Annotated in this window: 56 protein-coding genes (2 of these 56 only partly in view); all 56 read left to right on the top strand. The window is 49.4% G+C overall.

The annotated features are described in order from the left end of the window. A protein-coding gene (gene fliY / locus ACFQZE_RS06130) for a flagellar motor switch phosphatase FliY (RefSeq protein ID WP_379354709.1) crosses the window boundary here: on the top strand, positions 1-142 show its 3' portion. The gene continues 1,106 nt to the left of window position 1, outside the view; only the last 142 of its 1,248 coding nucleotides appear in the window; the start codon falls outside the window, past its left edge; the stop codon is at positions 140-142. Positions 143-162: 20 nt separating this feature from the next. Next, entirely contained in the window at positions 163-525 is a 363-nt protein-coding gene (locus ACFQZE_RS06125) for a response regulator (protein ID WP_379354707.1), read from the top strand. A gap of 10 nt (positions 526-535) precedes the next feature. Further along, positions 536-1,183 (top strand): FliO/MopB family protein, encoded by a 648-nt coding sequence (locus tag ACFQZE_RS06120; protein ID WP_379354705.1) that lies wholly within the window; start codon positions 536-538, stop codon positions 1,181-1,183. Continuing rightward, entirely contained in the window at positions 1,173-1,931 is a 759-nt protein-coding gene (gene fliP, locus ACFQZE_RS06115) for a flagellar type III secretion system pore protein FliP (RefSeq protein ID WP_379355534.1), read from the top strand. Before ACFQZE_RS06120 ends, fliP begins: the two co-directional genes overlap by 11 nt. Before the next feature lie 21 nt (positions 1,932-1,952). Then, positions 1,953-2,222 carry a flagellar biosynthesis protein FliQ gene (fliQ, locus tag ACFQZE_RS06110; RefSeq protein ID WP_379354703.1) on the top strand — a complete coding sequence of 90 codons (270 nt, stop codon included), beginning with the start codon at positions 1,953-1,955 and terminating at the stop codon, positions 2,220-2,222. 11 nt (positions 2,223-2,233) lie between these two features. Continuing rightward, on the top strand, positions 2,234-3,028 hold the full coding sequence (gene fliR / locus ACFQZE_RS06105) for a flagellar biosynthetic protein FliR (RefSeq protein WP_379354701.1): 795 nt from the start codon (positions 2,234-2,236) through the stop codon (positions 3,026-3,028). A 12-nt stretch (positions 3,029-3,040) separates the two neighbouring features. Beyond that, positions 3,041-4,141 carry a flagellar biosynthesis protein FlhB gene (gene flhB, locus ACFQZE_RS06100; RefSeq protein WP_379354699.1) on the top strand — a complete coding sequence of 367 codons (1,101 nt, stop codon included), beginning with the start codon at positions 3,041-3,043 and terminating at the stop codon, positions 4,139-4,141. A 23-nt stretch (positions 4,142-4,164) separates the two neighbouring features. Continuing rightward, complete coding sequence (flhA, locus tag ACFQZE_RS06095; RefSeq protein WP_379354697.1) at positions 4,165-6,195, top strand: flagellar biosynthesis protein FlhA; 2,031 nt, start codon at positions 4,165-4,167, stop codon at positions 6,193-6,195. Continuing rightward, a complete protein-coding gene (flhF, locus tag ACFQZE_RS06090; RefSeq protein ID WP_379354695.1) occupies positions 6,192-7,409 on the top strand; it encodes a flagellar biosynthesis GTPase FlhF in 1,218 nt (405 codons plus the stop codon). The genes flhA and flhF overlap by 4 nt, the downstream gene beginning before the upstream one ends. Beyond that, positions 7,402-8,271 (top strand): MinD/ParA family protein, encoded by an 870-nt coding sequence (locus tag ACFQZE_RS06085; protein WP_379354693.1) that lies wholly within the window; start codon positions 7,402-7,404, stop codon positions 8,269-8,271. Before flhF ends, ACFQZE_RS06085 begins: the two co-directional genes overlap by 8 nt. 25 nt (positions 8,272-8,296) lie before the next feature. Beyond that, positions 8,297-9,604, top strand: coding sequence for a protein-glutamate methylesterase/protein-glutamine glutaminase (locus ACFQZE_RS06080; RefSeq protein WP_379354691.1), 1,308 nt, complete (start codon positions 8,297-8,299; stop codon positions 9,602-9,604). 42 nt (positions 9,605-9,646) lie between these two features. Beyond that, positions 9,647-11,698, top strand: a complete 2,052-nt coding sequence (locus ACFQZE_RS06075) for a chemotaxis protein CheA (protein ID WP_379354689.1) — start codon at positions 9,647-9,649, stop codon at positions 11,696-11,698. A 13-nt stretch (positions 11,699-11,711) separates the two neighbouring features. Next, positions 11,712-12,173 (top strand): chemotaxis protein CheW, encoded by a 462-nt coding sequence (locus ACFQZE_RS06070; RefSeq protein ID WP_379354687.1) that lies wholly within the window; start codon positions 11,712-11,714, stop codon positions 12,171-12,173. A gap of 3 nt (positions 12,174-12,176) precedes the next feature. After that, positions 12,177-12,791 carry a chemotaxis protein CheC gene (locus tag ACFQZE_RS06065; RefSeq protein ID WP_379354685.1) on the top strand — a complete coding sequence of 205 codons (615 nt, stop codon included), beginning with the start codon at positions 12,177-12,179 and terminating at the stop codon, positions 12,789-12,791. Positions 12,792-12,793: 2 nt separating this feature from the next. Beyond that, positions 12,794-13,288 (top strand): chemotaxis protein CheD, encoded by a 495-nt coding sequence (locus ACFQZE_RS06060; protein WP_379354683.1) that lies wholly within the window; start codon positions 12,794-12,796, stop codon positions 13,286-13,288. A 1-nt stretch (position 13,289) separates the two neighbouring features. After that, a complete protein-coding gene (locus ACFQZE_RS06055) occupies positions 13,290-13,742 on the top strand; it encodes a hypothetical protein (protein WP_379354681.1) in 453 nt (150 codons plus the stop codon). A gap of 4 nt (positions 13,743-13,746) precedes the next feature. Then, positions 13,747-14,535, top strand: coding sequence for a FliA/WhiG family RNA polymerase sigma factor (locus tag ACFQZE_RS06050; RefSeq protein WP_379354679.1), 789 nt, complete (start codon positions 13,747-13,749; stop codon positions 14,533-14,535). Positions 14,536-14,550: 15 nt separating this feature from the next. Continuing rightward, positions 14,551-15,957: a flagellar assembly protein A gene (locus ACFQZE_RS06045; RefSeq protein WP_379354677.1), complete on the top strand. Its 1,407-nt coding sequence runs from the start codon at positions 14,551-14,553 to the stop codon at positions 15,955-15,957. A 48-nt stretch (positions 15,958-16,005) separates the two neighbouring features. Then, positions 16,006-16,335, top strand: a complete 330-nt coding sequence (locus tag ACFQZE_RS06040) for a hypothetical protein (protein WP_379354675.1) — start codon at positions 16,006-16,008, stop codon at positions 16,333-16,335. 36 nt (positions 16,336-16,371) lie between these two features. Further along, positions 16,372-16,977, top strand: coding sequence for a helix-turn-helix domain-containing protein (locus ACFQZE_RS06035; RefSeq protein ID WP_379354673.1), 606 nt, complete (start codon positions 16,372-16,374; stop codon positions 16,975-16,977). Then, positions 16,970-17,536, top strand: coding sequence for a hypothetical protein (locus ACFQZE_RS06030; protein ID WP_379354671.1), 567 nt, complete (start codon positions 16,970-16,972; stop codon positions 17,534-17,536). The genes ACFQZE_RS06035 and ACFQZE_RS06030 overlap by 8 nt, the downstream gene beginning before the upstream one ends. Positions 17,537-17,698: 162 nt before the next feature. Further along, positions 17,699-18,397, top strand: a complete 699-nt coding sequence (gene rpsB, locus ACFQZE_RS06025; RefSeq protein ID WP_379354669.1) for a 30S ribosomal protein S2 — start codon at positions 17,699-17,701, stop codon at positions 18,395-18,397. Between the two features lie 115 nt (positions 18,398-18,512). Then, complete coding sequence (tsf, locus tag ACFQZE_RS06020; protein ID WP_379354667.1) at positions 18,513-19,163, top strand: translation elongation factor Ts; 651 nt, start codon at positions 18,513-18,515, stop codon at positions 19,161-19,163. 115 nt (positions 19,164-19,278) lie between these two features. After that, positions 19,279-20,007, top strand: a complete 729-nt coding sequence (pyrH, locus tag ACFQZE_RS06015; RefSeq protein ID WP_379354665.1) for a UMP kinase — start codon at positions 19,279-19,281, stop codon at positions 20,005-20,007. Then, the gene (gene frr / locus ACFQZE_RS06010; protein ID WP_379354663.1) at positions 20,007-20,561 is read left to right on the top strand and encodes a ribosome recycling factor; all 555 of its coding nucleotides are present in this window, start codon (positions 20,007-20,009) and stop codon (positions 20,559-20,561) included. The genes pyrH and frr overlap by 1 nt, the downstream gene beginning before the upstream one ends. A 95-nt stretch (positions 20,562-20,656) precedes the next feature. Continuing rightward, positions 20,657-21,421 carry an undecaprenyl pyrophosphate synthase gene (locus ACFQZE_RS06005; protein ID WP_379354661.1) on the top strand — a complete coding sequence of 255 codons (765 nt, stop codon included), beginning with the start codon at positions 20,657-20,659 and terminating at the stop codon, positions 21,419-21,421. Positions 21,422-21,447: 26 nt separating this feature from the next. Next, a complete protein-coding gene (locus ACFQZE_RS06000; RefSeq protein WP_379354659.1) occupies positions 21,448-22,242 on the top strand; it encodes a phosphatidate cytidylyltransferase in 795 nt (264 codons plus the stop codon). Between the two features lie 19 nt (positions 22,243-22,261). Further along, positions 22,262-23,401 (top strand): 1-deoxy-D-xylulose-5-phosphate reductoisomerase, encoded by a 1,140-nt coding sequence (locus ACFQZE_RS05995; RefSeq protein WP_379354657.1) that lies wholly within the window; start codon positions 22,262-22,264, stop codon positions 23,399-23,401. Positions 23,402-23,489: 88 nt separating this feature from the next. Further along, positions 23,490-24,764, top strand: a complete 1,275-nt coding sequence (rseP, locus tag ACFQZE_RS05990; RefSeq protein ID WP_379354654.1) for an RIP metalloprotease RseP — start codon at positions 23,490-23,492, stop codon at positions 24,762-24,764. Positions 24,765-24,774: 10 nt separating this feature from the next. Next, positions 24,775-26,223, top strand: a complete 1,449-nt coding sequence (gene proS / locus ACFQZE_RS05985) for a proline--tRNA ligase (protein ID WP_379354652.1) — start codon at positions 24,775-24,777, stop codon at positions 26,221-26,223. Between the two features lie 39 nt (positions 26,224-26,262). Continuing rightward, positions 26,263-30,576 carry a PolC-type DNA polymerase III gene (locus ACFQZE_RS05980; protein ID WP_379354650.1) on the top strand — a complete coding sequence of 1,438 codons (4,314 nt, stop codon included), beginning with the start codon at positions 26,263-26,265 and terminating at the stop codon, positions 30,574-30,576. Between the two features lie 169 nt (positions 30,577-30,745). Next, complete coding sequence (gene rimP, locus ACFQZE_RS05975; RefSeq protein WP_379354648.1) at positions 30,746-31,207, top strand: ribosome maturation factor RimP; 462 nt, start codon at positions 30,746-30,748, stop codon at positions 31,205-31,207. A 36-nt stretch (positions 31,208-31,243) separates the two neighbouring features. Next, complete coding sequence (gene nusA / locus ACFQZE_RS05970; RefSeq protein ID WP_379354645.1) at positions 31,244-32,341, top strand: transcription termination factor NusA; 1,098 nt, start codon at positions 31,244-31,246, stop codon at positions 32,339-32,341. Positions 32,342-32,377: 36 nt separating this feature from the next. Then, positions 32,378-32,692, top strand: coding sequence for an RNase P modulator RnpM (gene rnpM / locus ACFQZE_RS05965; RefSeq protein WP_379354643.1), 315 nt, complete (start codon positions 32,378-32,380; stop codon positions 32,690-32,692). Next, positions 32,679-33,032, top strand: coding sequence for a L7Ae/L30e/S12e/Gadd45 family ribosomal protein (locus ACFQZE_RS05960; RefSeq protein ID WP_379354641.1), 354 nt, complete (start codon positions 32,679-32,681; stop codon positions 33,030-33,032). Before rnpM ends, ACFQZE_RS05960 begins: the two co-directional genes overlap by 14 nt. Then, a complete protein-coding gene (gene infB, locus ACFQZE_RS05955) occupies positions 33,001-35,769 on the top strand; it encodes a translation initiation factor IF-2 (RefSeq protein ID WP_379354639.1) in 2,769 nt (922 codons plus the stop codon). Before ACFQZE_RS05960 ends, infB begins: the two co-directional genes overlap by 32 nt. A gap of 7 nt (positions 35,770-35,776) precedes the next feature. Continuing rightward, positions 35,777-36,133 carry a 30S ribosome-binding factor RbfA gene (gene rbfA, locus ACFQZE_RS05950; RefSeq protein ID WP_379354637.1) on the top strand — a complete coding sequence of 119 codons (357 nt, stop codon included), beginning with the start codon at positions 35,777-35,779 and terminating at the stop codon, positions 36,131-36,133. Beyond that, positions 36,133-37,119, top strand: coding sequence for a DHH family phosphoesterase (locus ACFQZE_RS05945; RefSeq protein ID WP_379355532.1), 987 nt, complete (start codon positions 36,133-36,135; stop codon positions 37,117-37,119). The genes rbfA and ACFQZE_RS05945 overlap by 1 nt, the downstream gene beginning before the upstream one ends. Positions 37,120-37,122: 3 nt before the next feature. Further along, positions 37,123-38,046: a tRNA pseudouridine(55) synthase TruB gene (gene truB / locus ACFQZE_RS05940; protein ID WP_379354635.1), complete on the top strand. Its 924-nt coding sequence runs from the start codon at positions 37,123-37,125 to the stop codon at positions 38,044-38,046. Between the two features lie 29 nt (positions 38,047-38,075). Then, positions 38,076-39,023: a bifunctional riboflavin kinase/FAD synthetase gene (locus tag ACFQZE_RS05935; protein ID WP_379354633.1), complete on the top strand. Its 948-nt coding sequence runs from the start codon at positions 38,076-38,078 to the stop codon at positions 39,021-39,023. Between the two features lie 168 nt (positions 39,024-39,191). Beyond that, positions 39,192-39,461: a 30S ribosomal protein S15 gene (gene rpsO / locus ACFQZE_RS05930; RefSeq protein ID WP_116043562.1), complete on the top strand. Its 270-nt coding sequence runs from the start codon at positions 39,192-39,194 to the stop codon at positions 39,459-39,461. A gap of 103 nt (positions 39,462-39,564) precedes the next feature. After that, positions 39,565-41,664: a polyribonucleotide nucleotidyltransferase gene (pnp, locus tag ACFQZE_RS05925; RefSeq protein WP_379355530.1), complete on the top strand. Its 2,100-nt coding sequence runs from the start codon at positions 39,565-39,567 to the stop codon at positions 41,662-41,664. Positions 41,665-41,855: 191 nt separating this feature from the next. Beyond that, the gene (locus ACFQZE_RS05920; RefSeq protein WP_379354630.1) at positions 41,856-42,863 is read left to right on the top strand and encodes a polysaccharide deacetylase family protein; all 1,008 of its coding nucleotides are present in this window, start codon (positions 41,856-41,858) and stop codon (positions 42,861-42,863) included. A 39-nt stretch (positions 42,864-42,902) separates the two neighbouring features. Then, a complete protein-coding gene (locus ACFQZE_RS05915; RefSeq protein WP_379354628.1) occupies positions 42,903-44,168 on the top strand; it encodes a M16 family metallopeptidase in 1,266 nt (421 codons plus the stop codon). Further along, positions 44,149-44,595 (top strand): dUTP diphosphatase, encoded by a 447-nt coding sequence (gene dut, locus ACFQZE_RS05910; RefSeq protein ID WP_379354626.1) that lies wholly within the window; start codon positions 44,149-44,151, stop codon positions 44,593-44,595. The genes ACFQZE_RS05915 and dut overlap by 20 nt, the downstream gene beginning before the upstream one ends. A gap of 120 nt (positions 44,596-44,715) precedes the next feature. Next, the gene (gene dpsA, locus ACFQZE_RS05905) at positions 44,716-45,615 is read left to right on the top strand and encodes a dipicolinate synthase subunit DpsA (protein WP_379354624.1); all 900 of its coding nucleotides are present in this window, start codon (positions 44,716-44,718) and stop codon (positions 45,613-45,615) included. Then, a complete protein-coding gene (locus tag ACFQZE_RS05900; RefSeq protein WP_379354622.1) occupies positions 45,612-46,202 on the top strand; it encodes a dipicolinate synthase subunit B in 591 nt (196 codons plus the stop codon). The genes dpsA and ACFQZE_RS05900 overlap by 4 nt, the downstream gene beginning before the upstream one ends. A gap of 399 nt (positions 46,203-46,601) precedes the next feature. After that, positions 46,602-47,819, top strand: coding sequence for an aspartate kinase (gene dapG / locus ACFQZE_RS05895; RefSeq protein ID WP_379354620.1), 1,218 nt, complete (start codon positions 46,602-46,604; stop codon positions 47,817-47,819). A gap of 73 nt (positions 47,820-47,892) precedes the next feature. After that, positions 47,893-48,768, top strand: a complete 876-nt coding sequence (dapA, locus tag ACFQZE_RS05890; RefSeq protein ID WP_379354618.1) for a 4-hydroxy-tetrahydrodipicolinate synthase — start codon at positions 47,893-47,895, stop codon at positions 48,766-48,768. Positions 48,769-49,052: 284 nt separating this feature from the next. Beyond that, complete coding sequence (locus ACFQZE_RS05885; protein ID WP_379354616.1) at positions 49,053-50,732, top strand: ribonuclease J; 1,680 nt, start codon at positions 49,053-49,055, stop codon at positions 50,730-50,732. 168 nt (positions 50,733-50,900) lie between these two features. Beyond that, entirely contained in the window at positions 50,901-51,662 is a 762-nt protein-coding gene (locus tag ACFQZE_RS05880) for a ClpP family protease (RefSeq protein WP_379354614.1), read from the top strand. Further along, positions 51,659-51,880: a YlzJ-like family protein gene (locus ACFQZE_RS05875; RefSeq protein WP_379354612.1), complete on the top strand. Its 222-nt coding sequence runs from the start codon at positions 51,659-51,661 to the stop codon at positions 51,878-51,880. The genes ACFQZE_RS05880 and ACFQZE_RS05875 overlap by 4 nt, the downstream gene beginning before the upstream one ends. 74 nt (positions 51,881-51,954) lie before the next feature. Next, a complete protein-coding gene (locus ACFQZE_RS05870; RefSeq protein ID WP_379355528.1) occupies positions 51,955-54,690 on the top strand; it encodes an FtsK/SpoIIIE family DNA translocase in 2,736 nt (911 codons plus the stop codon). Positions 54,691-54,800: 110 nt separating this feature from the next. Then, entirely contained in the window at positions 54,801-55,583 is a 783-nt protein-coding gene (gene sleB, locus ACFQZE_RS05865; protein WP_379354610.1) for a spore cortex-lytic enzyme, read from the top strand. Between the two features lie 109 nt (positions 55,584-55,692). Beyond that, a complete protein-coding gene (gene yfmF / locus ACFQZE_RS05860; protein WP_379354608.1) occupies positions 55,693-56,985 on the top strand; it encodes an EF-P 5-aminopentanol modification-associated protein YfmF in 1,293 nt (430 codons plus the stop codon). A gap of 3 nt (positions 56,986-56,988) precedes the next feature. Continuing rightward, positions 56,989-57,671, top strand: the 5' portion of a protein-coding gene (gene yfmH, locus ACFQZE_RS05855; RefSeq protein ID WP_379354606.1) for an EF-P 5-aminopentanol modification-associated protein YfmH. Its footprint extends 607 nt past the window's final position; only the first 683 of its 1,290 coding nucleotides appear in the window; it begins with the start codon at positions 56,989-56,991; its stop codon lies off the right edge, out of view.

Raw genomic sequence — 57,671 nt, 5'->3', positions numbered from 1 at the left:
CAAGCTGGCAGGCGAGCCGGTTGACATTTTGGTCAACAACAAGCTGATTGCCAAAGGCGAAGTCGTCGTCATTGACGAAAACTTCGGCGTTCGCGTCACAGATATCGTAAGCCAATGGGACCGCATTCAAAAATTACAATAACATCCTAGGAGGAAATGAAGATGGCAAACCGCATTCTGATCGTAGACGACGCTGCTTTTATGCGTATGATGATTCGCGATATTTTATCCAAAAACGGATATGAAGTAGTAGGGGAAGCACAAGACGGCGCTCAGGCGGTTGAGAGGTACAAGGAATTGAAGCCCGATCTCATTACGATGGATATTACGATGCCGGAGATGGACGGAATTTCCGCTTTGAAGGAAATTAAAAAGCTGGATGGAAACGCAAAGGTTATTATGTGTTCTGCTATGGGTCAGCAGGCGATGGTTATCGACGCTATCCAAGCTGGCGCCAAAGACTTTATCGTTAAGCCTTTCCAAGCGGATCGCGTTATTGAAGCGATCAAAAAGACATTAGGATAGTTCTATTTTTATGTTGAGTGAACAAATACGTTTGGCGATCTTGACCGCGACCGGGTTTGCCGCCTTGCCTGCCATTGCTGCTGCTGATTCAAGCGGCAGCGGGAACGGCACGGGCAGCGATGCGCCGATTTCGATCCCGAACACGGACCCCGGCGAATTTCTCGGCAGCATGGTGTGGGTCATGGTGGCGCTTGCCATCGTTATTGCCCTTATTTTAGTTGTCATCAAGTGGCTTTCGAAACGAAGCAAAATTTGGGGAGCCAATCGCTCGATGCGCTCGCTGGGAGGCGTGGGACTGGGGCAAAACAGCTCCATGCAAGTAGTTGAAATAGCGGGTCGCCTCTATATTGTAGGCGTTGGGCAAAACATCACTTTGCTCGATAAGCTCAGTCCGGAAGAAGCGGAGGACGTCATCGCCGCACTTGAGGGCGGACCTGAGAACGCCTGGTCGCCAAAAGATTTTGCCGAGCTTTTGAAAAAGTGGAAAAATCGGAAAACAGAGCGGCAGGAGCCGGGCAAAGAGCAATGGAATTCGCCTTCTTCTTTCCAGCAAATGCTTGAGAGCAAGCTCGAAAAAGGAGCGAACCGGAAGCAGCAATTGGAGAGCATGCTGAAAGACCATAATACGAATGAACGGTTGATGGATGATGAGAAATAAGAAGTGGCTGCTTTCTTTCGTTGCGATTTTGCTGTTGTCCTTGTTAGCACAATCGTATGCTTATGCGGAGCCGCTTCCCGACGTTTCCATTAATATTGGAGGCGGCGAAGGGGATAAGCCCGGAACCAGCGCGCTTTCGCTTCTGCTGCTTATAACCGTACTAAGCATAGCGCCAGCTATATTGGTATTAATGACAAGCTTTACTCGAATCGTTATTGTGCTCAGTTTTGTGCGCACCTCGCTCGGCACGCAGATGATGCCGCCGAACCAAGTGCTGATCGGGCTCGCCATGTTTCTCACCTTGTTTATTATGGCGCCGACCTTTGGACAAGTGAACGAAGTTGCGCTCCAACCTTATTTAAAAGGGGAAATTTCGCAAACCGTCGCCTTTGAAAAAGCGTCCGTTCCTATGAAAAAGTTTATGTTCTCTCATACAAGGGAGAAGGATTTGCTGCTTTTTATGGATTATACCAAAACGGAAAAGCCAGAATCGTTTGAGGAAATACCGTTAACGGTTTTAATTCCCGCCTATGCGATAAGCGAGCTGAAGACGGCATTTCAAATGGGTTTTATGATCTTTATCCCGTTTCTCGTCATTGATATGATCGTGTCCAGCGCCTTAATGGCGATGGGGATGATGATGCTTCCGCCGATTATGATTTCGCTTCCGTTCAAGCTGTTGCTGTTTGTGCTTGTGGATGGCTGGTATTTAATTGTTAGATCGTTGCTTCTCAGTTTCAGCACATGACGAAGGCAGGAGGGAACTAGGATGAGTGCTGACTTTATCATCGGTTTAGCCGGCGAAGCCGTCTATACGGTACTGAAGGCCAGCGCCCCGATGCTCGTTCTTGCGCTTGTTGTCGGACTTATTATTAGCGTATTCCAGGCGACAACCCAAATTCAAGAGCAGACGCTTGCTTTTGTTCCAAAAATCGTTGCGGTCTTTTTGTCGATTATCATTTTTGGACCATGGATACTAAATACGGTTGTGGATTTTACCTATCATCTGCTGAGCAATCTTCATAATTATATTGGATAGGTTGTGAGCGGATGAACGCGATCGTACAAGGCTTCCCTATTTTTTTGCTTATCTTTTGTCGAATTACTTCGTTTTTCGTCGTCGCGCCTGTCTTTTCTTCGCGAAGCGTGCCGAATACGTTTAAGATTGGGCTGGGCTTTTTTATTTCCTTTATCGTTTTTCTCACCTATGGGATGGAACAAACGATTGTGCCCGATGCGCAGTATGTGCTTTTTATTATAAGAGAAATTTTGATCGGGCTTATGATGGGTTATGTCGTCTACTTGTTTTTTGCCATCGTACAATCTGCCGGAGCTTTGATGGATTTACAGATTGGCTTTGCCATGGCGAACGTGGTAGATCCCCATACGGGGGTGTCCGCCCCGATGCTCGGCAACTTCAAGTATATGCTGATGCTGATCATTTTCCTTATGATGAAACGTCACCATTATGTACTTACGGGTCTTATGGACAGCTATCAATGGATGCCGCTTTCGAACGAAATGTTCAGCCGGCTGATGAGCGGGGGAGTAACCGACTTTTTGGCCCGAACGTTTGCGAATACGTTTTTGCTGGCTATGCAAGTTTCGGCGCCGCTTGTCGTTGCCATGTTTTTGACGGATTTAGGCCTTGGCTTTATTACCAAAACGGCTCCGCAATTCAACGTCTTTGTCATCGGAATTCCGTTAAAAATTATAATCGGTTTGTTCCTTATCGTTTTGCTGATGCCTGGACTTACTATGTTGTTTGAAAAGCTGTTTGCGATTATGTTCCAGTCGCTGGAGCAGCTGTTTGGAATCGTACAGGGACCGCCTGCGGGGCAATAGGAGGCTGTTTTCGTGCGCAAGTATCGTTATGAACTGGATTTGCAGCTTTTTAGCCAAGAGAAAACGGAAAAGGCGACTCCGAAAAAGCGCGAAGAATCCAGAAAAAAAGGACAAGTCGCCAAATCGAGCGATTTGCCGGCGGCTCTTATTCTTTTGTTTGTATTTGCTTCGTTTGCGATGCTAGGCGGCTTTTACAAGTCTCGCATTAACGATATGTTCGGGGGTCTGTTCCAGGATTGGCTGACGATGGAGATAACCACGGAAAACGTAATGTCCTTATTTCTGAACATTGCGAAACAGTCTCTTATTATGCTGCTGCCTATCTTTTCTATTGTAGTCGTCATCGGCGTGCTCGGCAATGTGGTCCAGTTTGGATTTTTGCTTACGGGTGAGCCGCTGAAAATGCAGATTAGCAAATTGAATCCAATCGAAGGGTTCAAGCGAATTTTTTCGATGCGAAGCTTGGTCGAGTTTCTCAAAAGCATTTTGAAAGTAACAATTATAGCGGTATTGGTTTATTTAACGATAGTTAGAGAATGGGACAATTTGTTGTCGCTGTCTATGCAGCCTTTGGAGGATATTTTCGCTTTTACGGCCAGTCTTACAATCAAGTTGGGGTTGGAAACGGGGGCCGTGCTCGCAGCGCTAGCATTTCTTGATTTTCTATACCAAAGATATGAGCATGAAAAAAGCATCAGAATGTCCAAGCAGGACATTAAGGACGAATACAAAAAATCGGAGGGGGATCCTCTTATCAAGGGACGGATTCGCGAGCGGCAGCGCAGAATGGCGCTTCAGCGAATGATGCAGGATGTCCCTAAAGCCGACGTCGTCATCACCAACCCAACCCATTTTGCCATCGCCTTGAAATACGATGCTTCCAAAATGGAGGCTCCTACAATTCTCGCAAAGGGGATGGATCATGTAGCTTTGCGAATTAAGGAAGTCGCGAAGGAAAACGGCGTCATCACGATGGAAAACAAGCCGCTGGCCAGAGCGCTATACGAACGGGCCGAAATCGGGGATGTCATACCGGGGGACTTGTTCCAAGCTGTGGCTGAAGTGCTGGCATACGTATATAAAATGAAGGGCCGGAAGTCTGGGCGGCCTTAAATGTTCGGGGAGGAGGAAGCATCATGAAAGCAAAAGACTTACTCATTATTTTAGGAATCATCGGAATCGTACTCATGATGATTATCCCGATCCCGATATTACTTATCGATATCCTCCTCATCTTAAATATTTCTATAGCACTGATGATTTTGCTAGTCGCTCTGAATACAAAAGAAGCGCTCGACTTTTCCATTTTTCCAGCGATTTTGCTCATCACTACTTTATTCCGGCTTGCGCTGAGTGTTTCAACTACACGGAGCATTTTGCAGCATGCGGAAGCGGGAGAGGTTATCGCCACTTTCGGCAGTTGGGTAGGCGGGGGAGAAGTCGTCATCGGCTTTATCGTCTTCCTCATTCTAGTCGTTGTTCAATTTATCGTTATTACGAAAGGTTCGGAGCGGGTTGCCGAGGTTGCCGCCAGATTTACGCTTGATGCAATGCCCGGCAAACAAATGAGTATCGACGCAGATTTGAACTCCGGACTCATTAACGAGCAGCAGGCTAGAGAGCGCCGTTCTAAAATTGAGCGCGAAGCCGACTTTTACGGCGCGATGGACGGTGCGAGCAAATTTGTAAAAGGCGATGCGATTGCGACGATTATTATTTTGATCATCAACTTGATTGGCGGATTTATTGTAGGTATGGCTATGCACGATATGGACTTCGCCACGTCGCTCAAAACGTTTTCCATCTTGACTATTGGTGACGGTCTCGTTGCACAAATTCCGGCTTTGCTTATTTCCACAGCTGCTGGCCTCATTGTAACGCGCGCCGCATCCGAAGGCAATTTGTCCGATGACGTCACTGCACAGTTGTTCAGATATCCTAAAATGCTGTATGTCGCGGCTGGCACAATTGCCGTTCTTGGCCTTACGCCAATCGGCATTTTGAGCACATGGCCGTTTGCCATTTTGCTTGCAATTGGGGCTTATGTCATGCAGAAAAAGCAGGTGCAGCAGCAGCAGCAGGAAGAGCTGCTTGTGGAAGAACAGCAAATCGAGGAAGTTCGCAGTCCGGAGAGCGTCATCAGCCTGCTTCAAGTGGATCCGATCGAATTCGAGTTCGGCTATGGCCTCATTCCGCTTGCGGATGCGCAGCAAGGCGGCGATTTGCTGGATCGGATCATTATGATTCGCAGACAATGCGCGTTAGAGCTGGGACTGGTCGTTCCGGTCATCCGCATCCGCGACAATATTCAACTCAAGCCAAACGAATATGTAATAAAAATAAAAGGCAATACGGTTGCTAGGGGCGACTTGCTGCTTAATCATTACCTCGCCATGAGCCCCGGTTTTGAGGACGATTCCGTCATCGGAATTGAAACGACGGAACCTGCGTTCGGACTGCCGGCCATTTGGATCGACGAAGCGACGAAAGAGCGCGCGGAACTGTCCGGATATACGGTAGTAGACCCGCCTTCCGTTGTGGCGACGCATTTAACCGAAATTATTAAGCGTCATGCACATGAACTGATCGGACGCCAAGAAGCGAAGATGCTGGTCGAAAACGTGAAAGAATCGTATCCGGCATTGGTAGACGAATTGATTCCTTCTATTTTATCGGTGGGAGACATTCAGAAGGTGCTGGCCAAATTGCTGAAAGAAAAAGTGTCGATCCGCGATTTGGTGACGATTTTTGAAGCTTTGGCCGATCACGGTCATTATACGAAAGACCCCGATATTTTGACGGAATATGTGAGGCAGTCGCTTTCCCGCCAAATTACGCAGCAGTTTTCTCCTGGAGGGGATACGCTTAGAGTCATTACGGTCGGTCCTCAACTGGAGAAAAAGATTGCGGAATCGGTACAGCAAACCGATCAAGGCAGCTACATCGCGCTTGACCCGATTTCCACTCAACAAATCTATCAAAAGCTTAACGAGCATGTAAGCCGCCAAATCCAATCCGGACAGCAGCCGATTGTACTGGCTTCACCTACGATTCGAATGTATTTGCGGCAAATTATTGAAAGAACGATGCAAGAAGTGCCTGTATTGTCCTACAGCGAGCTCGAACCAAACATTGAAGTGCAAAGCGTAGGGGTGGTGAATTTATGAGAGTTAAGCGATACGTTGTAAACGCGCTCCCGGAAGCCGTCACCATGATTCGAACGGAGCTTGGCAAAGACGCCGTCATTTTGGACACAAAGGAAATTAAGGTCGGCGGGTTTATGGGCATGTTCCGCAAGAAAAAAATGGAGGTCATTGCAGCTGTGGAGGCCGGAGCCGCTAAAAGCGGGGAGCTTCCTCAGCGTAAAGCGTCTCCAGAGATTCATGCGGTTGTTGAGCAAATTTTGCAGACGGCCCAGCGGACTAGCACGGCGGTTATGGAACCGCCCCCTCCGCCCCCGCAGCAAAAGGTTCAGGAAGCCGACAGCGCAAGGCTCGAAAAAGAACAATTTATTATTAATGAAATTCGCGATCTCAAGGAATACATGTTAAAGCTGTCCAAGCAGCAAAGCGATCTGCATTCTATGTCGGAAGCGATGCTGGCTTTGAAAGGACGGCTGGTGCAGCAAGAGCTGGATGAGGTCTTGATCAACCGGTTGATCGACGAACTGGCGGCGAAGCAATCGGAAGCCGGTACGATTTTTGATTTCGAGGAAATATGGCGCCTCGCCAAAGGAATTGTGACGGAATGGCTCCAGCCTTACGACCATGCAGTCATTAGCGGGGACGCTAAAGTTGTTCATTTTGTCGGGCCGACCGGGGTAGGGAAAACGACGACGATTGCAAAGCTTGCCGCAGAGCAAACGATTAAGCAAGGAAAAAAGATAGGTTTTATTACTTCGGATACGTACCGGATCGCGGCGGTGGATCAGCTTCGGACTTATGCCAACATCTTGAACGTTCCGCTTGAAGTCGTGTTTTCGCCCATGGATCTGCCTAAAGCCTATAAAGGGCTTGAAGGACGCGATTTGATTCTGATGGATACGGCGGGACGCAACTTTAGAAGCGAGCTTCATGTATCGGAAGTAAACAGCTTGCTGCAAACGGATGAGCCAAGCGAAACGGTTCTTGTTCTAAGCCTAACCGGGAAAACAAAGGATATGGCTGCGGTCGCGGAGCGGTTTCAAAAGTTCGGCGTACGCAAGGTGTTGTTTACGAAATTGGACGAAACAAGCGTGTATGGTGCGATTTTGAATTTGATCATGGTTTATGAGCTGTTTCCGACACATCTGGCCAGCGGCCAAACGGTCCCGGACGATATTGAGCGGTTTCGGGCACAGAAATATGTGGAATTGCTTTTAGGAGAAAGCGGGTATGAATGATCAGGCGGAAGCATTACGGAATTTAGTCAAGCAGCAAGAGCTTCGCATAGATAGGAAGGAAACGAGAGTCGTAACCGTGACAAGCGGAAAAGGCGGGGTCGGCAAGTCCAATTTCAGCCTTAATTTCGCTTTATCGCTGCAACGGCTCGGCAAAAAGGTGCTCGTATTTGACGCAGATATCGGAATGGCGAATATCGATGTGCTGATGGGCAAAACCTCGACGTACAGTCTCTACCATTTGTTAAAGCAAGAAAAAACGATTTGGGATATTATTCAAACGGGTCCGGAAGGTCTCCATTATATTGCGGGAGGTTCCGGCTTCAAAGATTTATTGGATCTGTCAGAAGACCAATTGGAACGGTTCGCTTCCGAAATTGAAAAGCTGCATGGCGAATACGACATTATCTTATTCGATACCGGCGCAGGACTTTCCAAGGAAACGGTCAAGTTCATCACCGCGGCACAAGAGACGATAGTCGTCACCACTCCGGAGCCTACTTCCATTACGGATGCCTACGCGCTCATTAAAATGGTAAAGGCGATGGATGTGCCAGTAGAGTTCAAACTCATTGTCAACAGGGCGGCGGATGAAAGAGAAGGCAGAGAGACGGCACAAAAAATTTCGCTCGTTTCCAGCCGCTTTTTAAATTCGGAATTGCCGTCCCTTGGAGTCGTTCCAGATGATTCCAAAGTGTCGAAGGCCGTAAAAAAACAAATTCCATTTTTGATCGCGTTTCCGGACAGCGACGCGGCGGTGGCTGTTCTGGATATCGCCAAGCATTTTTTGGATATCCGTCAACCGAACCAAGCAGGCGGCGGCGTCAAAGGATTTTTGACTAAATGGTTCAGACTTTCAAGATGATCCTTTGAAATGAGGTGGGAAGCAAATGGTGGGTCCATATCGAGTATTGGTCGTAGACGATTCCGCATTTATGAGAACAATCATCAGCGATCTCATTTTGCAGGACGATCAGTTTATCATCGCTGCAACGGCTGCAAACGGAGTGGAAGCGGTTAGCGCTGCTGCCGAGCTGAAACCGGATGTCATTACGATGGATCTCGAAATGCCGATGATGAACGGGATAGAAGCGCTGCAACTCATCATGAAATCGACTCCGACTCCCGTTATTATGTTGTCGGGGATCAGCGAAGACAATACGCGGGATACGATCAAAGCGTTGCAATACGGGGCGTTTGACTTCATTCGCAAGCCGTCCAGCGCAATGTCCAGCGACATTCATCAGGTCGGCGAACAATTGCTTGAGAAGCTGAAAGTGGCCGTTTTTGCGAAGCGCAGCCGAAAATCGCCTCCGGTTCCCGAAACGCGATCACAAGAAGCTGCCCGGATCGAGCAGCCGGCACCGCCGCTGCGGAAGCCTCAGGCTCCAAAGATCGAGGAGCCGAAAAAACAAGCGAAAACTCCTTTACATACAGTTAAAAAGTCAGAAGCAGAACGTACGGACCCCACGGCTGAAAGGAAACGGCCAAAAGAGAAGGAACCAGCTGCTCCTGCTCGCAAGATGACAGAAAAGAGCTCATCCGTTTCTCGGCCGATTAAAGACGCGGGACTGCTTAATCAAAAATCATCGGATAAAAATAGACCAGCCGGTTCCACATCGTTTAAGCATATTGTTGCGATAGGAACGTCAACAGGAGGACCTAGGGCGCTTCATGAAGTGATTTGCTCGTTGCCAGAAGGGTTTCCTGCCCCAGTGCTCGTCGTTCAGCATATGCCGCCAAAGTTTACCAGATCGCTCGCCCAGCGGCTTGATAGTTTCAGCTCGTTAAAAGTGGTAGAGGCGGAAGCAAACATGAGGGTTGCCGCAGGAACGGTTTATATCGCTCCAGGTGGCTATCATATGGAGCTCGCCAAAGATTCGGCAGGGTATGCGATTCATTTGTCGGATCAGCCGCAACGAAACGGTCATCGCCCTTCGGTAGACGTTTTGTTTGAATCGATTGCCAATTATCGGGAGCTGCAAAGACATGCCGTCATTATGACCGGCATGGGCAGCGACGGAGCCAAAGGAATGAAAGTTCTAGCGGAACAAGGCGACGTAACGACGATTGCGGAGGCAGAGGAAACGTGCATCGTATATGGAATGCCCCGCTGCGCAGTGGAAATGGGCGCTGCAGGGACGGTATTGCCCTTGCAAGCCATTGCTTCCAAGCTTGAGGGTGCAGTGTCTACGTAAGTATAGATTGTGAATGATCATACTAACAGGAGGTGCCAGAAAATGGATATGAACGCGTATTTGTCCATGTTTATTGACGAATCAAACGATCATCTTCAATCCTTAAACGAAAACCTGCTTCAATTAGAAAGCAATCCCGAAGACCTGTCCATTGTACAATCGATTTTCCGCTCCGCCCATACTCTTAAAGGCATGTCGGCCACGATGGGATTTGAGGACTTAGCCGCTTTGACCCATGAAATGGAAAACGTCCTTGATCTAGTCCGCAACAACAAGCTTAAGATGGACAGTTTTATTTTTGACACGTTGTTTAAAGGGTTGGACGCTTTGGAAGCGATGGTTCAGGATATTGTGGGCGGGGGAACGGGAAAAGCCGATGTTACGGCCATTGTCGCTTCGCTGCAGAGCATCTTAAAAAGCGATTACAAAAGCGGCGTTGCCGCTGTGGCCGAAACGAAGGAGCAGCAGGTTTCGGGAGGTGCCGCTTTACTTGATCAGTTCCAATCTTCCATTTTGCTTCAATCGATGGAAAGCGGTCTAAAGCCGTTTTATGTACAAGTATCCGTAGACGAAAACTGTGTGCTGAAAGCGGTTCGCGCTTATATGGTATTCGATTTGCTGGAGCGAAACGGAGAAATTGTTAAGTCAGACCCGTCCGTTCAAGATTTGGAGCAAGAAAAGTTTGACCGTTCGTTCTCTGTGTTTACCATTTCCAACTTGGCAGAGGAAGAACTGAAAACCCAAATTTCCAACATTTCCGAAATTCAATCGGTACAGATTACCCCGCTAGACGCCGAGACGCTTGCTGAGCTAATGGCGGCTCCAGCAGCAGCCGCTGTAGAAGCGCCCGAGAAGCCGGCTGCGTCGCCATCGACTTTCACTCCTGCTGCCGAAAGAGGAGAACCCGCCAAAAGGGCGGCGGCTCCAGCTCAAGGGGGCAATGTAGCAAGAACGATTCGCGTCGATATCGACCGGCTCGATACGCTGATGAACCTGTTTAGCGAGCTGCTGATCGACCGCGTCCGTCTGGAGCAGCTGGCAAGCGAAATTAAACAAAACGATTTGACTGAAACCGTTGAACATATGGCGAGAGTCAGCTCGGATTTGCAAAATATCGTGTTGAAACTTCGAATGGTTCCTGTCGATTCCGTATTTAACCGGTTCCCGCGGATGGTGCGCGACCTTGCTAAATCGCTCGATAAAAAAATGGAGTTGGTCATTACAGGGGCGGACACGGAGCTTGACCGAACCGTTATTGATGAAATTGGCGATCCGCTCGTTCACTTGCTGCGCAATTCTGTTGACCACGGAATCGAGCTGCCGCAGGAGAGAGTCGTGGCTGGCAAACCGGAGACGGGGACGATCCATCTACGGGCCTATCATAGCGGAAACCATGTTTTTATCGAGGTGGAGGAAGACGGTCACGGCATCAATCAGGAAAAGGTGCTCAAAATCGCGATCAAAAACGGCGTCATTACCGAAGAGGAAGGCGCAAAGTTGTCGTCGGATGAAATCAACATGCTTATTTTTGCCCCCGGCTTTAGTACGGCGGACAAAATTTCCGATATATCGGGCCGCGGAGTAGGTCTTGACGTCGTCAAAACGAAAATTACTTCGCTTGGCGGCAATGTCACCATTCAATCGGCGTACGGCAAAGGCACAAAGTTTTCCGTACAGCTGCCGCTGACGCTGTCGATCATCTCCGCCATGCTCGTCAAGCTTGGTTCCGAGAAATACGCTATTCCGCTTACGTCCATTGTGGAAACGGGCATCGTGCAAAGGTCTGCTATCTTAAATGTTCATGGCAGCCAAATGATCCAGTTCCGCAATTCCATTATTCCGCTAGTATCGCTCAGTCAAATTTTGGAAGCATCCGATTACGATGAATCCAGTGAGACGGAAACGGAAATTATCGTTATCCGCAAAGGCGAAAAATGGGCGGCCATCATGGTGGACGAATTTATCGGCCAAAGCGAAATCGTATTGAAATCGCTAGGCAAATATTTAACTAATATTTATGCCATTTCGGGCGCCACCATTTTGGGCGACGGGCAAGTAGCGCTTATTATCGACCCGAACGCACTTATCAAATAAGGAGGTTTTTTCGATGGGAGAAGAGCTGAAGGTAATCGTATTTGCGCTAGGGAATGAGGAGTATGGAATCGAGGTCGACAAGGTCCGTACGATTGAAAGATTGTCGCCTATTACACGAGTTCCAAAAACCGCCTCGTTCATTAAAGGCGTGATCAACTTGCGAGGCGTTGTTGTGCCGGTGATCGATTTGCGCGGCCGGTTCAATCTTGCCGAAACGACGGCTACCGATAATTCCCGAATCATTGTTGTTGCCGTTGCGGATATGGAAGTGGGCTTTATCGTTGATTCTGCAAATGACGTCATTGATATCGATGAAGATACTATTGATTCTCCTCCGGAAATCGTTGGGGGCATCAAAGCTAAATATTTGAGAGGAATTGCGAAGCTAGGGGAAGGGCGCTTGCTTATTATGCTGAATTTGTCCGAAGTTTTGAACAAAAGCGAAATTATTCAGCTTGAGCAGCTAGAGGTATAAGCTGTGACATCATTTAATTCATTTCAAGCCTTTCAGCTCGATGTGCTGAAGGAGGTCGGAAATATTGGCGCAGGCAATGCGGCGACCGCCCTATCCAAACTTTTGGACAAACCAGTCGATATGGCTGTGCCAAAAGTGAGCCTGCTTCCTTTTGAGGAAATTGCGGAGCGTGTCGGCGGCGCCGAACAAACCGTAGTGGCCATCTTTTTCCGGGTGGAGGGCGATGCGCCCGGCAACATGTTTTTTATTATGCAGGAGAGTGCCGCCAAACGCATTTTGAACCAGCTGTTTTCGATAAATCATCAGGATGGCGTTGGTTATTCCGAAATGGAGCTGTCCGCTCTTAGCGAAATCGGCAATATTTTGGCGGGCTCCTATCTTTCGTCGCTTGGGGATTTCACCAAGCTGCCGATGCTCCCGTCCGTCCCCGGTATCGCGCTTGACATGGCGGGCGCCATTTTGAGCTACGGACTGCTCCAATTCGGGGAAATGGGAGACTCGGCTCTGCTGATTGAAACGGCATTTTTGGAAGACAGCCAGTCGCTCGATGGACATTTCTTTCTTATTCCGGACCCGGAATCTTTCGAAAAAATATTCAGAGCACTGGGAGTCGTTTAACCATGACGGGACAAACGTTAGTGAAGGTTGGCATGGCGGATCTGAATGTCGCGACAGGCGGAGCCGTATTAAAAACGACAGGCCTTGGCTCCTGCGTAGGTCTGACGCTGTACGATCCGGCCAGCAAAATTGCCGGCATGGCTCATGTGATGCTGCCAACATCAAGCATAGCGAGGGAATCGCAAATCAACATTGCCAAATATGCGGATACGGCCATTCCGGAATTGATTGAGCGGATGAAGGGGCTTGGTGCCCGGATGGAAAAGATTGTGGCCAAAATGGCGGGCGGAGCGCAAATGTTTGCTTTTAGCGGACAATCGGATACGCTCCGCATCGGTCCTCGCAACGTGGATTCTTGCAGTGAAATGCTGGTCAGCCTAGGCATTCCGATATTATCGCAGGATACTGGCGGAAACTACGGCAGAACGGTAGAGTTTGACAGCGACAATGGCATTCTTCTCATTAGAAGCGTGCAGTTTGGAACAAAGGAGATTTAGCATGCTGGGAACATGGAGATGGAATGTAGCATTTGGCCTGCTCGGCATCGGACTGACGGTCCTCTTTTCAATTGACAGCAACCCGCTGACCGTTACTCTGTTAAGAAGTCTCTATGCGTTTTTGGCATTTTTTGCACTCGGCTATGCGGCGCGGTTAGCGGCGGGCATCATTTTAAAGCCACCCGCTATCATCGCCGAACCGTCTAGCGAAGAAGAGCAGCAGGATGGCGGCGAGCGCGGGGGGCAGCTGGACTTAAGAACGCCCGATGAGATGGATGATTTGAACGACCTGCTGAAGCAACAGCTTCAAGGGGGAACAGCGGAGTCCAAGGAAATGGAACCGGTCCAAATGGATGCCGGATTCAAGCCGCTGTCGCCTCCCCAATTTGTTTCAACTACCAACAAACAACCAGAGGAATTGGCGAAAGCATTACGTCACCTGACAGGAGAGTGAGTCGATGACTGAGCAGCTGAAAACGCCTCATTTGACTAACATCCAGATGTGGCAAGCGTGGAAAGAGCATGGCGATCTTGAAGCCAAAAAGTCATTAATTGAAAATTATTTGCCTCTCGTCGATTATGTAACGAACCGGATGGCGATCGGCTTGCCCAAAAATGTAATCAAAGACGATTTGGCAAGCAACGGAGTAATGGGCTTAATAGATGCGATTGAAAAATTCGACTATTTGCGCGGTCTTCAGTTTGAAACTTATGCGTCCTGGAGAATAAGGGGTTCCATTATTGACGGCTTGCGTCAAGGAGACTGGGTTCCGAGATCGGTTCGCGAAAAGGCCAAGCGAGTAGAGGATGCCTATCAGATTCTTGAGCAGCAGTATATGCGGTCCGTAACGGATGCCGAGGTCAGCTCTTACTTGCAAGTAAGCGAAAAGGAATTTACAACGATGCTTCAAGATATTTCTGTGGCGACGATTTGTTCCTTGGAAGACCCAATACGCGAAGAGGAATCCGAAACGAGAATGTCCTTGCTTGTAGATGACAAAGCAAAAAATCCAGATCATAAAGTACATGAGTTTTATTTGAAAGAATCGCTGGTTAAAGGGATTGAACGATTGACAGAAAAAGAAAGAACGGTTGTATCCCTGTTTTATTATGAAGAGCTTTCGCTCAGCGAAATCGCGGAAGTGATGTCGCTTTCACCTTCGAGAATTTCCCAGCTCCATTCCAAAGCCATTTTGCGGCTGCGGGGAGCGCTGGCTAAACATAAAGATCAACTAATGCAGCATTAGGAGGGAGGGAGTAAGGTGGACAATCTACAATTAGACACCTATCTGCGTATTCAAACATCAGCTGACAAACTGTCTGCCTTTATTACATTTAGCCGAATTACGGATGAATTTTCATGTACGGCATCGGAACTGGTGCACTTTGTGCGTAGCAAGGGGGTTGTCCATGGTCTCCGAACCGATGTGCTGGAACAAATTTGCGCCAATCCCCTTGCCTATTGCCGGGAGCAAACTTTGTTTGCCCAAGGGGACATGGCCCGTCCCGGCAAAGATGGTTCCGTCCGTTATATCTTCGATATTAATGAAGCGGAACAAAAGCCTTTTGAAAACGAAGACGGCAAGGTAGATTTAAAAGAAGTGACCAAGCTGAAAAATGTGAAGCGCGGCCAATTAATTGCCGAACTAGTCGAACCGCTGCCGGGGGCGCCGGGCAAAACGGTTACGGGAGACGAAATCGAATCGAAGTATGGCAAAAAGTCCAGACTGATGGTTGGCAAAAATGTGGTGCTTAGCGGTGAAAATACGGCGATGTATGCTGCCATTGACGGGCTAATCGCGATTACCGACAAAGGGAAAATTAATGTTTTCCCTGTCTATGAAGTAAACGGGGATGTTAATTACAGCGTTGGCAATATCGATTTTGTCGGAACAGTTGTCATTCGGGGGAATGTGCTAAACGGCTTTCGGGTCAAGGCGTCAGGCGATATCCGGGTCATTGGCGGCGTGGAGGGCGCTGAGCTGGAGTCGGAAGGTTCCATCGAAATTACGGGCGGCATTATGGCGGGCAACAAAGGTTATGTCAAAGCGGGCCGCAATGTCAAAAGCTCCTTTATTCAGGACGGCAATGTATTTGCGGGCGAGGATGTTCTCGTCTCGCAAAGCATTATGCATTCCACTGTAAAGGCAGGCAAAAGCGTCATTTGCTCTGGCGCCAAAGGTCTCCTGGTAGGAGGCACTATTCAAGCGGGAGATCAAGTGCATGCCCGTACGATCGGCAATGCCATGTCAACCGCGACGGCTATCGAAGTAGGCGTTAATCCGCGGCTTCGGGAAGAGCTGCTAGAGCTTAGAGCTACGATTAAGCAATCGTACGAAAGCAACGAAAAAACCGAAAAAGCGCTTGTTATTTTAGATCAGATGGCGGCTGCGGGACAACTGACGCAGGATAGGCTAGAGCTTCGCTCAAAGCTCAGCGCAACGAAACGCCAGACGATTGCATTGATCGACGAATCTAAAGCGCGCATGCTTGAAATTGAAAAAACGCTGGAGGATACGGATCGTTCCAGAGTCGACGTAAGCGGCATCGCATATGGCGGCACAAGAATCGTTATCGGCCGTTATACGAAGTTTGTAAAGGACAGTGCGCAGCGTGTCACGTTTAAGCTGATGGACGGCGATATTGCGCTTGTGCCATTCCAATCTTAGCGCTTAAAGTCATAGCGCCGACACTTTCCATAAAAGGGGGGGCCCCGCATGACGTTTAAACCGCTTGATCTGCAAATGTCCGTGCCTCGGACGCCGGAATTTGGCGGCAAACACCAGCAAGCCGTTCAAAGGCCGCTCGTGGAGCAAAATATGTTGGCGAGTCAATCGGCCAAACAAACGGAACAATTGAGAACTCAAAATGCGCCCCTTGAACAATCGTCCAAGGCTCATGTCCGGGCGGATCAAGAAGGCAGCAAAAACGGCGGCAACGGGAAACAGGAGCAAAAGCGCACGGACAAGGAAGCGGCAGAAGCCGCCCCTGCGCCTGAGATTCCGGTTCATCCTTACAAAGGCCGCAACTTTGATATTAAGCTTTAGGAAAGCAGCAATAAAGGATAAAGGCGGGATGTACAGATGCAGCCATGGCAATATATTGTACTTATTGGAGCGGTTGTCATTGTAGGCGCCTTCGTTATGCCAAGGAAAAAAGAAGAGAGCGCGCCAGCCTCTCAATCGGTGCGCAACATGGAAACGGCGCTCGATCAGTTTATGGAAAACATGGAGAAGGACAACGAGCAGCTCTTGGAGCTTGTGTCGAGTTCGCAAAAGGCGGCGAAAGAGGAAGCTGAGGCAAAAGACAAAAGAATCCTTTCGCTTGAGCAGCGCTGCGAGCAGCTCGAAATGTTAGTTCAGGCGTCAGCCGAAGCGCTTGACTCGCGAATGGCCCAGGCTCAAACCGTCGAGGAATCGGTGAAGATAGTCACTAATGCCAGTTCAAACGGCGTAGAGTTATATTCGGCAGAGAAGATCGTTTCCGACTCCCTTAAGGAGAGTGCGGCGGATTACGCAGAACCGGTTAAGGAGAGGGGACTTTCGCTTCAAGACCGTTATGAGACGCTGTTTCAATTGTACCGGGAAGGCAAGTCTATCGAGGCTATCGCCAAAAAGCTCGGGATGAACAAAGGCGAGGTTCAGCTCATCATCGGTCTTTCCAAGCAGGAGGAGTCTGCTCATGTTTAACAAACGCTCATTTTTGCTTGGGCTGGGATGCGGCATCATTGCTGGAGCGATTTTGCTCCAATTGTTTAATTTGGGCCAGTCCAGCCAGGATCGGCTGCAAGAAATAGGCCGAGAAATCGAGCAGGGCGAAGGAGCGCAGCCTGGTCATTCAGCTGCTGCCGAGCCGTCGTCTGCGGCATCGCCTTCTTCTACTTCGTCTGGGGCCCAGACTGTAACCCCGTCTGCGACACCGGCATCAACGGCTGACCACGTATCGTCTTCAGGGGAGACAAGCTCTTCTGCAAAGCCTGAGCAAACGAAAGCGGCAGAGGAGCAGGAGCGGATTGTCATTCGGATCGAGCCAGGAACGGATCTGACTTCAACAGGCGAGCTGCTCGTTTCCAAGGGAATTATCGAAGATTCCGCACCGTTCATCAAAAAAATGAAAGCTTCCAAAAAACTAATCCGCGCAGGTTATTTCCTTTTCCCAAAAGGGATTGGCGCAGAAGAAGCCATCAAGATCGTAACGGGGCAGCCGCTGGATAAAAAAGAAGCCGATAAGCTCGCGAGTAAAGCTTAATTTTGTTGCACCGACCTCGCATTTGTGATATATTAATTGACGGTGTTAAAAACACACGCGATTCAATTTCGTCAACGGTGCTTTCGCCCGGCGAAAGTTTTGACGAAAGATGCGACTCGCGGAGGGACACAAACAAAAACCATTACAGGAGGTGTTGAAGAAATGGCGGTTATTTCCATGAAACAGCTACTAGAAGCTGGGGTACACTTCGGTCATCAGACTCGTCGTTGGAACCCGAAGATGGATCGTTATATCTTCACAGAAAGAAACGGAATTTACATTATCGACTTGCAAAAAACGGTTAAGAAAGTTGACGAAGCGTACAACTTTGTTAAATCGATCGCTGCAGAGGGCGGCACTATGCTGTTCGTAGGCACGAAGAAGCAAGCTCAAGATTCGGTGAAAGAAGAAGCTGAGCGTTGTGGCAACTTCTACATCAACCAACGCTGGCTCGGCGGCACGCTGACGAATTTCCAAACGATTCAAAAGCGTATCGACCGTCTGAAACAGCTTGAGAAATGGGAAGAGGACGGCACGTTCGCAGTTCTTCCGAAGAAAGAAGTTATCATTCTTCGCAAGGAAAAAGATCGTCTGGAGAAATTCCTGGGCGGAATTAAAGGCATGAAAGGTCTTCCAAGCGCATTGTTCGTTATCGATCCTCGCAAAGAGCGTATCGCAGTAGCGGAAGCTCGCAAACTTGGTATCCCAATCGTAGGTATCGTTGATACGAACTGTGATCCGGACGAAATCGACTACGTTATCCCTGGTAACGATGATGCAATCCGTGCAGTTAAGCTATTGACAGCTAAGATGGCTGACGCAATCGTGGAAGCTAACCAAGGCGAGCAAACAACAGCTTAATTCATCGCTTTTTTTTACAATTTCGCAAACAACAAAGGGTGGTCAGATGGTGCAAACCTCTCGCTGCCCTTTTTTTGAACAAAATTACGATGTGAACTTTTAGGAGGGTTTTTCAATGGCAGTTAGCGCTAGCGCAGTTAAAGAACTTCGTGAGAGAACGGGAGCAGGCATGCTCGATTGCAAAAAAGCTTTGGACGAAACAGGTGGCGACATCGATAAAGCGATCGCTTTACTTCGCGAAAAAGGCCTGTCGGCTGCGGCAAACAAAGCTGGACGCATTGCAACTGAAGGCGTTGTAGAATCTTACATCCACGCTGGCGGACGTATCGGCGTATTGGTAGAAGTAAACTGTGAGACGGACTTTGTTGCGAAGACTGACCAATTCCGCGAGTTCGCTAGAGATATCGCTATGCAAATCGCAGCAGCAAATCCTAAATTCGTTAGTCGTGAAGAAGTTCCTTCTGACGAACTGGAAAAAGAAAAAGAAATTTTGAAAAACCAAGCGCTTAACGAAGGCAAGCCTGAAAAAATCGTTGAAAAAATGGTTGAAGGCCGCATTTCGAAATACTATGAAGAGTATTGCTTGCTTGAGCAATCCTTCATTAAAGATCCAGACAAAAAAATCTCCGAGCTGCTGAATGAAAAAATTAGCAAAATCGGTGAAAATATTACAATTCGTCGCTTCGTTCGTTATGAACTGGGCGAAGGTCTTGAGAAAAAAGTTGACAACTTCGTTGAAGAAGTTATGGCTCAAGCGAAACTTTAATCCGAACGCACAGGCGGGGCGGGGCGTCCGCCCCGCCTTGCTTTTATAAACAAAGCAACATTGGAATCAAAATTGAAGGACCTCGCTCACGAGGTGCATGATGGAGGTATAAACGTTGGAACATCCTGTATATAAACGCATCGTCTTGAAGGTAAGTGGAGAGTCCCTATCCGGACAAGAAGGTTACGGCATTGAAGCTTCTGTCATCTCTTCCATCGCCAATCAGGTTAAAGAAGTGGTGGAACTCGGCGTCGAAGTTGCCATCGTCTGTGGCGGGGGCAACATTTGGAGAGGTATTGCCGGTTCGGCAAAGGGTATTGATCGGGCAACAGCGGACTACATGGGCATGCTGGCTACGGTTATGAATTCCCTTGCGCTTCAAGATGCGCTAGAGCAAATTGATGTGCCAACACGCGTACAAACGTCGATTGCCATGCAACAGATCGCGGAGCCTTATATTAGACGCCGTGCGATTCGCCACTTGGAGAAGGGCCGCGTCGTCATTTTCGCAGCAGGTACGGGCAATCCATTTTTCTCCACGGATACGACTGCCGCGCTTCGTGCAGCTGAAATTGAGGCAGAAGTCATTCTCATGGCCAAAAACAAAGTGGATGGCGTTTATTCCGCCGACCCGTTCAAAGACGAAACAGCAGAAAAGTTCGAAGAGTTGACTTACCTAGATATGCTGAATCGTAATCTTGGCGTCATGGACTCCACGGCTTCCTCGCTTTGTATGGACAATAACATCCCGCTGATCGTATTCTCCATTACGGAAAATGGCAACATTAAACGTGTCGTATTGGGCGAAAAAATCGGTACTATCATAAAAGGGAGTGTAAAATAATGCCGCAAGACATTAAAAAAAATGCAGAAGAGCGTATGGATAAAGCGATCTCGGCGTTTAAGCGTGATTTGTCGACGCTTCGCGCGGGGAAAGCAAGTCCGGCCCTTTTGGATCGCATACAGGTTGACTATTACGGATCGTTGACGCCGCTTAATCAATTGGCTAATATCAACACTCCGGATTCCCGCACGCTTATGATTCAGCCTTGGGACAAATCGTCCGTTTCGGCTATCGAAAAGGCGATTTTGAAATCGGATTTGGGCCTTACTCCGTCCAATGACGGATCGTCTATCCGTATTTCCGTTCCGCCGCTTACGGAAGAGCGCAGAGCAGAGCTTGTCAAATCGTTGAAAAAATTTGGCGAGGACGCTAAAGTGGCTATCCGCAACATTAGACGAGACGCTAACGACGACGTGAAAAAGCTGGAGAAAACCGAAATTTCCGAAGACGAGTCCCGCCGTCATCAAGAAGATATCCAAAAGGCAACGGACAAGTTTATTGCCGAAGTAGAAAAAGTGCTTTCCGCAAAAGAAAAAGAAATAATGGAAGTTTAAATGACTATAGACCCCTCCGTCAGGTGGGGTTACGTTTTTGACTATATGAACGCTGATAAAGCTTCTAAGTTAAAACGCGCCAGGGAGGAAGCTAGATGATCAAGCGGTTTTTAGCCAAACTGGGCTTGCCATCCTTGCCGACGGCTGATGCGCTTGCTTCCGAAAATGTGCCACAGCATGTTGCGATTATCATGGACGGAAACGGCCGTTGGGCAAAAAAACGCGGGCTGCCGCGCGTGGCGGGTCATCATTCCGGTATGAAGACGGTGAAGCGGATTACGATGGCCGCCGATCGTCTGGGCGTCAAATATTTGACGCTCTACGCGTTTTCAACTGAAAATTGGAAACGTCCGAAAGCGGAAGTGGACTTTTTGATGAAGCTGCCGCAGCAGTTTTTAGAAATTGAACTGGATGAGCTTGTCGCCAAAAACGTGCAAGTTAGAATGATGGGCACGAGGGACAACTTGCCGCCTCACACCATCGGCGCATTGGAAGAAGCCATCCTAAAAACAAAAAACAATACGGGACTTGTACTCAATTTTGCTCTAAATTACGGCAGCCGGATGGAAATGATGGAAGCTGTAAAAGGAATAGCAAATGATGTTAAGCAGGGCAAACTAGCGATAGAACATATCGACGAAGAAACGATGTCTTCCCGTTTGCTTTCGGGCGGTATGCCCGATCCCGATCTGTTGATCCGTACTAGCGGCGAGCTTAGACTAAGCAACTTTATGCTGTGGCAGCTAGCTTACAGCGAACTGTGGTTTACCGACGTTTATTGGCCGGAATTTACGGAAAAGCATTTTTATGAAGCGATAGCGCAGTATCAACGACGCGCTCGGAGATACGGGGGCATATAGTTTCAACTGACGGAGTGTGACATACATTGAGACAACGATTAATTACAGGTGTCATTGCGGGCGCATTTTTTATTGCTCTCGCTGTAATAGGAGGAGCGTTTTATTCAGGGCTGCTCATCTTATTGGCCATTATCGGATTTACAGAATATTCCCGAATGAACGGCGTCTCTCCGTTACATCCTTCCGCTCTGCTGGGTTATGCCGGCGTATTGTACTTTACGTTGCCATGGGAATCATGGGGCGTACAGCCTCCTTCTGCTTTGACGATCCTGTGGATGCTCGCTTTCCTTTTACTCGCTATTACAGTCGTTACAAAAAATAGGACAACGATTGACGGCGCCGCTCTTATGCTGTTAGGGGCTATTTATGTCGGCTATGGATTCGATGCGATGATTGCCGTTCGTGAAATGCCAGAACATGGCTTATTATGGACATTTTTGGCCTTTGGCTGTATTTGGGCATCGGATGTAGGAGCCTATTTTGCCGGACGAGCTCTTGGCAAACATAAATTGTGGCCTTCGATCAGTCCTAACAAAACGATTGAAGGAGCGGTTGGAGGCGTATTGCTTTCGTTAATCGTCGCTTTGGCGTTTTCTTTGGCTGCTCCAGATACTGTATCCATTGCAAAAGCATTGCTTATTGGCCTCGTAGCCGCTGTTGCAGGCCAGTTTGGAGATTTGATTCAATCGGCATACAAAAGAGTGCGCGATATTAAAGATACGGGAAGCTTGCTGCCGGGACATGGCGGCGTGCTGGATCGTTGCGACAGTTGGATTATTGTATTTCCGCTGTTGATCCTGACAGAACTTATCCCCGTGTAGCATAATGGGAGGTCCAACCTTGAAAAAAATTGCGTTGCTCGGTTCAACTGGTTCCATTGGAACCCAGACGCTGGATATTGTCAGCCGTCAGCCGGAACGTTATCAAATATCAGGATTGTCGGCTGGCAGCAATGTCGCGCTGGCAATTGAGCAGGCTAATGCGTTTCAGCCGTCCGTCGTAAGCTTTGCGACTAAGGAGTTGGCGGATTCAGCGCGGCTCCATCTGCCTCCGGGAACAAAAGTGGTGTACGGTGAAGAAGGCTTGATCGAAGTGGCGGCAGGAACGGATGCCGACACTGTTGTGACGGCGATTGTCGGCAGCCGCGGATTGTCCGCAACGCTTGCCGCGATTGAAGCGGGCAAAGCGATTGGACTCGCCAACAAGGAAACGCTTGTTACGGCGGGGCATTTGGTCATGAAACGCGCCAAAGAGCGCGGTGTGGCCATCTTGCCGGTGGATAGCGAGCATTCGGCTATCTATCAATGCTTGAATGGAGAAAATCGCAGCGATGTGCTAGGCATTACACTAACGGCCTCTGGCGGCTCGTTCCGCGACCGGACTCGGGCGGAGCTGGAAGGTGTGACTGTTGCGGAGGCGCTTAATCATCCCAACTGGTCAATGGGCGCCAAAATTACGATAGATTCCGCGACGATGGTCAACAAAGGGCTGGAAGTCATTGAAGCGAAATGGTTATTCGATTTGTCTTACGATCAAATTGAAGTGCTGATTCATCCGGAGAGCATCATTCATTCTTTTGTAGAGTTTAAAGATCATAGCGTCATTGCCCAAATGGGCATGCCGGATATGCGAGTACCTATCCAATATGCTTTGTCGTATCCGGATCGTATGTCCACTCCTACGGAGAGGCTGAACCTAGCGGCAATAGGCAAGCTGAATTTCAGGGAAATGGATTATAATCGATTCCCATGTCTGCGTATGGCATTCGAATGCGGCAAAATGGGGCAATCCTCGCCTTCGGTATTTAACGCGGCCAATGAAGTAGCCGTTGCCCGTTTTTTAAACGGGGAAATTACGTTTCTCGATATCGAGCGTATTTTGGAGACGGTTATTGATCGCCATAATCCTTGCGAAATCAATGATTTAGAAGCTATAGCTGAAGTGGACAACTGGGCGCGCAGGCTCGCTGCAACGGTCTGACCATGCCGAAAAAGTGGTTCTCTTGTATCGGGCGGGAGAATAATGATAATCTATGTACAGGCCGTAACGAACAGGAGGAAACACTTCGATGGGGATGATCCAGGTCATATTTATGACCGTGCTCGTATTTTTTGTCATTGTGACCATTCATGAGTGGGGACACTTTTATTTCGCCAAGCGGGCGGGAATATTGGTCAGGGAGTTTGCCATTGGTTTTGGTCCCAAGCTGTTTTCCGTCAAGCGCGGAGAAACGAGATTTACGCTTCGTCTTATCCCTGCCGGAGGTTTTGTCCGAATGGCGGGAGAAGACCCGGAAATTGTGGAAGTGCAGCCGGGTCAAACGGTTGCTGTACGTTTGAAAGACGGGGCCGTTACCCGTATTTATTTGGATCGTCTTGACGAGCGGTCGGGAACCGTTCGCGGCGAGGTGTCGGAAGTTGACTTGGAACGCAAACTTTCTATAAGTCTCCTTGTAGAAGGCGAGCCGGAAAGGTATTCGGTACATCCGCAAGCGCTAGTCATTTCGAATGGGAAAGATACGCAGATTGCGCCGATTGACAGGCATTTTGGAAGCAAGCCGATTCGCAAGCGGGCAATGGCCATTTTTGCCGGGCCGCTGATGAATTTTATTCTTGCGTTTGTCCTATATGCCGTTTATGTGCAAATGGCTGGAATGCCGGTTGACAATCCGGATAAGCTTATTGTAAATAAGATTGAACAAAAAATGCCCGCAGCCGGTGTGGATCTGCGTAAAGGCGACATTGTAGATTCCGTCAACGGCGTCAAAATCGGAGCCGATTTAGAGAAGATGATCGACATCATCGGGAAATCTCCGGGTGTGCCGATTCAAATGAATGTTATTCGTGAGGGCCAGTTACATAAGTTGACGCTTACGCCGCAGCCAAACGAAGAAGGGATAGGAAAAGTGGGGATAAGTGCGTCTCCGCCGACTCGTCCTGCAACATTTACCGAGACGTTTTCGAAAGCCGGACAGCTGATGAAGGTGTCGACAGAGTTTATTTTTAAAAGCTTCAAGATGCTCATCACAGGGCAATTCAAGCTCGACGATCTTGGCGGTCCTGTACGTACAGCCGAAATGACGAGCGAAATCGCAAAGCAAGGAATGGCGCAGCTGACCTCGTGGACGGCACTGCTCAGCTTGTATTTGGGAATTTTCAATTTACTGCCGATCCCGGCGCTGGACGGAAGCCGACTCCTTTTCCTCGGCCTGGAGGCCGTGAGAAGGAAACCGCTTGATCCAAACAAAGAAAGCATGGTGCATTTTGTCGGGTTTGCGATGCTGATGCTGCTCATGCTGGTAGTAACTTACAACGATATTTTACGATTAGTTCGAGGGGAGTAGTCTGTCGCTTATGTCTAAAGATAAAGGTTTTGTAACGGAAATTACGCCGCAAAGCGAAGATTTCTCGCGCTGGTATATCGACGTCATCAAGAAGGCGGAGTTAATGGATTATTCTCCGGTGCGGGGCTGTATTGTGTTCCGTCCGGAGGGTTATGAAATTTGGGAAAATATTCAGCGCGATTTGGATCGCCGCTTCAAGGAAACGGGACATCGCAACGCATATTTCCCGCTGTTTATTCCAGAGAGCTTTTTCCAAAAGGAAAAAGAGCATGTCGAAGGCTTTAATCCGGAGCTGCCTTGGGTAACGGAAGCAGCCGGAGAGAAGCTGGAGGAGCGTCTTGCGATTCGTCCGACTTCCGAAACGATGTTCGGACATATGTATGCGAAGTGGATTCAATCGTATCGCGATTTGCCGCTGCTTATTAACCAATGGGCGAACGTCGTCCGCTGGGAAAAGCGCACTCTGCCTTTCCTTCGCACAAGCGAGTTTCTTTGGCAGGAAGGCCACACCGCTCACGAGACGGAAGAAGAGGCGCGCGGGGAAACGATGCAAATGCTTGAAGTATATACAAGCTTTGTAGAAGAGTTTTTGGCGATTCCGGTTATTAAAGGCGAGAAGACGCCGTCCGAGCGTTTCGCCGGCGCGGTGGACACGTACTCTATCGAAGCGATGATGAAGGATGGACGAGCTGTACAAGCGGGCACTTCCCATTACCTCGGCAACAAATTTGCGATAGCGTTCGATATTAAATATTTGGACCGTGAAAACACGCTTCAATTTGCACATACCACATCTTGGGGTGTCAGCACTCGCTTGATCGGCGCTTTGATTATGGTTCATGGCGACGATCGCGGACTGGCATTGCCTCCAAAAGTGGCGCCGACACAAGTCATTATGATTCCAATTGGACCGGCGAAAACGCGCGAGCAGGTAGTTGGCCGTGTGGACGAGCTGTATGCAGAACTGAAAAAAGCCGGTGTGCGCGTGCGCGTAGACGACCGCTCTGACGTAAGTCCAGGCTGGAAGTTTAACGAATACGAGATGCGCGGCGTTCCGCTTCGTCTGGAGCTTGGACCGCGCGATATGGAAAACGGCGTTGTCGTATTAGTTTCCCGCATTACGGGAGAAAAACGGATCGTTCAGCAGGACAATTTGGTTGCGGAAGTGGAAGCGATGCTGGCGGAGACGCAGCAGGAAATGTTCGCTCGCGCCAAAAAATTCCGCGAGGAAAACTCGCGCAATGTAGACACGCTGGATGAGATGAAAGCCTTTTTGGAAGAGCAGCGCGGATTTGTAGAAGCCGGCTGGTGCGGCTCGGCCGCTTGCGAGAAGCAAGTGAAGGAAGAGACAGGCGCAACAAGCCGCAACATTCCGTTTGAGCCTTCCGTACAAAAATCCACATGTCTCGTATGCGGAGACGCAGCCAAGCATACTGTCGTATTTGCTCGTGCTTACTAAGAACTTCAATAGAGTTCGGATCGACAGGAGTTGAGGGCGATGAGCCAAAACGGTGACAAGCGGCACCGCTTTGAACTGCTATTGCAGCAAGCGGGCTTGCCGCAAGAATTAATTCATATGTATTTTCAAGATGGTTATATCGATCAAGTGATCGTAAGCAGCGAAAACCGGGAATGGACGTTTTGCATCCGCAAAACGTCCATGGTTCCTTTACAAGCTTATAATGGATTTTGTCAGGCAGTACGCCTCAAGTTCGAGGCTATTGCGAGCACTTCTTTTATTTTTCAATACGATCCCGTTGTTGAGACGGAAAACATTGTTATGCAATATTGGCCGCTCTTTATGGAGTGGGCGCAGAAGGAAATCGCTTCCGTAAACGGCTGGCTGCAGAAGGCGTCCATCGAGGCGGTGGGCGACGGTGTAACCTTGTCGTTGCTTGATTCCACAGGACTTGAGCTTGCCCGAAAAAAGAAGGTCGATGAAGCGGTCGCTTCCTTTTACAAAACCTATTTTGACCGCGATTGCAAAATAAAACTCGTCGTTGGCGAGCCTAGACAAGAAATTTACGAACAATTTGTTCAAAAGATAGAGCAGGAAGAACGGGAAGCGGTTCAGCAGCTGATGGCGGAAGCGATGGTGGAATCTTCGGTCGACGATAACGGCGAAGAAGCCGTCAGGTTGGCCGTAGGCTACGACATTCGCGAAGAGGCTGTACCTCTTATGAATATTCAGGACGAAGAGAAAAAAATAACGGTGCAAGGCGCCGTATTTGGCCTCGACGTCAAAGAGCTGCGCAACGGCAGCACGCTTTTTACGTTCAATGTAACGGATTTTACAGATTCCATCGCTATGAAGATGTTTGCAAAAACGAAGGAAGATGTAAAAGTGTTGTCCCAGCTTGCCAATGGGAAATGGGTCAAGGCGCGTGGCCGGATCGAATACGACCGATTTATGCAAGAGCCTGAGCTCGTGATGATGCCAAACGACCTTCACGAAATCGGCTCGCCGCCGGAGAGAATGGACAAAGCCGAGCAGAAGCGGGTAGAGTTCCACCTCCATACGACGATGAGTACGATGGACGCGGTTGCGCCGATCGGCGAATATGTCAAGCTGGCTGCGAAATGGGGCCATAAGGCGATTGCGGTTACGGATCATAGCAATGTGCAGTGTTATCCCGATGCCGTCAAAGCGGCCAAAAAGCACGGCCTACAAGTTTTGTTTGGCCTGGAAGCGAATGTCGTTAATGACGCCGTTCCGATGGTGCTGAACTCCCGTCCCGAGCCTTTGGCAGCAGGCACTTACGTTGTATTTGATATAGAAACAACAGGTTTGTCCGTCGTCAATAACAAAATTATTGAGCTTGCGGGCGTAAGGATGCATGAGGGGAAAGAAGTCGACCGATTTTCCACCTTCATTAATCCGCATGAAAAAATTCCGTATCATATTCAGCAGTTGACGAATATTAACGATGATATGGTTAAAGATGCGCCTGAGCTTGAACCGAAGCTGCGCGAGTTTATCGCTTTTATCGGAGATGACGTTTTGGTCGCCCACAACGCCAGATTCGATATCGGCTTTATACAAGCGAACTGCAAAACGCTCGGATTGCCTGAGGTGACCAATCCTGTACTCGACACGCTTGAGCTGGCAAGGTTTCTGCATCCAATGATGAAAAACCACAGGCTTAATACGATGGCGGACAAATACAAGGTCAGTCTCGACAATCATCACCGTGCGATCGACGATTCCCTTGCGCTTGGCGGTGTCTTGTTTGGACTTATCGGGGACGCCTTGGAGCGGAATATTAAAGATTTGAATCAGCTCAACGACTATGTCGGCCTCGACTTGTCCAACGCAAGGCCGTTCCATTGCAACATATATGCTCTTAATGCAACAGGCAAAAAGAACTTATTCAAATTAATTTCGCTTTCCCATACGCAGCATTTCAAAAAAGTGGCTACCATTCCGAAAAGCAAGCTTGTTTCGCTTCGGGAAGGGCTGCTGGTCATTTCCGGCTGCGAAAAGGGTGAATTTTTTGAGTCGGTACTGAACAAATCGCAGGAAGAAGCAAAGGATGTTGCGGAATTTTACGATGTGCTGGAAATTCAGCCGCTTGACTTTTATATGCATCTCGTTGATAAGGGGCTTGTGGGCAGCCGTGCCGAGCTTGAGGGCGCCATGCGGCGCATTTGCGAAATCGGGGATGAGCTTGGCAAGCCGATCATTGCAACCGGCAACGTCCATTATTTGAACCCGCGCGACAAAATGTACCGCGACATTACGATACATGGCATTACCGGCTTCAGCCCGCTGAAAAGTCAGCGGAAGCCGGACGCGCATCTGCGGACGACCGATGAGATGCTGAAGGAATTCGCCTTTTTGGGCGAAGCGCGAGCGTTTGAAGTTGTTGTCACAAATACGGCAGCTCTCGCCGACCGTTTCGAGGCGTACGACATGTTCCCGAGAGAGCTGTTTACGCCGAATATTGAAGGGGCGGACGAAGAAATTCGGAATACGTGCTACGATACAGCCAAATCGATGTACGGGGAAAACTTGCCGCAAGTGGTCATTGACCGTCTTGAGAAAGAACTTGTTCCTATTATTAAATACCGCTTCTCGGCCAACTATCTCATTTCCGAAAAGCTGGTGAAAAAGTCCAACAGCGACGGCTATCTGGTTGGTTCCAGGGGTTCTGTCGGCTCATCAGTCGTAGCGACTTTCCTTGGCATATCCGAGGTTAACCCGCTGCCTGCCCATTATTTGTGCCTGGATTCGAATTGCAAGCACAGCGAATGGTTCCTGGACGGAAGCGTGCCAAGCGGCTTCGACTTGCCGGACAAGGCTTGCCCGGAATGCGGCAAAACGATGAAGGGTGAAGGGCAGGACATTCCGTTCGAAACGTTCCTTGGGTTCAAAGGGGATAAGGTACCCGATATCGATCTTAACTTCTCCGGCGAATATCAGCCCGTTGCCCATAACTATACAAAGGTTCTATTCGGCGAAAAAAACGTTTTCAGAGCCGGAACAATCGGCACCGTTGCGGAGAAGACGGCTTACGGCTTCGCCAAAAAGTATGAAGAAGAGCATCAAAAAAAGTGGCGCGGAGCGGAGCTTGCGAGGCTCGCTAGCGGCTGTACCGGCGTTAAGCGCAGTACGGGCCAGCATCCAGGCGGCATCGTTGTTGTTCCGGATTATATTGAGGTTGAGGATGTAACGCCGGTTCAATATCCGGCGGACGATGTGTCCGCGGAGTGGAAGACGACCCATTTCGACTATCACGCCTTTGACGAAAATTTGCTGAAGCTCGATATTCTAGGTCATGACGATCCGACGATGATGCGGATGCTGCAAGACCTTACCGGTGTCGATCCGACGACGATTCCGATGAACGATCCGAAAGTGATGAGCATGTTCAACTCGACGAAGGCGCTCGGTGTCATGCCTGAGAAAATCAAGTCGTCCGTTGCGACTTACGGCGTGCCGGAGATGGGCACCAAGTTTGTCCGTCAGATGCTGCAAGAGACGCAGCCGTCCTCCTTTGCCGATTTGCTACAAATATCGGGATTGTCCCATGGAACGGGCGTTTGGCTTGGCAATGCGCAAGAGTTGATCAAAAACGGCACTTGCAATATTAAAACCGTAATCGGCTGCCGCGACGACATTATGCTTTATCTCATTTATAAAGCGGGTATGGATGCCGGGCTGGCGTTTAAAATTACGGAAAGCGTTCGTAAGGGCAAAGGGCTCACGCAGGAATGGATCGATGAGATGAAGCGTTGCAAAGTTCCGCAATGGTACATCGATTCCTGTTTGCGGATCGAATACATGTTTCCGAAGGCGCATGCCGCCGCTTACGTTATTTCCGCCGTGCGGACCGCCTATTTTAAGCTTTATCATCCGATTGAATATTACGCGACTTATTTTACCGTTCGTGCAGACGATTTCGATTTGGAGCTGCTGTGCCAAGGCTACGATGCCATTTTGCGCAAACTTGCTGAAATCGAGGCGAAAGGATTCAACGCGCTGCCGAAAGAAAAAAATATGGTGTCGCAGCTGGAAATGTCGCTGGAGATGACGGCACGAGGCTTTTCGTTTAAGCCGATTGATCTTTACCGCTCTGACGCGGTTAAATTCCAAGTGGACGGGGATTCCTTAATTCCTCCGTTTGCAGCTATTGCCGGAATAGGCGACAACGCTGCCCGCAACATCGCCGCTGCACGCGAGAGCGGAGAGTTTCTTTCGGTCGAAGATTTCCAAATGAAATCGAAAGCAACCAAAACGATTATTGAGGTGCTTGGCGGAATGGGCTGCTTCCGCGGCTTGCCGGAATCCAATCAGCTGTCCTTGTTTTAACCTTGCCGGCTAGAAATCATTTCTTGTCACGTTTATGCGATTATGATATAATTTTTGTGGCAATGATGAGGATAGAATCTTGATGCAGAAGAGTGGGGAAACCCACTCTTTACGTTTTGTATTAGGAAAGTTATCCATTCTTAGAGCCTATACAGGAGGTCAATTAAACTTGAGCACATCCACTATCAAATCCGCCATTGAGGCTATGGTTCTGCCTTTTCTCAATGACAATGGCTTTGAACTGGTCGACATTGAATATATCAAGGAAGGCAGCAACTGGTTTCTGCGCATTTTTGTAGATAAGGATGGCGGCATCGACATCGACGAATGCGGACGTATTAGCGAATACGTCAGCGAACAGCTTGACCAAAATGATCCTATTTCCGGAGCTTATTTCCTTGAGGTGTCCTCGCCAGGAGCGGAGAGACCGTTGAAGAAGGCCGATGATGTCCGCAAGGCGATTGGAAAATATGTTTTTGTCACTACATATGAGCCGATCGGCGGATTGAAGGAGTTCGAAGGAACGCTTGTTTCTTTTGATGGCGAGCAGGCTCAGGTTGAAGTCGGCAAAAAGAAACACCTCATTCCTTACGAAAAAGTGGCTAGCGCTAGACTGGCGATTAAATTCTAATTTGTTTCTATTTATGAAAGGGGGAACTTCGTTCCAATGAGTATGGATTTTATCGAAGCTTTGCAGGAAATCGAAAGAGATAAAGGGATTGCGAAGGATGTGCTTCTGGAAGCGATCGAAGCGGCTCTTATTTCCAGCTATAAACGCAATTTCAACACTGCACAAAACGTAAGGGTAGACATTAACCGCCATACTGGCGTCATTAAAGTTTACGCCCGCAAAACGGTCGTAGACGAAGTGCTCGATCCGCGGCTCGAAATTACGGTGGAAGCGTCCCGTGAAGTAAATCCGCATTATCAGCTCGACGACGTAGCGGAAATTGAAGTTACGCCTAGAGATTTCGGCCGCATTGCCGCACAGACGGCTAAGCAGGTCGTTACGCAGCGCATTCGCGAGGCGGAGCGCGGTTTGATTTACAACGCTTTTATCGATAAGGAAGAAGATATTGTCAACGGCATCGTGCAGCGCCAGGACGTGCGTAACCTGTTTGTTGATTTGGGTAAAGTGGAGGCAGTTTTGCCGCTGACCGAGCTGATGCCGACGGACAAGTTCAAGCACGGCGATCGTGTAAAGTCGTTTATTACAAAAGTGGAAAATACGACAAAAGGCCCTCAAATCATTTTATCCCGTACGCACCCAGGTTTGTTGAAACGTCTTTTCGAGCTTGAGGTTCCGGAAATTTACGACGGCGTCGTTGAAATTCGCTCGGTTGCAAGGGAAGCGGGCTTCCGTTCCAAAATCGCCGTACATTCCCGCAATGACGAAGTCGATCCCGTTGGCTCTTGCGTCGGCCAAAAGGGAATGCGCGTACAAACGATCGTGAACGAGCTGAAAGGCGAAAAAATCGATATCGTGCGCTGGTCCGAAAACGTTGAGGAATATGTGGCTAATGCGCTGAGCCCTTCCAAAGTGCTGGAAGTGATCGTATTTGAACAAGAGAAGATGGCCAGAGTTATTGTGCCGGATTATCAATTGTCGCTTGCGATCGGCATTAAAGGGCAAAATGCCAGACTGGCAGCCAAGCTGACTGGCTGGAAAATCGATATTAAAAGCGAAACGCAGGCAGAGCAGGAGTATGGCCGTTCGAAAACAACGACGGGAACCATGCATCAAGATTCCGTTTCCTTCGACTAACAGGACAATTCGCCATGCGGCAAAGGAGGGTGTACGTTGAGACCGAGGAAAGTACCGCTTCGCAAATGCGTCGCTTGCCAAGAAATGATGCCGAAGAAGGAGCTTATTCGTGTCGTGCGCACGCCGGATGGTGAGGTCGGCATCGACCTGACTGGGAAGAAATCGGGTCGCGGCGCATATTTATGCGGCAAAGTAAGCTGTTTCAAACTGGCGAAAAAGACGAAGGCGCTTGACCGGGCGCTGAAGCAGCCTGTCGGCGAGTCGATATACGATCAATTGGAACATGAATTTATCGCGGTGGAAGAGCAGTTCATCGCAGCCAAGGAGCTGGTGCAAGATGAAGCCGAATAAGGCGCTGTCTGCGCTAGGAATGGCAATGCGGGCGGGCAAGCTGGTTACTGGCGACGAAACGGTGCTGAAAGCGGTCCGGGCAAAAAAAGCCCATCTGGTCATTATTGCCGGTGACGCGTCCGACAACACAAAGAAAAAATTTCAAGATAAATGCGGCACCTACGGAATACAACTCGCCGAAGCATTCGATCGTGAGCAGCTGGGGAAGGCGATTGGCAAGCCCGAACGCGTCGTTCTGGCAGTCACCGACATGCAATTCGGAAAAATGATTGGTAGTCATCTGAGCCAAAATACGGAGGTGGATCCTATTGAGCAACAAACAGGACAGCAAGGACAATAAAGATAAGCTGCGCGTTTACGAATATGCCAAATCGCTTAATATGAGCAGCAAAGAAATTATTACGATTCTTAAAAGGCTGAGCTTGCCCGTTAACAACCATATGAGCGTCATGGAAAACGAAATGGTGCATAAGGTGGAAGGTTTTTTCCGGGATATCAAAGCAAATGCGGCAGCTAAACGTGCGCAAGAAGGCGGCGGCCCATCCGTTTCTACGGCGGCGGCCCGTCCGCAAGCTGCTCCAAGCCAGCCTGGACCGCAAGTCGAAAAACAAACTACTCAAGACAGACAGGGGACTACGAACTCTATTAATACGAACAATACGAAAACTCAAACAACAGAACAGCAGCGTGAACAAAGACCTCAATCCCAAAACCAAAGCCAAAGCCGTCCTTCCGGCCAAGGCCAAAGCAATCGTCCGCAAGGTCAAGGCCAGCAAGGCGGTAGTTACGGCAACCGTCCGCAAGGCCAAGGCGGCGGCGGGCAAAACCGTCCGCAAGGTCAAGGTGGACAAAATCGCCCATCCGGCGGTCAAGGCGGCCAGGGAGGAAGCCAAGGCAACCGTTCTTTCGGACAGTCGTCTAGTCGTCCGGGACAATCCTCCTCTACCGGCGGCGGCAATCGTCCAGGTTTCAGCGGCGGCCAAGGAGGCAGTGGCGGCGGAAGAGGCCCTTCTTCTGGGGGCGGTCAAGGGGGCAATGCTAATCGCAGTGGTCAAGGCTCTTCGTCCTTCGGCTCCCGTCCGGCTCCGGCTGCTCCACAAGGTCAAAGCCGCGGCTTTGATACGAGCAACAGACCTGCTCAAGGTCGTGGTGGTTCCGACGGCAACAAAAACGGCAGAGGCAACAACAACAACCAAGGCCAGAAACGTTTTGAAGACGGACGTTCTGGATTTGGCGGCGGCAACGGCAGAAACAACTATCGCGGCGGCAAAGGGAAAGGCGGCAAAGGCCATTCTTCTCAGCCACCACGCGAGAAGATCGACAATACGCCTAAAAAGATTATCGTCCGCGGCACGCTGACGGTAGGCGACCTCGCGAAGCTGCTTCATAAAGACGCTTCTGAAGTCATCAAAAAGCTTCTATTCCTAGGCGTAATGGCAACGATTAACCAAGAAATCGACATGGACGCTATTTTGCTGATTGCCGGTGAATATGGCGTTGAAGTTGAAGTGAAAATTCCGGTGGAAGAGGATTCCTTCGAAACGGTGGAAGAAACGGACGAAGAAGAAAATTTGGTCGTTCGTCCTCCAGTTGTAACGATTATGGGTCACGTCGACCACGGCAAAACGACTTTGCTGGACGCCATCCGCAAAACGAATGTTACCGGCGGAGAAGCTGGCGGCATTACGCAGCATATCGGCGCTTATCAAGTTGAAATCAACAACAAAAAAATTACGTTCCTGGATACTCCGGGCCACGAAGCGTTTACGCTTATGCGTGCTCGCGGCGCTCAAGTAACGGATATTACGATTATTGTCGTTGCAGCGGATGACGGCATCATGCCGCAAACCGTTGAAGCGATCAACCATGCCAAAGCGGCAGGAGTTCCGATTATCGTAGCGGTTAACAAAATCGATAAGCCGGAAGCGAACCCTGATAAAATTAAGCAAGAGATGACTGAATATGAGCTAGTGCCTGAAGAGTGGGGCGGCGACACGATCTTTGTTGAAGTGTCGGCTAAGCAGCGCATCAACTTGGAAGGTTTGCTTGAGATGATTTTGCTTGTATCCGAAGTGAACGAATACAAAGCAAATCCGAACAAGCGCGCTCGCGCGACGGTCATCGAGGCTGAGCTGGACAAAGGCAAAGGTCCTGTCGCACGTATCCTTGTGCAGCACGGAACGCTGAAAATCGGCGACGCGTTTGTTGCTGGCAACTGCTTCGGCCGTGTAAGAGCAATGGTGAACGACCGTGGACGCCGCTTGAAAGAAGCGGGACCTTCCACGCCGATTGAAATTACAGGTTTGACAGAGGTTCCACAAGCGGGCGATCCGTTTATGGTGTTCGAAGACGAGCGCAAAGCGCGTGCGATTGCAGACCGTCGTTCGATCAAGCACCGCCAGTCGGAAATGGGCGCCAATACGCGCGTTACGCTTGACGATCTTTACAGCCACATTAAAGATGGCGAAATTAAAGACCTGAACGTCATTATTAAAGCGGACGTACAAGGTTCTGCAGAGGCGCTTAAAGGCTCCTTGGCGAAAATCGACATCGAAGGCGTACGCGTCAAAATTATTCACAACGGCGTAGGTGCGATTACGGAATCCGATATTATTTTGGCTTCTGCATCCAATGCGATCGTCATCGGCTTTAACGTTCGTCCGGATCCGCAAGCGGAAGCGACGATCGCTCAAGAGAAAGTTGACGTACGGATGCACCGCGTTATTTACAACGTAATTGATGAGATCGAGCAAGCGATGAAGGGCATGCTGGATCCGATTTATAAAGAAGTGGTCACAGGCCACGCCGAAGTGCGTAATGTGTTTAAAGTAACCAAAGTCGGCGCTATCGCAGGCTCCATGATTACGGACGGCAAAATTTCGCGTAACTCGGAAGCAAGAGTTATCCGCGGCGGCATTGTGGTTTATACAGGCAAGATCGATTCCCTGAAACGGTTTAAAGACGACGCCAAAGAAGTGTCGCAAGGCTACGAATGCGGTATAACGCTGGAGCGCTTTAGCGATATTAAAGAGGGAGACGTTATTGAAGCGTTTGTCATGGAAACGGTAGAGAGGTGATTTGCGCATGGCAAAAATCCGAGTAGGACGGGTCAGCGAGCAAATTAAAAAAGAGCTGAGCCAAATTATTCAACAAGAACTTAAAGATCCCCGGATCGGTTTTATTACGGTAACAGGCGTTGAAACGACAAGCGACTTGTCGCAAGCCCGTATCTATTTGAGCGTGCTGGGCAGCGACGAGCAGAAGGAAGCGACGCTGAAGGCACTTGCCAGCGCAAACGGATTTTTGCGATCCGAGCTTGGCAAGCGAATGAAGCTGCGTCATACGCCTGAGCTGTTGTTCAAGTTTGACAGCAGTATCGAATACGGCAGCCGGATTGAATCGCTGCTTGGCGAAATCAATCAAGGGAACGACAGCAAGTGATGAGTGATACAACCTATCGATTGGCGCTGGATGAGGCATTGGACTTTTTAAAGGACAATGCTTCATTCCTTGTCGTGTCTCATGTTCAGCCTGACGGCGATGCGATTAGTTCTACTGTCGCGGCAGCCTGGCTGCTGGAGAAGATGGGGAAAACGGCTACGCTTATCAATGAAAGCGAGTTGCCTTCCCGTCTAAGCTATTTAAAAGGATTCGAAGGAATCTTATCTTTAAAAAACGGGCGTCCCGAGCTTCAATTTGATGCGGTCATTGCGGTGGATTGCGCCGATTTTCGCCGGATTGGCGAAGTGTCTGCTCTTTTCCCAGAAGGCTGCAAGCTGCTTAACATTGATCATCATCCGACGAATAACGATTTTGGAACGGTCAATTTAATCAAATCCGATGCCGCCGCTACCGTTGAAATATTGTACGATTTAATTTTAAAAGCGGGTTTCACCCCTGATTTGGACTGTGCGACTGCGATTTACACCGGTCTGCTGACAGATACGGGCGGATTTCGTTATTCCAACACGAGTCCGCGGGTGATGGAAATTGCGGCTCGCCTTCTGGATACAGGCGTTTCCGGCAGCCAGCTTGCCGATCATCTCCTTGAAAAGATGACTTTGGCCAAGCTGAAGCTGCTTCAGCTTGCGCTTAACCGGCTGACGTTTAGCGAAGATTGCAAAATCGGCTGGGTGTTTATCGGCAAAAACGATTTGAGCGATTGCGGTGCCGTTCCGGAAGATTTGGAAGGAATCGTAAACTACGCACTTAACGTTGACGGCGTGGAAGTTGGCATCTTGTTTAAAGAAACGTCCGACGGAGGAGTCAAGGCAAGCCTTCGTTCCGCTGGGAAAGCGGATGTGGCGGCTATCGCGCAATCGCTTGGCGGCGGCGGACATGTTCGTGCTGCGGGCTGTAGAATCGATGGTCCCCTGCAACCATCCATCGCCATGCTGGTGGAAGAGGTCAGAAAGGCGTTGATATAAAAGATGGACGGCATTCTTGCAGTTTGGAAGCCAGAGGGCTGGACTTCCCATGACGTAGTGGCCAAAGCCAGACGGCTGCTCAAAATGAAGCGGATTGGACATGCCGGCACGCTGGACCCTATGGTTACCGGTGTGCTTCCTTTATGTTTGGGCCGTGCGACTCGTGTTGTGGAATATGTGCAGGAGAGGCCAAAGGCTTACGAAGCGGTACTGAAGCTTGGTATCGCAACCGACACTGAGGATTTAACAGGGAACGTCATCGAAAGGCAGCCTGTTGACTCCGTTACAATGACGGATATTGAAAAAGCGCTAGCCTCTTTTGTTGGAGTGATTGAGCAGGTTCCTCCTATGTTTTCCGCCGTTAAGGTAAATGGCAAGCGGCTTTACGAGCTTGCTAGAGAAGGGAAAACAGTGGAGCGGAAAGCGAGAAAAGCGACCATTCACGAAATCAAGCTGCTTAGCTCTAATTTGGAAGGGCCAGAACCCGAGTTTACCTTTTCCGTGGTATGCTCCAAAGGTACTTATATCCGTACGCTTTGCGTCGATATCGGCAAGGCGCTTGGCTTTCCGGCTACGATGGCCAAGCTGACGCGGACCATGTCAGGCGGAATCACGCCCGATGCTTGTCTCACTTTGGAGCGAATTGAGGAACTGATGCAATCGGGAGAGCTGGAGCCTTATCTGATACCTGCGGACGAAGCCATCTCGCATATGGAAAAAGCGACGGTTGACTCTATTGCGGCTGAGCGGGCTTTGCGCGGCCAGAAGCTTCCTCTTCCTCAGGTAAGCTTTGAATCCGGCAGCGTGGGCGCGGAGGCGCTCGTCCGATTGTATGAAGGGACCGGGGAACGGTTTTTAGGCATTTTTGAAATCGATACGGAAGCCTCATTGTTAAAAGCGGTTAAAGTATTTTCGGAAGTCCAATAAAGTACATGTAGAAATGCAGGTGTGTCAGCATGGAAATCATATCGCTTTCCTATCCTTTAACTGATCGTGCGGATTTGCCGGCCGGAGAACCGATATCCATCGCGATCGGCCATTTCGACGGAGTGCACCGCGGGCATCAAAATGTGGTGAAACAAGCGGTGGCGGACGCCAAAAAAGGCAATATGCGCTCAGCGGTCATGACCTTCTCTCCTCATCCGAAGGAAGTGCTCGGTCATGGCGATCAGTATTACCGCTGCTTAACGCCGCTTCAAAGCAAAACAGAGCAATTTGCTTCGCTCGAAGTAGATTTAGTATTTGTGATGAAGTTTGATTTGGCATTTGCTGCTTTGACTCCTTCCCAGTTTGTTGAGGATATTTTGCGTCCGCTTGGCGTTTGCCATGCGGTGGTCGGCTTCGACTTTACGTTCGGGCACAAGGGTGCGGGAGATGCGCTCACGCTGCGCGAGCTTGGCGCTCCAGAGATGACGGTTGAAATTGTTGAGCCTCTATATGACGATGAGACGAAAGTGAGCAGTACGTTTACTAGGGAGTCTATCGAAAAAGGCGATTTGGAAAAAGCAAACTATTTGCTCGGTCGTCCATATGAGGTAGCAGGTACTGTTGTACATGGGGATGGACGAGGCCGCACGATCGGTTTTCCGACCGCCAATTTGGAGCTTCACGATCCTTACGTTTCGCCAAGGCTAGGCGTATACGCCGTAACGGCTTGGATTGACGGCATTCCTTATGGCGGCGTGTTGAATCACGGCATGAAGCCGACGTTTAACAAAACGGAGGTTCAGCCGGTTATGGAAGCCCACTTGTTCGATTTCGACCGCGATATATATGGCAAGCATATTAAAGTTCAGTTCCAGGCGTTTATTCGTCCCGAGCAAAAGTTTGGTTCTATCAACGAATTGATTGAACAAATCGGGAAGGATTCGCAAAAAGCGAGGGATTGGCTCACCGAGCAATAGGGACTGCCTCGACAAGCCGTTGATCGTATGCTATACTATAGATCGTTGTGCAGACTCTCTCCTTAAGCGGAGATGCAGTCTCATCAACTTAACCTTAGCTTGGTCGCATGATCTCACCGACGGCGGCGAGGCTAACGGCGATTATATGAATTAGAGGAGGTGAAAAGGATGGCAATCACTCAAGAACGTAAACATGAGCTGATCGAGACTCACAAAACTCACGCAAGTGACACAGGGTCCCCTGAAGTTCAAGTCGCTATCCTTACGGAAAACATCGTAAACTTGACTCAACATCTTCGGGAGCACAAGAAAGATCATCACTCCCGTCGCGGTTTGTTGAAGATGGTTGGTCAACGCCGTAAGCTTCTAGCTTACTTGAAGAACAAAGACGTAAGACGTTACAGCGCATTGATCGAAAAACTCGGCCTACGCCGCTAAACCATGCGTGAACAAAAAGCAACCTGATGTTCCCGAATTCCGGCATTACCGGCAGTGGGAATTTGGGTTGCTTTTTGTAATAGGAAAGGGAGGGATTTAGGTGATTCACCGTATTGAGACGACATTAGGCGGAAGACCGCTAATTCTTGAGACCGGCCGTTTAGCTAAGCAAGCAAACGCAGCCGTTACGGTCCGCTATGGCGAAACGGTAATTTTATGTACCGTCACCGCTTCTACGGAACCAAAAGATTTAGACTTTTTCCCGCTGACTGTCAACTATGAAGAGCGTCTGTATGCCGTAGGCAAAATTCCAGGCGGCTTCATCAAGCGCGAGGGCAGACCAAGTGAAAAAGCGATTTTGTCCAGCCGCTTGACCGATAGACCGATTCGCCCGTTGTTCCCTGAAGGTTTCCGGAACGATGTGCAAATCGCCAATATCGTCATGAGCGTGGATCAAGACTGCTCGCCGGAAATTGCCGCTATGATCGGAACTTCCGCAGCGCTTACCATTTCCGACGTGCCGTTCAGCGGACCGATTGGCGGAGTAGTTGTTGGACGCGTAGACGGCCAGTTCATCATCAATCCAAACGTTGAGCAAGAGCAAGCTAGCGATATTTTCGTTGTGGTTGCCGGCACAAAAGAAGCGATTATGATGGTGGAAGCAGAAGCGAATGAAGTACCGGAATCCGTTATGCTGGAAGCGATTATGTTCGGTCACGACGAAATCAAATCGATTGTCGCCAAAATCGAAGAGCTTCAAGCGCTTTCGGGCAAAGAGAAAATGGCTGTTAAACTACATAGCGTAGATGAGACCGTCAATGCGGAAGTGCGCGCTTTTGCGTCCGCCCGTTTGGTGGAAGCGATCAAAATTGCCGAGAAGGCAGCCCGTCAAGAAGCTATTGATGCGGTTAACAGCGACGCGATTGCTCATTTTGAAGCGCAATATGCCGAAACACCGGAGCTTCTCTCTGATGTGAAGGAAGTATTGTACGATATCGTGAAAGAAGAAGTCCGCAGACTGATTACTCACGACAAAGTGCGTCCGGACGGCCGCAAGCTGGACGAAATTCGTCCAATCGAATGCGATGTTGCACTGTTGCCGCGCACGCACGGCTCTGGCTTGTTTACACGTGGACAAACCCAGGCGCTTAGCATTTGTACGCTTGGTGCGATGGGCGACGTTCAAATTTTGGACGGCATTTCCCCTGAAGAAACAAAACGGTTTATGCACCATTACAACTTCCCTCCGTTCAGCGTAGGCGAAGCGCGTCCGTTGCGCCCTCCGGGACGCAGAGAAATCGGACACGGCGCATTGGGTGAGCGCGCATTGTCGAAGGTTATCCCTTCCGAAGCGGACTTCCCGTACACGATCCGTCTTGTATCCGAGGTTCTTGAATCCAACGGTTCGACTTCGCAAGCCAGCATTTGCGCAAGTACGCTTGCTATGATGGACGCAGGTGTACCGATCAAAGCTCCGGTTGCGGGCATCGCTATGGGTCTGATCAAAGACGGCGAACATTTCTCCATTTTGTCCGACATTCAAGGGATGGAAGATCATCTTGGCGATATGGACTTCAAGGTGGCAGGAACGGCTGAAGGCGTTACGGCGATTCAGATGGATATCAAAATCGACGGCATCGACCGCAGCATTTTGGAACAGTCGCTTGAGCAAGCTCGCATAGGACGCCTGCACATTTTGGGCAAAATGGTTGAAGTGATGGCGGCTCCGCGCACGAACTTGTCCAAATACGCGCCGAAAATTTTGACGCTTCGCATTAACCCGGACAAAATCCGCGACGTTATTGGCGCAGGCGGCAAAATCATCAATAAAATTATTGAGGAAACCGGCGTAAAAATCGATATCGAGCAAGACGGCATGGTATTTATCGCTTCCTCCAACGAAGAGATGAACCAAAAAGCGAAATCGATTATCGAAGGTATCGTAAAAGAAGTTGTGATCGGCGAGATTTACCTCGGAACGGTAAAACGGATCGAAAAATTCGGCGTCTTCGTTGAAATTTTGCCGAACAAGGACGGTCTGGTTCATATTTCGCAGCTTTCTTCGGAGCGTGTGGCGAAATGCGAGGACGTTGTCAAAATCGGCGATCAAATTACGGTAAAAGTAACGGAAATCGACCAGCAAGGCAGAATCAATCTGTCCCGCAAAGTGCTCCTTACTCCGGAAGTGCCTACTCAGCCTTAAGCTGAAGCGGCAGTCTTTCAAACTAAATAGGCAATAACCAAAGAGTCAGAGTTTATCTGTCTCTTTTTGTTTTGCGTCCAGAATAATCTTGTCCTGCTCCTCATACATTGGTTCATAAGCGCATAAATGAGCGGTTTGCCCCGGAGGCAGGCCCTCAAAGCGCATCAGGCGGATAGCTGGGAGTGGACGATATGAGGCTGCGGAAAGCCGCCGCTGTGGCGGCGAGCATGTTGATGATGCTCGTTTTTATAAAGATGAACGGCAATGTGACCTCTTTTTTGGAGTCCGTAAAGCAAGGGGACGCGATTGCGGCGATGGCTCAAGCTTCCGGCTTTACCGATTCGGAAAAAAAGGAGCTTTACGAGGCTATTATAGCGGAGGCGGGAACACGCTCCGAGGAGCCGGTCGATGCCAGAATCGATCGGGTATGGCATGCCATTCCGGGCTATAACGGACTTGCGGTCGATATCGAGCAAACGTATGAGGCGGCACTTAAAGCACCGCGCTCAAGTCCTATCCCGTACCGATACAGGGAAGTACCGCCCAAAATCAGTCTTGAGCAATTAGGTCCTCAGCCGATTTACCGGGGAAACCCGAATAAAAAAATGATTTCGCTTATGATTAACGTGGCATGGGGCAATGAATATATAGAACCGATCCTTAAAACACTAGAGCAAAAAGGCGTAAAGGCTACCTTTTTTCTGGACGGCAGCTGGCTCAAAAAAAATGTGGATCTAGCCAAAAAAATTCAGGAGGCGGGGCATGAGCTGTCCAATCATGCGTATTCCCATCCCGATATGGCGAACTTAAGCCGATCTCTGCAGTACACGCAAATAGCAAAAACGGAAGAGTTGCTGAAGAATCTGCTTGGTGTAGAAAATAAATGGTTTGCGCCTCCGTCGGGCTCGTACAATGCCGCAACGGTTCAAATTGCGCGTGAGCAGGGACTCGGAACGGTCATGTGGACCATTGATACGGTCGATTGGAGAAAACCTCCGGCGGATGCCGTCATTCGAAAAATATCGTCCAAGCTGGAACCGGGGTCGCTTATTCTCATGCATCCAACCGCAACGACACGCGATGCTTTGGCCGGAATGATCGATAGCGCAACGGCAAAGGGATATGCAATTGGGACAGTAAGCGAGACGCTTTCTCCTGAACGGATTGTCACCCTTGTTGAGGGAGCAGACGTATTCTGATATAGTGAAATCATTCATGTTGAAAGTAGGAGGAAGCTTGTGAATAAGTATACGCTTAGCAACGGGTTACGCGTTGTAGTCGAATATATTCCGACAGTTCGTTCGGTCTCGTTCGGCATTTGGGTCAAGACGGGTTCACGGAACGAAACGAAAGACAATAACGGGATCTCCCATTTTATTGAGCATATGCTGTTCAAGGGAACCGACAAGCGGTCGGCAAAAGATATCGCGGACTTGTTCGACGGCATCGGAGGCAATGTAAACGCCTTTACGGCGAAGGAATATACTTGTTATTTTGCAAAGGTGCTGGATGAGCATTTGCCAATGGCGGTTGACGCATTGTCGGATATGTTCTTCAACTCCCAATTTGACGAAAACGAGCTGGCCAAAGAAAAAAACGTCATTTTGGAAGAAATCGCGATGTACGAAGATACGCCAGACGACAAAGTGCATGACGAGGCCTCTCGTTCTGCTTTCGGAGACCATCCGCTTGCTTATTCCATCTTGGGACTGAAAGAACGTTTGGAAGCGATGAACGGCGATACGCTCAAGAGCTATATGAACGAGCGGTATACGATTGAAAATACGGTGATCAGCGTGGCGGGCAACGTCGAGGAGGGCAAGCTGCTTGAGCTTTTGGAAGCGCAGTTTGGTCATTTTGCCAGACGTTCGAATCCTATTGTGCCGGAAGCCCCGCAATTTCAAGGGAATTATGCGTTTTATAAAAAGAAGACGGAACAAAATCATATTTGCATCTCATTTCCAGGTTTATCCAATAAGGATGACAAGCTGTACGCCATGGTTTTGCTCAACAACGCGCTTGGCGGCGGCATGAGCTCCAGGCTGTTCCAGGAAATTCGCGAAAAGCGGGGACTTGCTTATTCAGTTTATTCCTATCATATGGGATATGCCGATTCCGGACTGTTTACTGTATATGCAGGGACAGCGCCGAAGCAAACAAAGGAAGTGCTCGATCTGACGATGGAGCAGCTGCATGAGCTGTCCGTCAAAGGGCTCGGAGGGGATGAGCTTCACCGCGGCAAGGAGCAGTTGAAAGGCTCGCTTATTTTGAGCTTGGAGAGCACGAGCAGCCGAATGAACCGAATCGGGAAAAACGAGCTGATGATCGGCCGTCATTATACGCTTGATGAATTGCTTGCGCGAATCGACCGGGTTACAATGGACGATGTGCAAGAAGTAACGAAGCGGATGTTGTCCGTTCCGTTTTCCGTGGCCATGGTCGGCTCGACGGACAAAGATGTTTCAGGACTCAGGAGGGACCGTTATGTACCAGGTACTGTTTAAAAGATTGGAAGGAAACGATGATATCGCGATTCCTCGCAAAATGTCGGAATGGGCGGCAGGCTTTGACCTGCAGGCTGCGGTAGGCGAGCCAGTAATCCTTGCGCCCGGACAAAGAATGCTAATTCCAACGGGCTTTGCGATGGCTATGCCGATGGAGCTTGAAGCGCAAATTCGTCCGCGCAGCGGACTTGCTTACAAGCACGGCATTACATGCTTGAATTCGCCGGGCACGATCGACGCCGATTACCGGGGAGAAGTGAAGGTACTGCTCGTCAATCTCGGATCGGAGCCGTTTACGATTACCCGCGGAGAAAGAATTGCCCAAATGGTATTCCACGAAGTGCCGTCCGTTGTGATCGAAGAAGCTGAAGAACTGCCGGAAACGGTAAGGGGAGCGGGCGGATTCGGCCATACTGGAGTGAAATAATAATGGATTTTAGCCGGAGCGGCATATGCTCCGGCTTTTTTTGTGCTCGATTCCTTCACCCCGTTTTGGGCGGGAGCATACGATGATTTATATCTATTTGCCAGAAAGGAGTGAAGCCTGATGCTAACAGGCGTTCAAGTGCTTTTGCTTGGCGGCGACGCGAGGCAGCTCGAAGTGATCAGGAAGCTTAGCGAATTGGATGCTTCCGTCACCGTGTGCGGCTTTGACGGTCTTCATTCGTCTTTGGACGGCGCCGTCCATGCGGAGTTCGATGAAACGCTGTTCGAGGGGGTAGACGCTTTGCTGCTCCCGGCAGTCGGCACGGATGACCAAGGCCAAATTCATGCGGTATTCAGCGATCGCGAGCTAAAGCTAACGGCTGCGCATATCGCGAGGCTTCCGCAGCATTGCACGGTTTATACAGGCATGGCCAAACCTTACTTGCGCGAGCTATGCGATAATCGGGGGCTAGCTTTGGTTGAGCTGTTTGACCGCGACGATGTAGCGATATACAATTCCATTCCGACGGCGGAAGGCGCCTTAATGATGGCGATTCAGCATACCGACATTACGATTCACGGGTCCGAATCGATGGTGCTCGGCTTTGGGAGAACGGGATTTACTATGGCAAGGGCGCTTCAAGGATTAGGGGCTAAAGTCAAGGTTGGCGTTAGGCGCTCCGAGCACTTTGCAAGAGCTTCGGAAATGGGCTTCGAGCCTTTTTACATGGGCCATTTGTTGCAGAACGTAGGCAGTATTGACTTGATTTTTAATACAATTCCGACTATGATAGTCACAGCGCAAATTATCGCAAATTTACCATCCCGGGCCGTCATTATCGACCTTGCGTCGAAGCCTGGCGGAACGGATTTCCGCTTTGCGGAAAAGCGTGGGATTAAAGCGATGCTTGCACCCGGACTTCCCGGAATTGTGGCTCCGAAGACAGCTGGACGAATCATAGCGGATTGCTTATGTCAGTTGATTTCGGATGATACGATTAAGCGGGGGAATGGGATATGAACTGGAATGGTAAGACGGTAGGGTACGCTTTGTCGGGCTCTCACTGCACGTTTGCCGAAGTAATGCCGGAAATTAAACGGTTTGTCGATGCGGGAGCGAATGTTGTGCCGATTGTGTCAAATACGCTCATTACGACCGACACCCGGTTCGGTACGGCCAAAGAGTGGCAAGAACAGCTTACCGGCATTACGGGGAATGAAATTATATCTACCATCGTTCAAGCTGAGCCGCTAGGCCCCTCGAAGCTTCTAGATGTACTTGCGATTGCTCCATGTACGGGCAATACGACTAGCAGGCTCGCCAACGCCATAACGGATAGCGCAGTACTGATGGCTGCCAAAGCGCAAATGCGCAACGGTCGGCCCATTGTGCTTGCGATTTCGACCAATGACGGCCTTGGGCTGAACGCTGCAAATATCGCGAAGCTGCTTGTGGCTAAACATATTTATTTTGTTCCTTTTGGGCAAGACAATCCGATTCAGAAGCCAAATTCGCTTGTAGCCAGAATGGATTTGGTGTTGGAAACTTGCGAAGCCGCTCTTCAAGGCAAGCAAATTCAACCGCTTATTATTGAGCGGAGCGTTTAAAGGATTGCGAGGCAGGGACAATTCTGATCAGAATTGTCCCACTATTCAGATGGTTAAGGCACTTATATTTATTCATGTGACTGAATAAGCGAAAAACAACTTGAAGAGCTGGAAGAGGTCAAGCAAACTGTTGGCTGACATGACTGCGAAGCGTTCTGCGCCGCCGCTGCCAATCAGCAGTACCCGCTTTCGGGGAATGTTCCGCTATGTAGAGGGGACTTCGTCGGCCGATTAAAGCATGACTGTATGTCAGTCGCGCTTAATGGGATGATCGTTTCCGACTACCTGCCAAAGGCGCAGCTGGAAATGCGGTCAAAATTCAACAATTCATGCAAAGGTAACGGTACAATCGACGGGTTATGCGCTTCACGTCTTCAGTGAATGACGGAGGCTGAAGAGATGCGGATTCTGGTGCAAAAATTCGGAGGAACTTCACTGTCAACCGAACATGCAAGAGAACGCGTGGTTCATCATATTGCCAGAGAGAAAGAAAGCGGATATGGGATAGTCGTTGTCGTCTCAGCGATGGGACGAAAAGGAGAGCCTTATGCAACGGATTCGTTGCTTGGGCTTGTGCGCGAAGCGGGTGGCACTTTGTCGCCGCGAGAGCTAGATATGTTGCTGGGCTGCGGAGAAATTATTTCCGCAGCCACTTTATGCAGCCTCCTTAACGGAAGGGGCATTGCTGCGGTAGCTTTTTCGGGCGGCGGAGCGGGGATTGTGACCGACGACCATTTTGGAGCGGCAAGAATTAAGTCGATCCGGACCGAGAGGATGCTCCGGCATTTGCAAGAAGGCTCGGTTGTGATCGTGACGGGCTTCCAAGGTTCAACGGCAGGAGGGGATGCCACCACGCTTGGCCGAGGCGGAAGCGATACGACAGCAACGGCGTTAGGCGCCGCCCTGCGTGCAGAAATTGTCGACATTTATACGGACGTAAATGGCGTATTGACGGCAGATCCGCGAATTGTGAGCGAAGCTAGACCTTTATCGTCCGTTACTTATTCGGAAATCGGTAATATGGCGCGCCAAGGCGCAAAAGTCATTCATCCGCGCGCCGTCGAAATTGCGCAGCAAGCCCGTATTCCCGTTCGCGTCCGTTCAACCTTCTCTGACGAGCCGGGCACGCTCGTTGCCGATTCCTCGATGCACGGCAAAGGAGAAGCGTCGCTTAGGGACAAACATGTGACGGGTATTGCGCATGCAGCGGGAATTACACAAATATCGGTTTGCGCCCCCGAAGGCCAATCCGATATGCAGTTGAAAGTGTTTCAAACGATGGCCAAACACCGCATTAGCGTTGATTTTATTAATGTGACGCCAAGCGGGGCCGTTTATACCGTTTTTGACTATGACGCGCGGCAAGCCGTCGAGCTTCTCAAAGAAGAGGGATTTCATCCTGCGGCCATTAACGGCTGCGCGAAAATATCCGTTATTGGGGGAGGCATGAATGGGGAGCCGGGCGTCATGGCGCGCATCGTTGAGGCTTTAACGGAGCAGGGCATTACCATCATGCAGTCAGCAGACTCCAATACAACGATTTGGGTGCTGGTTCAACAATCCGACATGGTTAACGCGCTAAGGGCGTTGCATGCGAAATTTGATCTTCATCGATAAGGAATTCGAAGAAATAATACTTGAACATTATACGAAACAGGTGCGCTTCACAAACCTTTGAGGAGGATATGGGATGGATTTCGGAAGATTGATAACTGCGATGGTGACCCCGTTTGATGAGGAAGGACAAATTGATTGGACAACGGCAGGCAAGCTGGTCGACTATTTAATAGATGTGCAAAAAAGCGACAGCTTGATTGTATCTGGTACGACAGGCGAATCTCCAACCTTAACGGAGGACGAAAAGCTTGAGTTGTTCCGTTTTGTCGTCAAACACGCAGCGGGACGCTGCAAAGTTATCGCGGGAACGGGCAGCAACAACACCGCTCATTCCATCCATCTGACTCAATCGGCCGAGGCATGCGGCGTCGACGGCATTTTGCTAGTGGCTCCCTATTACAATCGTCCGACGCAAGAAGGGCTTTACCAGCATTTTAAAGCCATTGCGGAGTCTACACCGCTCCCTATTATTATTTATAACGTAGAGGGTCGAACGGGCGTTAATATTTCCGTTGATACAACACTGAAGCTAGCCCAGCTTCCGAACATCGTCGCCACAAAAGACTGCGCCTCGACGGATCAACTGACTCAGATTGTGAGCGGCGCTCCAAAAGGCTTTATCGTGTACAGCGGCGATGATAGCGCTACGCTTCCGGCACTGTCTATCGGAGCTTATGGCATTATTAGCGTGGCGAGCCATATTGTTGGAGCGGAAATGAAAGAGATGATCGAGGCTTATTTGAACGGCAATGTGAAGGAAGCGGCCGCTCTTAACGGTAAGTTGTTTCCTTATTTTAAAGGACTGTTCTATTGCCCTCATCCCGTCCCTAATCCCGTCGCGGTCAAATATGCCCTCGGTCTTAAAGGTTTGCCTGTCGGAAGCGTCAGGCTGCCGCTTGTCGGCGTAACAGAAGCGGAAGCCGCATTTTTAAAGGAACTCATTCATTGATTTTAAAATAGACAATTTGTTGCTTGCAGCCGATGCGTACAGCATCGGTTTTCTTTTTTGGGGTAGCCTAATCGTAATAAGTTTAACGGGTTTGTTCGTATTACTTGTATTCCATCTTTTTCATCATGTATAATGGTCACAAGTGACTGGGTGCGGTAAATGGTTTTAATGTTGAAGTGGATCGTCAGAGCGGCATCTGACGTTTAACGAATAGTATAGATGATTAATTAAAAAATGGAACATTTGTTTGGTTATCCAACATTATGTAGGAGGTATAGATACACTTGTCTAAGAAGAACAACCAAGATAAGCTGCTTATTTTTGCACTGGGCGGAGTAGGCGAAATCGGTAAAAATATGTACGTCATTCAATACAACAACGACATTGTCGTTGTCGATTCGGGTCTTAAATTCCCGGAAGAGGACATGCTTGGAATCGATATCGTCATTCCGGACATTACTTATTTAACGGAGAACCGCGATAAGGTTCGCGGCATTCTCATTACCCACGGACACGAGGACCATATCGGCGGATTGCCATATGTGCTTAGACATTTGAACGTGCCGGTTTACGGTACTAAGCTGACTTTGGGCTTAATTGAAGGAAAGCTGAAAGAAGCGGGATTGCTAGGCGACACGAAACGCATTCTGATTACAGCCGAATCCGAAATTCAAATGGGCTCTATCCGTGCAAGCTTTTTCAAAACAAACCATAGTATTCCGGATTCCGTCGGCGTTTGTCTCGACACGCCAGAAGGTATTGTCGTTCATACAGGCGACTTCAAATTCGACCATACGCCGGTTAATGAGCAATTTGCAGACCTGCAGCGCATTGCTGAAATCGGAAGCCGCGGAGTTCTCGCTTTGCTGTCTGACAGTACAAATGCAGAGCGCCCTGGCTATACGCCTTCCGAGAGCAACGTAGGGGACGAGCTGGAAGACATTTTCCGCAAATCTTCGCAACGCGTTGTAGTTGCAACGTTTGCATCCAACGTTCATCGGATTCAACAAATCATCAACGCCTCGATCGCAACTCGCCGCAAAATTGCAGTCGTAGGCCGCAGCATGGTAAACGTAGTCGGAATCGCTTCCGAGCTAGGCTATTTGAACATTCCGGAAGGAATGCTTATCGAGCCTGAGGAAGTAAACAAGCTTGCTGCCGACCGCGTTGTTATACTTTGTACAGGCAGTCAAGGAGAGCCGATGTCGGCGCTTACACGCATGGCTCGCTCGACCCATCGCAAAGTAGACATATTGCCAGGGGATACGGTTATTATTGCCGCTACGCCGATTCCGGGCAACGAGCGTTATGTAGGTCGTACAGTTGACGAATTGTTCCGTCTGGGCGCAAACGTTATTTACGGACCAGGCTCCGTATCCGGCGTTCACGTATCCGGCCACGGCAGCCAAGAAGAGCTGAAGCTGATGCTCAACTTGATTAAGCCAAAATACTTTATACCGGTTCACGGTGAATATCGTATGCTCCGTCTTCATGCGAAATTGGGCGAAGCGATTGGCATGGAACGCGAAAATATTTTTGTGCTGGATAATGGCGATACTGTGGAGTTCCAAGGCGGCAGCGCTCGCAAAGGCTCCAAAGTACAAGCTGGCAACGTTCTTATTGACGGGCTAGGCGTTGGCGATGTAGGCAACATCGTGCTTCGTGACCGCAAGCTGCTATCCCAAGACGGCATTTTGGTCGTTGTTGTTACGCTTAGCAAACAAGACGGAGCCATTTTGTCCGGACCGGACATCATCTCCCGCGGTTTCGTATACGTACGCGAGTCGGAAGGGCTGCTCGATGAGGCAAACCGTATTGTCACTTCCACGCTCAACAAGCTAATGAATGACAAGGTCAATGAATGGGCATCGCTGAAAACAAATGTGAAAGATGCGCTTGGCCGTTTCCTATATGAACAAACCCGTCGTCGTCCAATGATTTTGCCGATCATCATGGAAGTATAATCGACATTAACCCATCACGAATACAAACCGTTTTCTCATCCCGCGAGGAGAGAGGAAACGGTTTTTTTATGTTTTCTAATGCAAAGGATTCCCTGCATAATTTTTATAGCCGCCCCCATACTATGACAAGCTATGCAGTGACTACCGCCCGCAAAGGAGAATGACGACATGACAGCATTCCGCACATACTTTGAAACGACTAATGAACAGCCAGAACCAAGCGGGGATGACAAAAAGAAAACAACTGGCGTCGTGGAAACGATCCAGCAGCTTGGCACGGCCGCAACCCCGACATCTACAGAGTCCAACATTTTTTGCATGACGATTATTGGGCAGGTGGAGGGGCATCTTATTCTTCCTCCGCAAAACAAAACGACCAAATACGAGCATATTATTCCGCAGCTTGTGGCGGCTGAGCAAAATCATAAGATTGAAGGCGTTCTTGTCGTATTGAATACGGTTGGGGGAGACGTGGAGGCGGGGCTTGCCATTGCGGAAATGATTTCTTCTCTGTCGAAACCGGCCGTAACGCTTGTGCTTGGTGGAGGGCATTCCATTGGCGTTCCGATTGCAGTGTCAGGGGACAAGTCGTTTATAGCCGCAACAGCCACTATGACGATTCACCCGATCCGAATGAACGGACTTGTTATTGGCGTGCCTCAAACTTTTGAGTACTTGGACAAAATGCAGGAGCGGGTTGTCCGCTTCGTTACTTCCCATTCTAATATTTCCGAACATGTTTTCAAGGAGCTAATGTTTAAGACAGGTGAATTGACTAGAGATATCGGAACTACCGTTATCGGGACGGATGCTGTAAAACACGGCTTAATTGATGCGGTAGGAGGGCTGGGCGAAGCTTTGAGGGAACTTAACGGCCTGATTGAGCTCCGCAGAGCTTCTCACGGGCAACCGGGAGGAATGACTCAATGACGCTGCATACGACAATGCCTCTGGAATTGGTTTTTCATGGCATGGACAAGGAACAGGAGCCTTTGCAAGAAATTTGGGCTGGAGGAGTACGTATGCAGATCGTACCGATTGCTCCCGGCATGGGCCGAATCGTAAGACTACTGGATTGTTCGCTCGACGATTATTTAAATCCAGAATTGACCCCAGGCAACGTCATCTGTTTCGGACGTCAATCTTAAGCACCAAGCGACAGTCTCCGTCATAGCCCCGTACCCATTATCTGTGCTATAATGGGAGACCAGAGGTGACGGAATTGGCTAAGAAAAAGAGACGAAAAAAATCATTTGGCGCTCAATTAAAATATGAAGTTTATGGCATTCTTCTCATTACCATTTCGGTTATTGCGCTTTCCGGCGAAGCGACGGTTGGACGGGCCCTATCGAAATTGTTCGGTCTTATGCTGGGCAAATTTTATTTTGTACTGGCGCTGGTCGGCGTTTACGTCGGCCTTACCGTCATGGTTAAGCGGGCATGGCCCAAGCAGTGGTCAAGCCGTAAGACTGGCCTGCTTATTTTAGTGCTCGGTTTTACGCTGAGCAGCTCCATTTCGGAAATAAACTTAAGATTTGCTGGTTTGGAAAGAGAAACGCTTTCAGGCGGCGTTATTTTAAGTTCGCTTGGAGGAGATTTGAAAGAGCAGCTCATTACGGTATCGCCCGAAAACGATGTTTCCATCCGAGACAAAACGATTAGCGGAGGCTATATCGGGGCTATTCAATATTCCATGTTGTTTATGCTGTTTGGCTATTATGGCGCTTTAATTATAAACATGGTCATGTATGCCATTTCCATTATGCTGATCACAGGAAAATCTTACGTGGAGCTTGCGGGAGTGCTGAAAGCTCGCGTAGGACGTTTACTGAAATTAATGATGGCCAAACGCAGCGCTATGCAAAAGAAAAAGGCCGCTATGGCAGCCATGGCAGCGACTCAGTCGAAGCAAGAGGACGATGACGAAACGATCGATGACGACGCCTCGTATCAACCGCCTCCGCCCAAAAAGCGAAAATCGCTATTCTTTTCTTGGAAGCAAGAGCAAGCGGAAGAAAAGGAGAGGGAAGAGCAGGACGAATGGCAGCTTCAACAGTCTGATCCCGGTGAAGAGCATGATGTGAAGCCAGCTTGGCAGACGGAGCAGGATGATTGGGAGCCTGCTGGCGAACCCGAAAAATCTTACACCGCTGGCGATAGAGCGCAGGATCGTGACGAACAGCCTCCATGGGAGCGGGACAACACAATTCAGTCAATAAATGTAAATGTACATAACGATGACTCAGACAAAGCGGAATTCAAGGACGAACAATATGAGCGGCAAGATGAACATCAAATACATAACGAATTTCCCGATGTCATCCATGAATCACGATATGACAATAACGATCTCATTCATGACGAAGCCGAACCTAGCGATCTTCCGTCCTATCATGAAGCGGAGGAACAGCCATATTCGGAAACCGTCTCTTTGACGGAAGAAGAAGCATTGCCAGCTGCACCGCAAACTGAACAAGATGCGGCCCAGAAGGCGCCTTCAGTCCAAAGCAGCGATTCGAGAGCTAGCGCGGTCAAGCCTTATCGGCTTCCGCCGTTTACATTGCTTCATAAGCCTAGCGGGATGTCTAAAGGGTCGGATGCTTCCGATATGTACGACTCAAAAAGAAAGCTCGAAGCTACGCTCGAAAGTTTCGGCGTACGAGCGAAGGTGCTTGATGTCGTTCGTGGTCCTGCCGTTACAAGGTACGAAGTTCAGCCTGCCACAGGCGTAAAGGTAAGCCGAATTGTTGGACTCACCGATGATATTGCGCTTGCGCTAGCTGCAAAAGATGTACGGATGGAGGCTCCGATTCCGGGCAAATCCGCCATAGGCATCGAGGTGCCGAATATGGAAGTCTCAGTCGTGACGATGAGGGAGGTTATGGAAACGCCTGCCTTCCATAACTCTTCCGCCAAATTGTCCATTGCGTTTGGCAGAGATATTTCGGGACAAACGATTGTCGGCAATTTGGCCCGGATGCCGCATTTGCTCGTAGCGGGTGCGACCGGATCCGGCAAGTCAGTCTGTATAAACGGTATTATTACAAGCATCTTGTATAAGGCGAAGCCGGATGAAGTCAAGTTTTTGATGATTGACCCGAAGATGGTTGAACTAAATGTGTATAATGGCATTCCACATTTGCTTGCTCCTGTCGTCACTGATCCGCGCCGCGCATCGCTTGCGCTCAAGAAGATTGTGGTCGAGATGGAAAAGCGGTACGAGCTGTTTTCCAAATCTTCAACCCGTAATATTGAGGGTTACAATACGCTCATGGCCGACAACCCGTCAGCTGTGCTTCCGTATATTGTTGTTATTGTAGACGAGCTTGCGGATTTAATGATGGTGGCGGCGGGGGATGTCGAGGATTCCATTGCGCGTCTTGCGCAAATGGCGCGTGCTGCCGGCATTCATCTTATTATAGCGACTCAACGGCCTTCGGTTGACGTCATTACAGGTGTTATTAAAGCTAATATCCCTTCGCGGATTGCGTTTGGCGTTTCTTCGCAAGTCGATTCTAGAACGATTCTCGACATGGCTGGAGCGGAGAAGCTTTTGGGCCGCGGCGACATGCTGTTTCTTCCTGTTGGCATGTCTAAGCCTATTCGTGTTCAAGGCGCATTTTTATCCGATGGAGAGGTGGAGGCGCTTGTAGCCTTCTCACGCGATCAAGCGGAGGCGGAATACAAAGAGGATCTCGTCCCTGAACTGGAAGAGGAAGGCGAAGGCGGCGATATGATGCTCGATGAGCTGTTTGATCAAGCGGTTCAAATCGTGGTGGAGGCTAAGCAGGCGTCCGTTTCGCTGCTCCAAAGAAGGATGAGGATCGGTTATACGCGAGCTGCCCGAATGATTGACCAATTGGAGGCTAAAGGCGTCATCGGCCCATATGAAGGCAGCAAGCCTAGAGAAGTGATCATGACGCTCGAACAATTGCAGGCTGGGCGCATCAGTTCTTAACCGTTTGCCCACGGCAATTTTGTGCATAGAAGATGGACATCTTTCTCATACTAGAGTTAGGTAACGCTACCTATAGCGAACTAACTTGCAAGAGAAAGGCAGATCCCTACATGAGAAATCGTTTGATAGCGCTGACCTTAGTTTTGGTTTTGCTCGTTGTCGGTACATTTTCCTTGACAAAAGGACATTACGGTCATACTGAGGCCGTATTTAGCAACGCAACACTCAAAGTAGGCTCCTCGGGCCAAGATGTAAACGAGCTCCAAGGCAGGCTTACTCACCTCGGCTACTACAATGGCAAAATTGACGGCGTCTTCGGTTCCAAAACCAAAGGCTCGGTTACATGGTTTCAATGGAAGTTTGGCTTGAAATCAGATGGCATTGTAGGAGCGGACACGAAGAAAAAGCTGGTAGCTGCCACTAAAGGGTGGAAGCCTGGCGCAAGCGGCGGCGGAGCTGGGCAAGCTCCTTCGGGCGGCAATCAAGGCGCAGGAGCGGGCAAAGGAAACAGTTTGGGCAAGTCTAATCGGCTTGGGCTGACGGAAAACGATATTCAAATTATGGCTAACGCCGTATATGGCGAAGCACGCGGCGAACCTTACGAAGGACAGGTTGCAGTGGCAGCTGTTATTTTGAATCGGGTCAAATCGCAAAGCTTTCCGAATACGGTATACGGGGTCATTTTTCAGCCTAGAGCGTTTACCGCAGTAGCGGACGGACAAATTTATTTGACGCCGAACGCAAAAGCGAGAGAAGCGGTAGAGGATGCCATTAATGGCTGGGACCCAAGCGGAGGCTGCTTGTATTATTTTAATCCCGTTACAGCCACATCCGCTTGGATATGGACAAGAACGCAAATCAAAACGATCGGAAAGCATATTTTCTGCATCTGACGTACACCAAAGTAAACCTGTAAAGAGAGGAAGCAGCCGCATGCGCGCAAGGGCGCAGCCGTGGTTGCTTCTTCCATTTCCAATAGGTTAAAATGGTAAAAAAGCATCCATGAAGGGAGCAAACCGCGTGACTTTTTTCCAGCGAGGGCAGCTTGAGCGCATTCGATTGCATGTGCTGCCGACGAATCGATTTAAGACATTTGCGATATCTTTGTTTGCTGGAGTTCCTCTGAATGAAGAGACGGTAACGCCGAATGCTCTCATTCCTTTTGTGTTGCGCAGAGGGACGGCAACTACGCCTGAAACAATCGAGTTTCGGGAAAAGCTCGACGATATGTACGGCGCCGGATTCGGATTTGATGTTTACAAAAGAGGGGATGCGCAAATCATCCAGTTCAGAATGGATGTCATCAACGACCGATTTGTATCTTCAGAACAGTCGTTGCTGAAAGCTTCGCTTCAGTTTTTGGGCGATGCGCTGACGAATCCTTGCAAAGAAAACGATGCGTTCCGCACCAAATATGTGACCGCTGAGAAAATAACGCTGCGCAAGCGGCTAGAAGCTATCGTCAACGACAAAATCAGATATGCCGCAGAAAGATGTATGGAGGAAATGTGCGAAGGAGAGCCATACCGGCTTCATCCACTCGGCAGATTAGAAGACATCGAGAGCATTACACCGGAATCCTTGTACAGCCGATATGAGGATTGGCTTGGTGGAGCGGCTCTCGATTTATATGTAGTGGGAGACACCTCACTGGAGGAAGTAACAGCGCTTGTTACGGAGGCATTCAAGCTAAAAGCGGGAGCTCCCGCGGATTATTCGCGCCCAAATGTCAAACATCAAGTCGAGAAAGTCAAATATGTCGTAGACGAAATGGATGTCAGCCAAGGCAAGCTGAATATGGGGCTCCGGACAGGTGTTGGCTACGACGACCCTCTATATCCGGCTGCTTTAATGTACAACGGCATTTTGGGAGGATATCCGCATTCCAAGCTGTTTATCAATGTTCGGGAAAAGGAAAGCCTCGCTTATTACGCGGCGTCAAGGCTTGATGGACACAAAGGCATTTGCACCGTTCAATCCGGCATTGAATTTGCAAATTACGATAAAGCGGTCGCTATCATTAAGGAACAATTGGAGAGCATGGCAAGCGGACAGCTGTCGGAATTGGAAATTAGCCAGACCAAAGCGATGATCGCCGGCCATTTGCGAGAGCTGCAGGATTCCGCTTATGAGATGATCGCGTACGACTTTAATGGCGTATTGACCGGCAACAAACGGACGTCTGCCGAGCTGATGGAGCAGGTGTTGTCCGTAACGCCGGACGATATCGTCCAAGTGGCTAAACAAGTGCAACTGGACACAGTGTATTTCCTGCGCGATCGGAAGGAGGCTTAATCGATGGAAACGTTAAACTATCCTCATATTCAGGAGACGTTGTATCGGGAAGTTTTGGCTAATGGACTGGAAGTCATTGTGCTCCCTAAAGAAGGCTTCCAAAAAACGTATGCCACGTTTTCGACGAAATACGGTTCCGTGGATAATGTCTTCTCCGTAGGCGAAGGTGAACCGGCACGCGTTCCGGATGGCATTGCACATTTTTTGGAGCACAAAATGTTCGAAGAGCCAGAAGGCGATATTTTTGCCGTATTCGCTTCTCAAGGCGCTTCAGCTAACGCCTATACTACATTTGACCGTACCGTTTACCTGTTTTCCGCAACTGAGCAAATCAAGGAAAATTTAGGTACGCTGATCGATTTTGTGCAAAGGCCCTATTTTACGGATGGGAACGTAGAAAAGGAAAAAGGAATTATTGAGCAAGAGATTAATATGTATCGAGACAATGCGGATTGGCGCGTTTACTTTGGCCTTATCGACGCCCTATACCATAAGCATCCCGTTCATATCGACATAGCGGGCACGGTTGAATCGATTCGCCAAATCGACAAAGAAACGCTTTACCGCTGCTACGAGACGTTTTACCATCCGTCCAATATGCTTCTGTTTGTGGTGGGCGGCGTGGATACAAAAGAAATATTTGAGCTTGTAAAAGCGAATCAAAACGCCAAAAGCTTCCAGCCGCA

It is taken from the genome of Paenibacillus sp. GCM10027627, assembly GCF_042675505.1.
GTDB lineage: Bacteria > Bacillota > Bacilli > Paenibacillales > Paenibacillaceae > Pristimantibacillus.
This window is presented reverse-complemented; position numbering and strand designations above follow the sequence as displayed.

What these genes read in the sequence shown, in the direction of transcription:
- ACFQZE_RS06125 (WP_379354707.1), top strand. Translation starts at nt 163, where the DNA reads ATGGCAAACCGCATTCTGATCGTAGACGACGCTGCTTTTATGCGTATG.
- ACFQZE_RS06120 (WP_379354705.1), top strand. Translation starts at nt 536, where the DNA reads ATGTTGAGTGAACAAATACGTTTGGCGATCTTGACCGCGACCGGGTTT.
- fliP (WP_379355534.1), top strand. Translation starts at nt 1,173, where the DNA reads ATGAGAAATAAGAAGTGGCTGCTTTCTTTCGTTGCGATTTTGCTGTTG.
- fliQ (WP_379354703.1), top strand. Translation starts at nt 1,953, where the DNA reads ATGAGTGCTGACTTTATCATCGGTTTAGCCGGCGAAGCCGTCTATACG.
- fliR (WP_379354701.1), top strand. Translation starts at nt 2,234, where the DNA reads ATGAACGCGATCGTACAAGGCTTCCCTATTTTTTTGCTTATCTTTTGT.
- flhA (WP_379354697.1), top strand. Translation starts at nt 4,165, where the DNA reads ATGAAAGCAAAAGACTTACTCATTATTTTAGGAATCATCGGAATCGTA.
- flhF (WP_379354695.1), top strand. Translation starts at nt 6,192, where the DNA reads ATGAGAGTTAAGCGATACGTTGTAAACGCGCTCCCGGAAGCCGTCACC.
- ACFQZE_RS06085 (WP_379354693.1), top strand. Translation starts at nt 7,402, where the DNA reads ATGAATGATCAGGCGGAAGCATTACGGAATTTAGTCAAGCAGCAAGAG.
- ACFQZE_RS06080 (WP_379354691.1), top strand. Translation starts at nt 8,297, where the DNA reads ATGGTGGGTCCATATCGAGTATTGGTCGTAGACGATTCCGCATTTATG.
- ACFQZE_RS06075 (WP_379354689.1), top strand. Translation starts at nt 9,647, where the DNA reads ATGGATATGAACGCGTATTTGTCCATGTTTATTGACGAATCAAACGAT.
- ACFQZE_RS06070 (WP_379354687.1), top strand. Translation starts at nt 11,712, where the DNA reads ATGGGAGAAGAGCTGAAGGTAATCGTATTTGCGCTAGGGAATGAGGAG.
- ACFQZE_RS06060 (WP_379354683.1), top strand. Translation starts at nt 12,794, where the DNA reads ATGACGGGACAAACGTTAGTGAAGGTTGGCATGGCGGATCTGAATGTC.
- ACFQZE_RS06055 (WP_379354681.1), top strand. Translation starts at nt 13,290, where the DNA reads ATGCTGGGAACATGGAGATGGAATGTAGCATTTGGCCTGCTCGGCATC.
- ACFQZE_RS06050 (WP_379354679.1), top strand. Translation starts at nt 13,747, where the DNA reads ATGACTGAGCAGCTGAAAACGCCTCATTTGACTAACATCCAGATGTGG.
- ACFQZE_RS06040 (WP_379354675.1), top strand. Translation starts at nt 16,006, where the DNA reads ATGACGTTTAAACCGCTTGATCTGCAAATGTCCGTGCCTCGGACGCCG.
- ACFQZE_RS06035 (WP_379354673.1), top strand. Translation starts at nt 16,372, where the DNA reads ATGCAGCCATGGCAATATATTGTACTTATTGGAGCGGTTGTCATTGTA.
- ACFQZE_RS06030 (WP_379354671.1), top strand. Translation starts at nt 16,970, where the DNA reads ATGTTTAACAAACGCTCATTTTTGCTTGGGCTGGGATGCGGCATCATT.
- rpsB (WP_379354669.1), top strand. Translation starts at nt 17,699, where the DNA reads ATGGCGGTTATTTCCATGAAACAGCTACTAGAAGCTGGGGTACACTTC.
- tsf (WP_379354667.1), top strand. Translation starts at nt 18,513, where the DNA reads ATGGCAGTTAGCGCTAGCGCAGTTAAAGAACTTCGTGAGAGAACGGGA.
- frr (WP_379354663.1), top strand. Translation starts at nt 20,007, where the DNA reads ATGCCGCAAGACATTAAAAAAAATGCAGAAGAGCGTATGGATAAAGCG.
- ACFQZE_RS06005 (WP_379354661.1), top strand. Translation starts at nt 20,657, where the DNA reads ATGATCAAGCGGTTTTTAGCCAAACTGGGCTTGCCATCCTTGCCGACG.
- rseP (WP_379354654.1), top strand. Translation starts at nt 23,490, where the DNA reads ATGGGGATGATCCAGGTCATATTTATGACCGTGCTCGTATTTTTTGTC.
- proS (WP_379354652.1), top strand. Translation starts at nt 24,775, where the DNA reads ATGTCTAAAGATAAAGGTTTTGTAACGGAAATTACGCCGCAAAGCGAA.
- ACFQZE_RS05980 (WP_379354650.1), top strand. Translation starts at nt 26,263, where the DNA reads ATGAGCCAAAACGGTGACAAGCGGCACCGCTTTGAACTGCTATTGCAG.
- nusA (WP_379354645.1), top strand. Translation starts at nt 31,244, where the DNA reads ATGAGTATGGATTTTATCGAAGCTTTGCAGGAAATCGAAAGAGATAAA.
- ACFQZE_RS05960 (WP_379354641.1), top strand. Translation starts at nt 32,679, where the DNA reads ATGAAGCCGAATAAGGCGCTGTCTGCGCTAGGAATGGCAATGCGGGCG.
- rbfA (WP_379354637.1), top strand. Translation starts at nt 35,777, where the DNA reads ATGGCAAAAATCCGAGTAGGACGGGTCAGCGAGCAAATTAAAAAAGAG.
- ACFQZE_RS05945 (WP_379355532.1), top strand. Translation starts at nt 36,133, where the DNA reads ATGAGTGATACAACCTATCGATTGGCGCTGGATGAGGCATTGGACTTT.
- truB (WP_379354635.1), top strand. Translation starts at nt 37,123, where the DNA reads ATGGACGGCATTCTTGCAGTTTGGAAGCCAGAGGGCTGGACTTCCCAT.
- ACFQZE_RS05935 (WP_379354633.1), top strand. Translation starts at nt 38,076, where the DNA reads ATGGAAATCATATCGCTTTCCTATCCTTTAACTGATCGTGCGGATTTG.
- rpsO (WP_116043562.1), top strand. Translation starts at nt 39,192, where the DNA reads ATGGCAATCACTCAAGAACGTAAACATGAGCTGATCGAGACTCACAAA.
- ACFQZE_RS05920 (WP_379354630.1), top strand. Translation starts at nt 41,856, where the DNA reads ATGAGGCTGCGGAAAGCCGCCGCTGTGGCGGCGAGCATGTTGATGATG.
- dut (WP_379354626.1), top strand. Translation starts at nt 44,149, where the DNA reads ATGTACCAGGTACTGTTTAAAAGATTGGAAGGAAACGATGATATCGCG.
- dpsA (WP_379354624.1), top strand. Translation starts at nt 44,716, where the DNA reads ATGCTAACAGGCGTTCAAGTGCTTTTGCTTGGCGGCGACGCGAGGCAG.
- ACFQZE_RS05900 (WP_379354622.1), top strand. Translation starts at nt 45,612, where the DNA reads ATGAACTGGAATGGTAAGACGGTAGGGTACGCTTTGTCGGGCTCTCAC.
- dapG (WP_379354620.1), top strand. Translation starts at nt 46,602, where the DNA reads ATGCGGATTCTGGTGCAAAAATTCGGAGGAACTTCACTGTCAACCGAA.
- dapA (WP_379354618.1), top strand. Translation starts at nt 47,893, where the DNA reads ATGGATTTCGGAAGATTGATAACTGCGATGGTGACCCCGTTTGATGAG.
- ACFQZE_RS05880 (WP_379354614.1), top strand. Translation starts at nt 50,901, where the DNA reads ATGACAGCATTCCGCACATACTTTGAAACGACTAATGAACAGCCAGAA.
- ACFQZE_RS05875 (WP_379354612.1), top strand. Translation starts at nt 51,659, where the DNA reads ATGACGCTGCATACGACAATGCCTCTGGAATTGGTTTTTCATGGCATG.
- sleB (WP_379354610.1), top strand. Translation starts at nt 54,801, where the DNA reads ATGAGAAATCGTTTGATAGCGCTGACCTTAGTTTTGGTTTTGCTCGTT.
- yfmF (WP_379354608.1), top strand. Translation starts at nt 55,693, where the DNA reads ATGAAGGGAGCAAACCGCGTGACTTTTTTCCAGCGAGGGCAGCTTGAG.